This is a genomic window from Bacillus sp. 7894-2 (genome assembly GCF_002272225.1).
Taxonomy (GTDB): Bacteria; Bacillota; Bacilli; order Bacillales; family Cytobacillaceae; genus Cytobacillus.
In genome coordinates, this window is record NZ_NPDG01000123.1 from 1 (window position 1) to 57671 (window position 57671).

Sequence of the window (57671 nt, forward strand, 5' to 3'; positions counted from 1 at the left end):
CTTCTTACAGGGATCGTCTTATGCTAGTCGTCCCTGGGCAGTCGCCTCAACATTTATTTCAATCCGTCCAAAAGGTTAAAGAACAACCTTTCAGCCGGCTCGTCTTATGCTTGTCGCCGATAGGCTGGCGCCTTCCGCTTTTCTTATAAAGCCACTGATAAGCCCTATGAAATTAGGAAATCAGCAGGCTGGATCAATAAAATTCTTTTAAAAGACGCCGTCTTTAGGCGCACTTTTAAAAATAGCACTGCGGGGGATCAAGATGACTTTAGAGAAGCAGCTAATCAGCAAAACCTTTTATAAGACCTTCATGGAATCTAATGAAAATGTGCATCCGATCAGGGTTTTGGGTGAACTGTATGTGGCTGAGCAGCAGAATGAGGTGCCTGATTTAACTAATATCCGCTTCGCCCAGGGTGAAGTCTATTTCCTTAACAAGGATTATGAAGCGGCCATTTTTAAATGGGAAAGCATTCCGAATGAATTGGGGCCGTGGGCTCAGAAAAATATGGCTGATGCCTATTTTGAATTAGATCTGCTTTCAAATGCAGAGGACTTTTATAAATCGATTGAAACGGATTCAGAGGTGTTAAAGACCGAGGTGCTCCTCCAGCTGTTTTCACTTTACATACAGCGCGGCAAGCTTGAATTGGCTGTTGAATCCATTAAAGAGGCGGTCCGGCTAAATCCGGATTATCCGGATGTGACCGATCTGGCACGCGGATTCTTTGAAGAACACAGCGATTGGGGAAATGCAGTGGAGCTGGCTGTCAATGAAGCAATCAGGACAGAATCACTATCCTGGTTTGAAGTTCTTCATTCGTATGTGGAACAGGGGCGGACAGCAAAAATGGAGCCCAACTATTTCAGTGAGGCGCTTTCGGTGCTATACCGTGCAGATCAGGCTCACTTTGAAGGTTTATCAGCCGCTCTGTGGGACAGCTACAGGACATCAGATCTGTATTTCTCATGGCTGAAAGAATATAATCATCTTCTCCTGAATATGGAGCCGGGACGCTCACATACATGGAGCGTGCTTTCGGAGCTTTATAAAGATACTTATCTTGAGATGATCAGCGGGAAGCATTTAATTCGGGACTTATCCCATCTGATTCCCAATCACATAACGAATTGGGTGAAAATAGCTGCTCCTTCTCATTATCTTGTGTCGGCATCGGCAGTGCTGGCATGGAGCGAAATATTTCCATCCAATATTGATTCTTCTGCTGTCAGTGAAGCAGAAAGCCTTGTGAACCGTTCTGTCCGTTATCAGGAAGGTCTGGAGGAAAGCTTTAAGCTTTTCGAAAATATCATGAAATGGGCAAAGGAAAAAGGTGTCCTGATGGGTGAGCGATTTGAATGGATGGTCCGTGAGCTCCTTGATTTGGATTCCGGCCACTTGCTGATTGCCGGTGCATCATCAAATGGAAAATCCTCGTTTGTGAACACTCTTCTCGGTGAAGAGCTGATGGGGGATTCAACCTCTGCTTCAGTGCTGTTCAAGGATAGTGATGAAGCGGAAATCCATGCTATTACGGACGAGGAAGTCAGAAGCATTTCTGATCTTGAGGATTTTAGGCAAAGTGCAGAGAAAAGCCAGCAGACGCTCATACGCTGCAAGATGCCATTCAGCTTTTTACAGAATAATAGACTCGCTGTCATAGATACGCCGGGTCTTGCGGGGCAGAGCAAGTTCAGAAATGGTGTGTTCCAATACCTCCATTTCGCTGACAGCATGCTATTTGTCCTGAATGCGGATTCCCCTTTGACAGATAAAGAGCTGGATCTCGCTGTAAGAATGCGAGAGCAGGCTCCGGAACTGCCTATACATTTCCTTCTCAGTAAAATGGATCGGATTCCGGACAGCCAGGATGCCATTGAGCTTCTTGACGAAACTCAGTCCCGTGTTTATACCTATTTCCCGAAAGCAAAGGTGTTTGCTTTCTCCGCCTATTATGAAAGTGAAAGCCAGCTCAATGATTTAGCCGTCTTTATCAAGTCGATGATCGATGGACGGAACCGTAAAGAAGAGCGTACAGCTAAGGTTCTTTACTATATAAAAAAATCCATCAAATTCCTGCTTGAAAAACGTGTTGAGATGGAAAACAGCTTGATTGATACGATTAAATGGAATGAAGAGATGGTGACAAAAATAAAGGGTGCCAAGAATCAGCTGATGGATATGGAAGAAGAGAAGGTCCGGACGATTAAAAAATCGTACAGCAAGATTAAAGATGAAATGAGAGCGGATCTTGAGAAGCAGATTCCGGAACTGCTTCGGAATTGTTCAGAAATGGTGACTGAAGACAGTGATTTTGGAAAAATCCATACTGAGCTTAATGATGAAATGAATAATCGGGTACATCAATATATTGAAGATACGGTTTTGCCGGAGTTTCATGTTTCCATCCAGGATTGGATTGCGGAAAGTGAAGGAGAGTTCAGAAGCAGCCAGGCATATTTGGATGAAATGAGCCAAGGCTTCAATGAGCTATACGGCGAGGAGAAAATCGCGCTGGACTGCGATTTCAGAGTCCTGGATGACTGGCGCCGCGACGCTGACCGGATGACGCGCGGGAGTGTTCAGCTTGAAAAGGCCAATATTCTAAACCGCTTTTCGCCATCGCAGTTCCTGCTCAAGAGTGCAGGAAAACTGCTTGGGGCGATTCAGCAGAATAAAACCATGCTCCATAATAAATATAAACAGTTCATTGAGCATGAAGACTATAGCGAAATCGCAGAATTCATCACCGATAAATTCATGCAGCAATTCGAACTCTTCGAGAAATCGCTTGAGCGGGATATTAAGATGTTCTTCAGAAATCCTTTTGACGTATTGAATCATACAGTTGAAGAGACATATACAAACATTGCAGAAAATAAAGAAGCATTAAGCGATATGCGCAAAAATCCTGAGATTTACCAGGATCCTCTGACACTATTTGACCTGAAGCTCCGCCAGTTTGAATGGATGACTTCAGCAGGGGAAAGAGTTAAGGAATATCGTTAAACATTGGGAAGGAGTAATCCTTCCTCTTTTTTTATGTTTAAAACTTATTTTTTTCACTGTGTTGATTGGAGCGGAAGGTGCGAGATCCTCGATAATACTATCGCATTTTCTTCGTGCGTTGTTTCAAAGTCCTGCGAAGTAGCGGGAAAGGTGAGAACCCGCAGACGCACAGCGTCGAGAAGGCTCACCGCCCGCCCCGCGGTTTGCTAAGTGCCTGCAGCGGAAATCAACGGGCTGAATACTTAGGCTAAAAGCAATAATTTATATAAAAAAGGCGAAATACAGGTTTGACCTCTAACATATAAGGGTAAAGAAGCTGGTCTATTAAAACCTTAATCTCATAAAGCATGAACATGCAAAGAAAAATGATGAAGAAAAAATCGGGGGAAAGAAGGAGAGAACAGGTGAGCTTTAAAAGAAAGCAAATGATGGGATTGGGCTTAACCGTATTTTTTTTGTTTATTCTAATGTTTGTCATTCTGTCTATGGTAAACGGAATGAAAGCAAACATGCTGGAAATTGTGGAGGATCGATACTATAAGGTAAATCAGGCTACAGAGATCAGACAGCTATTTTACCAGACAGACCAGCAGCTGCTAAGTGTGCTCACCGATAAAGACTCAAGCGATTCAGCCATGACGGCTGAATTGGTGAAAGCTAACCATGAGGGGATACAAACCCGAATATTTAAATTAGAACAAGAATTAAATAGACAAAAATCCAAATTGCTTTTAAAAGAAGTGGAGCAGGCATATGAATCATATGCCCAGATGCAAAACAGCTTTATTGGATTAATGAGTAATGGTGATATGGACTCTTTGGAAGCGCTATACAGAAGTGAGAGAGAAAACCGAAACGCACTGCTGAACAAGCTGGCTGAATTTAAAGAGTATCAGGAATCCCTTATGGCGGAATCGCTGAAAGGTGCAAATGACACGTATAGCCAGTTAGTATCAATTTTGGTTGCTGCGGTTGCAATAGCAATTGTTTTAATCGTTGGAGTGACGGTTTGGGTGATCAGAAGCACAGGCAGAACCATCAGCTTAATTACAAAAGGGATTAAGGATATTGATTATCAGGATCTTTCTTCCATTTCAAGGCTGGATGTCGAATCCAATGACGAAATTGGCAATATTGCGAAAGCTTTTAATTCTATGGCTGATTCCCTTGAGAATTATTACGTGAAAGAACAGCGCTATTCGGCAGAAATCAGTGAGCAAAACTGGATCCAAAGCCAGTCTGCTGCATTAGTAAGCATCTATAGCCAGCATGTGACTATAGCCAATTTGGCAGATGATTTTATATCAAGGCTGGCACCTGCTGCCAGTGCTGATCTTGGAGTCATTTATGTGAAAGATGACAGCGGAAGCAAACCTGTATTTAAGAAGCAGGCTGCTTATGCAGATGGAGCGGATGATGCAGGAAGAGACTTTTTCTATGAGGGGGAAGGTTTAGCAGGGCAAACCGTCAGGGATAAGAAAACAATGTTCCTTGAGGATGTTCCTGAGGATTACAAAGTCTTATCAACTGGTTTGGGAGATGTCAGGCCGAAAAGCATCATGATGGCTCCCGTTATGCTAAAGGACGAGGTAGTGGCAGTATTGGAATTGGCGAGTTTGAGGCCGTTCACTGAAGCTCAGATCAAACTATTGGAAAAAGTAATAGAAACATTAGGAATAGCCATTACGAATATTTCTGGAAGAATGGAGATTGAACGCTTACTGGCCGAATCCCAGGCACAGACAGAGGAACTGCAGGCACAGGCTGAAGAGCTGCAATCCCAGTCTGAGGAGCTGCAGGCGCAATCTGAAGAAATGCAGAGTCAATCCGAAGAGCTGCGTATGATTAATGAGCAGCTTGAAGAGCGCTCAAGAGATGCTGAAATGAAATCCGAAGAACTTCAGGCTGCCAAGGAAGAACTGGAGGAAAGAGCAAAACAGCTGGGTCTAAGCTCAAAATACAAATCAGAGTTCCTGGCAAATATGTCCCACGAGCTGCGCACACCGCTTAACAGCATCCTGCTTTTATCAGAAATGCTGGCAGAAGACCCGGATCAAATCCTTACTGAGGAGCAGAAAGAGTTTTCCAAGGTTATACATACATCTGGGCAGGATTTGCTTGCCCTCATTAACGATATTCTCGACCTTTCAAAAGTAGAGGTAGGGAAACTGGAAATCAGCTTTGAGGAAGTCAATATGGGAGAAATGTCGCAGCGTCTGAAACAGCATTTTACACAGGTGGCAAGGCATAAAAATCTTGAATTTACTGTAAGCTCTTCGGAAGAAGTTCCTTCTGTATTCAATACCGATGAGCAGCGTCTTCAGCAAATTGTGAAAAACCTCCTTTCAAATGCATTTAAGTTTACGGAAGAAGGTTCAGTAGCAGTCACGTTTGAAAAAGCTTCAAAAGGCGATTTCTTTGGCTTGCCGTTATCCAGCTATACAAATGACTGGCTGAAAATAACAGTGCTCGACACAGGTATTGGCATTCCGTCCGAGAAGCAGGAGCTGATTTTTGAAGCCTTCCAGCAGGCTGATGGAGCCACGATGAGGAAATATGGCGGAACGGGCCTGGGATTGTCCATCTCCAAGGAATTTGCCCAGCTGCTCGGCGGTATCTGCAAAGTGGAGAGTGAAGAAGGAAAAGGAAGCCGGTTTACACTCGTTATCCCGAATCTTCCAAACGGAATGCCTGAAATAAAGGCCGGTTCGCTTGCTTTCGAAGAAGCTGCTGTAACCGTTGAGCCTGTCACAGAAGTGTCTGAGGCAACTGAAGCACAAGATGCTAAAGAAGATACGGAAGCAGAGCATCAGCAGACAGGTACGGAGCTTAAAGACAAAACAGTCATTGTCGTAGATGATGACCACAGAAATATTTATGCGCTGAAAAATGCTTTGAAAAAAGAAGGCATGAATGTCCTTACAGCAGAAAACGGGATGCAGTGCCTCGATTTGATAATGGGTACAGATCAGATCGATATTGTTCTGATGGATATTATGATGCCGGTTATGGATGGTTATGAAACCATGAAGAGGCTCCGCGGGCTGGACAGGCACCAGGATGTTCCAATCATTGCCCTTACTGCCAAGGCAATGAAAGGCGATAGGGAAAAATGCATGGAAGCGGGTGCAACGGATTATATCAGCAAGCCTTTAAAACTGGACCAGCTTCTGTCTGTTATGAGAGTATGGCTTTCATAGATGGCAGAGAGGAGTCCGGACAACATCCGGACACCGTCAACATCATTTTATTCTCGAAAGTTGAGGAATGAAAGAATTGAAAAAGGAAGAATTAGAAATAGAATTGCTTTTAAAGGCTATATATAGTTTATCCGGATATGATTTCCGGCAATATATGCGCTCGTCAATTGCCAGGAGAATCCAAAATCGCTTAAGCAGGGATCGGCTTCCCAGCATAACAAGCCTCACGGAAAAGGTTATACATGAAGAGGGGTATCTGCAAAAGGTACTGAGCGATTTTTCAATCAATGTGACAGAAATGTTCCGGGACCCTTCATTTTTTAAGGCTTTTCGAAATGAGGTTGTCCCGATGCTCAGAGAATTGCCGCAGATCAGAATTTGGCATGCAGGCTGTTCGACTGGGGAAGAAGCCTACTCCATGTCTATTTTGATGGAAGAAGAGGGGCTGGGGGAACGAACGAAGATTTACGCCACAGACATCAATGAAAAGGTGCTAAAAAAGGCAGAGAGCGGAATAATCCCTCTGCAAAAAATGCAGTTGTATACAAAGAATTACATTATGGCCGGCGGAAAAAAATCCTTCTCTGAATACTACACAACCGATTGTGAAGCAGCTTATCTGAATGCATCCCTGCTTGAACGAATGGTTTTTGCCCAGCATAATCTGGTGACTGATGGCTCCTTTAATGAGTTTCATGTGATTATGTGCCGCAATGTGATGATCTATTTTAATACAGACCTGCAAACCCACGTTTTTAATCTTTTTAATGAAAGCCTCAGCATGGGAGGGTTTCTGGGGCTTGGCAGCAAGGAAGCGCTGCGGATGGAATACCCTGTATTCGAAGAAATCAACCTGCAGGAAAAGATTTTCAGGAAGGTTTCTCATGTAAAATAAAAACAGAGTGCGGTCCCTATTTTGGAGGGACTGCACTCTGTTTTTATGTAAGAAATATTATGTATTCATCCTAATCTGCCTGAATAAGAACAATACACATATCATCATCAGCGCTTGCCTGCTGCTGCTTAGTCAGTATCATATCGATTGGCTCTGCTGTTCTGGCTGCATTCCAGTAAAAGGATGCGAAGCGCTGAAGATACTCACATGGATTGAGATTATTCTGCTCTGCCGCTTCTTCCACCCCGTCTGTAAACAAGAGCAGCTGAATGGACTCTGTATAGGGAATAGTTTCTTTTTGTATCGTAATATCTTCGAAAAAACCCACTGCACACATATTGCTTGATAAGCTGAACATTTCATCTTTGTCTACAAGTGCATATCCGGCTGGATGTCCGGCGTTTACATACTCGATTGTTTTGTCTTTTTTATTTAGAACGAGGTAAATAGCTGTAAAATAATATGGAATTCGCTGATTGCGCTGGTTTAGGGAATTCATCCACCGATTTAGTTCGTTCATGACGTATTCAGGATCACTGCATGTTCTGATGGCATCTCTGAGAACAGAAGAGATAAACATGCATACAAGAGAAGCTGAAATTCCGTGGCCCATCATATCCAGCTGTATGGCAGCATAGCGATGTTCATCTATCTGGTGCCAGTAATACATATCTCCTGCAAGTTTGTTGGCTGGCAGGTAGGAAGCCTTTAAAAGTGTATGTTCATGATAAATCGGTTCGCTCAGCATGCTGGTTTGTACCTGCATGGATAAATCCAATTCATTCCTGATTTTATTTTCCTGCTCCTTATGCCAGTCCTTCTCATATTTAAGCCTTAAGGCAGCGCGAATGCGGGCAAGAAGTTCCGTCTTATTAATGGGCTTCATTACATAATCGGTCCCGCCCGCATCAAGAGCTTCTGCAACTTTATTTGAGTCCTCCAATGCAGTTACAAAAATCACCGGGATATCCTTCAAATGGGGAATCTGCTGAAGCCGGCGGCATGCTTCAATTCCATCCATCTCCGGCATCATAATATCCATCAGGATAACGTCTGCTTTTATCTCGGCTGAAAAAGGTGAATATCCCTGAAGATGCTGAAACATATCCTTTGCAGAAGAAAACGTTAAATGGTCTTTATACCCGGCGCGTTTTAATATATGTTGAATAACAAATAAGTTGGCTTGATTATCGTCCACAACTAGGATTCCCATAGACTTTTTCCCTTCCCGTGTTTTACGATTTAATTCTTTATATAAATATCCTTAACATATACCCTATTGCGGGAGAGTGAAAACCACTAATTTCATCATTTTTGGCTTTATTTCATCCAAAAAATAAATAATAATTGTAAGCGTTTTCCTTTATTTTCTTAAAATAATATTATTTAACGGTGTATTCATAGAAATCAAGTAATAATATTATATCTGGATATTTTTATGTATTTTTATGATGAACATTTGTGTTTTCATGGTGGAATTACCTCTTGATTTCTGTGAGGATAAGAGTAAAATAAAGATTAAATTTTCAGAGATTGGGAGATGTCAGGATGAAAGTGGTGAAGTTCGGAGGATCATCTTTAGCATCAGGAAAGCAAATCGAGAAGGTATTCAATATTGTAAATGCTGATCCAGAGCGAAAGATCATTGTTGTCTCGGCTCCTGGAAAGCGATTTTCAGAGGATGACAAGGTTACTGATTTATTAATCGCATGTGCAGAGAAACGGATTCTGGGGGAAGCAGCAGATGATTTGGCTGAAGCTGTATTGGATAGGTATGGCCAAATCGCTGATGAATTAGAGCTTGGTCCGGAAATTAAAGATATCATCAGGGAGGATCTTTTTACGAGGCTTTCCAGTGATACGCATAATCCTGAAGCTTTCCTGGATTTGATCAAAGCAAGCGGTGAAGATAACAACGCTAAGCTTGTAGCAGCCTATTTTCAGCAGCAGGGAATAGAAGCAAGATATGTAAGCCCGAAGGAAGCGGGATTGCTTGTCAGTCCGGAGCCCGGCAACGCTCAGGTGCTCCCTGAAGCATATGACAAGCTGCTTGCATTAAGGGAGCAGGACGGGATCATCATCTTTCCGGGTTTCTTTGGATATAGCAGGGATGGCCAGGTCTTCACATTTTCAAGAAGCGGATCGGATGTGACAGGCTCCATCTTGGCCGGTGCAGCCAAGGCGGATTTATATGAAAACTTTACAGATGTGGATGCGGTCTATTCGGTAAATCCCTTTATTGTAGAAAGCCCTAAAGAAATCAAAGAGCTGACATACCGGGAAATGCGGGAGCTTTCCTATGCAGGCTTTACTGTCCTGCATGATGAAGCGCTTGTACCGGCATTTCGGGCCGGAATTCCTGTGCAGATAAAAAATACGAATAATCCGTCTGCTCCCGGCACAAGAATTGTGAACGAGCGGGATAACACAAACGGACCTGTGATCGGGATTGCCAGTGATCAGGGATTCTGCAGCATCTATGTCGGCAAATACTTAATGAACAGGGAAGTCGGCTTTGGGAGGAGGCTGCTGACCATTTTGGAAGAGAATGGCCTCAGCTATGAGCATACACCATCAGGAATTGATGACATTTCCATTATCCTGCGGGAAAACCAATTTACTGATGGGATGGAGGAAGAAATTTTGAGCCGCATACAGCATGAACTTCAAGCGGATGAAGTGAAAATCCAGCACAGTCTTTCTCTCATTATGGTGGTTGGAGAGGGGATGCGCCAGAACATCGGAACAATGGCCCGTGCCTCCAAAGCCCTCGCTAAAGCGAAAGTCAATATGGAAATGATCAATCAGGGCTCCTCTGAAGTGAGCATGATGTTTGGCGTACAGGCAGCGGATGAGGTACGTGCGGTACAGGCGCTTTATAATGAGTTTTTTGCTGCGGTGGCAGTAGTGTAATCATTTATGCGAAGGTAAATATGTTTATACGAAAAGAGCCAAGTAAATTGGCTTTATATGCAATCAATCAAACGTTTGATTGAAAAAGCTTGGGGCATTAGCCTCGAGCTTTATTTTTTTTGAATGAAAAATCTTAGGATAATCAAAATAAGAAGGAAACTTTTTCAATTAGGAAGGAGAAAAGGATATGAAGAAATTACTGATCATAGGAATAATGCTGCTCATGCCGCTGAATATGCTGGCAGCTCCGGGCAGTGCAGCTGCACAAAAACCGTGTCTTACTCAATCAGAGGTTAAGTTTGAAAACGAATTCCGCAGACTATGGATCGACCATGTATTATGGACAAGCAACTATATTACAAGTGCCACAACTGCAGGGGCGGAGGATCAGAAGCAGGTATTGGCACGCCTGCTTAAAAATCAGGAGGACATAGGGAATTCCATTAAGCCTTATTTCGGAGAAGCTGCAGGAGCTAAGCTGACAGAACTGCTTAAAGAGCATATTGTCATTGCGGGTGATATCGTGGAGGCTGCCAAGAGCGGTCAAGGTGCAAAGGTGAACCAGCTGAACAAAGAATGGTATCGCAATGCCGATGATATCGCTGCTTTTCTAAGCGGAGCCAATCCAAATCTGAAAAATGAAGATGTGAAAAAACTGCTTTATAAGCATTTGGAATTAGTTACAAATGATCTGACAGCAAGTCTTGTTAAGGATTGGGAAGCAAGAATTGTTTCGATTGATGAGGGAGTGTCGCATATTATTATGATGGCAGATGCCATTTCTGATGCGGTTGTGAAGCAATTCCCGAACAAATTTAAAGGGTAACTACAAGAGGCTTCAGCTTTGCTGAGGCTTCTCTTTTTTTTCCTTTGACAAAGCAGCATGTCTCATTATAAGCTATTTAGCGTGCCGAAAAAAATAATGTAAATTTTTCACATATAGAAGGAGGGGTATCCGTTTTGTCAGGAGATCAAAAGAAAAAGATGATCATTTTGATGATCAATATGTTTATTGCAATCGGAAGCTTTGGTATTATCATTCCGATTTTGCCGGCTTATTTGGAATCCATTAATCAGGGAGGAACGGCAGCAGGCCTGATGATTGCCATTTTTGCGGGTGCCCAGCTGATTTTTTCTCCTATCGCGGGAAAATGGGCTGACCAGTACGGCCGCAGAAAGATGATTATTTACGGGTTAGCTGGTTTGACATTATCCATGCTTGTCTTTTATGCAGTAGATTCCATTTGGCTGCTTTACTTTTCACGTGTCATTGGAGGCATTGGAGCTGCCTTGCTGATTCCAGCTATTTTTGCTTACATTGCTGATATTACTACCATGGAGCAGCGTGCAAAAGGGAATGGTCTTGTCTCAGCTGCAATGTCACTTGGAATTGTGGTTGGGCCTGGAATTGGCGGATTTTTGGCAGACTTCGGCCTAAAAATGCCATTTCTGATTTCCGCGCTTGTTTCTCTAGTGGCTGTTATTTTTTCAGTTGTGCTCCTTGAGGAAAGCAGCACATTGCAGACAGTGCCGGGAGAGATGCCTGAAGAGGAACCGATGGTCAAGAAACTGGCCATGTCCGTTAAGAAGCCTTATTTTATTCCGCTTGTCATTACATTGGTGATGAGCTTTGGACTAATGGCGTATGAGTCAGTTCTTGGGCTCTACCTTGATAATGAATTTGCTGCTACTCCGCAGGAAATTGCCATTATGGTGACTTCGACAGGAGTCATTAGTGTTATTGTTCAATTATTTGTAGTCGATCGTGTGGTTAATAAATTCGGTGAAGGAAAGGTATTGAATATCTTTTTGGCTGTTGCAGCATCAGGATTCCTAGTTTCACTGTTTGCAGGAAGCTATGCACTTTTCTTCGTTATTTCGCTGATCATTTTCCTTGCAACTTCCATTCTTCGACCGGTGTTAACAACGTTAATCTCTAAAATGGCCGGTAACGAACAGGGATTTGCGATGGGAATGAACAATGCTTATATGAGCATTGGAAACGTTCTGGGGCCAACGATTGCCGGCGTACTTTACGATGTGCGGATAACCTATCCGTTTGTTCTCGGTCTGGCCCTATTGATCGTTACATTGTTTATCACGATTGCCTGGCAGAAAAAGGAGCCAAAACCAAAGGCAGCTGTGTAGAAAAAGGCTTGGAGACGTTGTCTTCAAGCTTTTTTACTTTTCTTTTCACATAATAAATCAGCTTTAAAGCCAGGCTGAAATTGTGGCAATTTTGTGAAAGAAACCTAGTTCGATTGACATAAGTTAAAATATATATTATTCTGAAAATAACAAAAATATCGAGCGGATGACGGCTGCGGGAGAGAGCATACAGTAGCCGAAGGAGCAAGCTTCAAAAATACCCTTGAAGCCAATCTCTCAGGTAGACAGAACCTCAGTCGGACGCATCTCTGGAGAGCGCGCATGGACTTTGCGACACCAAAGGGGTCAAACTCTCAGGTAAAAGGACAGAGAAGGGGGATAAAGAAGCCGCCTTTTTTCTGTCCTTTTTATATGGATGGCAAGGCAGTTGGAGGAATCTATATGAATACGAATATTAACGCAAACCGGGCGACGTTGCTGATATCCTGTCCAGAGAGACCGGGCATCATTTCCACAGTTTCTAACTTTCTGCTGGAGCATAACGCGAATATTGTCCATTTTGACCAGCACACAACCGATCCGCTGGCAGGCATCTTCTTCATGCGGATTGAATTCGATATGAACCATTTTGATGAGTCCTTCTCAAAACTGAAAGAGGATCTGCCTGAAATGGCCAGGGAATACTCAATGGAGTGGAAGCTGAGCGGCAAAGGCGAGCGCAAGCGGATGGCCATATTTGTTTCTAAAATGGATCACTGTCTGCTCGAGCTGCTGTGGCGCTGGAAATCGAAGGAGCTTGAAGTGGATATTCCCCTTGTGATCAGCAATCATCCTGACATGAGGGAAGTGGTAGAAGGTTTCGGAATACCATATCATCATGTTCCGATTATGCCGGACAATAAAGCGGAAGCTGAGCAAAAGGCAGTAGAGCTGCTGGATGGAAAAGCGGATTTCATTGTGCTTGCGAGATATATGCAGATTCTTTCACCGAGCTTTATTTCCAAATATCCAAACAGGATTATCAATATTCATCATAGTTTTCTGCCGGCCTTCGTGGGAGCCAATCCTTATGCACGGGCGTTTAACCGCGGGGTCAAGCTGATTGGGGCAACTGCCCATTATGTTACAAATGATTTGGATGAAGGGCCGATCATTGAGCAGGATGTCCAGCGGGTTAACCACCGGCACACTGCACAGGATCTCAAAATTGCCGGCAGGCATGTGGAAAGGCAGGTCCTCGCACAGGCAGTCGCCTGGCATGTGGAAGACAAAGTCATAGTGCATGGCAATAAGACGATTGTTTTTTAAGAGGACTTTCAATTTTCACAAGATTTGTTGCTTAATAAATATTATTTACTGAGTTTATTGGAGCGGTAGGTGCGAGACCACGTCCGCCCCGCGAAAGCGAGCAGCCTGGAGCAGAAATGAACGGACAACATTGAAAGGAAAAAAACAACAATTATACGAAAAGAGCTTCAATAAAGATCTTGCATCAAGAAGTTACCAACATCATGAAAGAAGGTGAGCAGAAATGAAAAAGAAAAAATTATCAATGCTTGAAATGATTAAAGTTAATAGAGAAGAACTTTTAAAAGATCGCCTTGAGCTTGAGAAGATTGAAAAAAAAATAGACGATAAATATGCAAAAGCACAGTAAGAAAGGAAACCCGGCCTGGGAATAAAACAGGCCGGGTTTTTTATGAAATAAAAACGCCCCGGGAGGGAATCCCTGGGCGCCAACTTCTCATTTTTGTCTAAAGAAATCTGTGAAAGCATGATACATTTCCATACCCTGATAAAAGAACAGGCTGGAAGCTGTTAATGAAAATAACCCAATCATTAAAAATCTAATCCACATTATGTCTTCCTCCTTTAATTGTTTGGTTGGACAATTAAGGAGCTTGAATGACATAATTCGCCTCGTAGAAAATTGGAGTATAAAATATCTTTCTCCTGCGGGCAATGTGCAGAGCACTATATACAAAAAGGATAACTGTCAGAATTGTAATGGATAAAGAGATGATATCCAAAGTGAAGATATGCTTTTTGGGATCATCTTTTAATAGGAAGCTCTCGGTAAAGTCCGAAACTGTTACCGCTTTGCTTTGGTCCATTGGAATGTCATTATAATGAACACCAGGATATTGGGTAATGAGAAAGGATAAAAACACAGACAGCAGTAAAAGTGGCATTACCTGGCGTTTCCTCATTCCCTCACCCCTTTTCAAGATTATAACTATCATCATAACCACTATTTATAGATTAGTAAACTAAAAGATTTTGACAGGATTCGTTAATATTCTATGTATATATTGTAAAAATATCTGGGACAAATGATACAGGAGAACAAAGGTATTTTGGCTGCAAGCCTAGATTACAGGTGAAAGAATAACCAAATCCTTACAAAAGACCTGATAAAATAGGCAGAGGTATTGTCATTCTCCTTTACACATCTTCATATTGCTTTAAAAAATGCCTCTTATAATCAAATGTGAATCCAGATTGAATTAAGAGGTGAAGAAAATGAACAATGAGAGATCGATTGATGATTTAATCAGGAATTTTAATGAAGAAAATCTGAAAAGGGACATTGACCGCCGGAGCTTTCTATCTGGCGCAGGAAAAATAGCCGGTTTTTCGCTGGCGCTGGCTATGGCGCAATCATTAGGGGTGGGTAATCTAAAGGTTGATGCTGCTCCTAAGTTCAGCAAATACCCTTTTACGCTCGGTGTCGCATCAGGAGATCCTCTTTCTGACAGTGTGGTTTTATGGACAAGGCTAGCGCCAGATCCGCTTAATGGAGGCGGGATGCCAAATCATGCTGTACCGGTCAAATGGGAACTTGCTGCAGATGAACACTTCCGAAAAGTTGTTAAACACGGGACTGAAATCGCAGTGCCGGAATTGGCGCATTCTGTGCATGTGGAGGCAGAAGGCTTAATGCCAAACACTGTTTATTATTATCGTTTTAAAAGCGGCAATGAGCTTAGCCCAATCGGCAAAACAAAGACACTTCCGCCTGCGGGTGCCAAAGTATCAGGATTATCATTTGCATTTGCTTCATGTCAGCAGTATGAACATGGATTTTTTACAGCCTATCAGCATATGGCAAAGGAAAATTTGGATTTTATTATTCACCTTGGCGACTACATATATGAATATGGACCAAATGAATATATTTCACCAACAGGAAATGTCCGCCATCATAGCGGGCCGGAAATTATCTCTCTAGAAGATTATCGGAATCGCCATGCTCAGTATAAATCTGATCAGCATCTTAGAGAAGCTCATGCTGCTTTCCCTTGGGTGGTCACTTGGGATGACCACGAAGTGGAAAATAACTATGCAGGAGGGATTCCGGAAAAAGGTCAGTCAGCTGAAGCATTTATTAAACGCAGGGCAGCAGCTTATCAGGCATACTATGAGCACATGCCACTCCGGTTATCTTCCATGCCAAATGGTGATGGTATGCAGTTGTATAGGGAGTTCAGCTATGGCAGCCTGGCGTCATTCCTTGTGCTTGATTCCCGGCAATATCGGGATGACCAGGCAAATGGTGATGGCAGCAAGCAGCATACACCGGAGTCGCTTGATCCAGCCCGGACTCTCCTTGGGAATGAACAGGAACAATGGGTTGAAAGCAATCTTGCCAGCTCCAATGCGCAATGGAATGTACTAGCGCAGCAGGTGTTCTTTGCCCAGAGAAATTTCGGGACAAGTGCTTCGCCAAAGTTCAGCATGGATGCATGGGATGGATACCCTGCTGCCAGGGAGCGCCTGGCTGATTTCGCAGCTTCAAACAATATCGAAAATCTGATCGTCCTGACTGGAGATGTTCATGCAAGCTGGGCTTCCAATATTCTAACAGACTATGATGATTCAAATGCAAAGCTGATTGGGGCCGAATTTGTCGGAACCTCTATCACATCAGGAGGGAACGGATCAGATGTGAGAGCAGATACGGAAAAGACGCTTGCAGAGAATCCGCATATTAAGTTCTTTAATAATTATAGGGGCTATGTCCGCTGCCGGGTAACACCAGAGCAATGGCGTGCGGATTACCGGGTTCTTCCATCCGTAACAGAGCCTGGAGCGGATATTTCAACAAGAGCATCATTTGTTTTTGAAAAAGATCAGGCTGGATTGAAGCAGGTTTCGGCTTCTGCTGTCCCTCAGGGAGTTCGAATATCTGCCGAGGTTGAGGAAGACCGCCACCGTGCCCATAATCGGGCACATGAAAAGCAGCTTAAAAAAAAGCGCGAAAAGGTATTACATTAAAAGGGCGGTGAGAAAATGATTTCTAACATTGGCATTCCAGGCTTAATTCTTGTTCTTGTCATTGCCTTGATCATATTTGGGCCATCCAAGCTTCCCGAAATTGGGAGGGCGTTTGGACGGACATTAACTGAGTTTAAAAGCGCGGCAAAAGACATAGTGTCAGATGAGGGAATGAAAGAAGAGAAAAAGCCGGCACTTTCAGCTCTGAAAAGAGAAAAGTAGGGAATAAAAATACAGGCGCAAATTAGCCTGTATTTTTATGTGCACTAACATGTGAATAATTTCACATAATGTTCATTTTTGAATAATCCATAAGAACAAGAAGTATATTATATTAATACTGTACTAATATTGTTTAAATAATTTTAAATGCCATCAAGGAGGCATAACAAACCATGAAAAAAATATTTCAGTTATTATTAATAATAGGCTTAGTCATGACACCTTTTTTTACAAGCGCACATGTGAAATGGTTCACGAATGTGGCGCCTCAAAAGGAAACCATTGAAAATATATTTTCACCGTTATTTATGGGACTGGCCCTGGCGGCTGCGATTGTCCTTGGGCTATTGACATTGATTATCCCAAAGACTTCACAATGGGCCAAAGTCAAAAAGCTTGATGACTGGCTCTCAGGATTCCGCAAATACAGCAGATATATCCTGAAGTATGGAACTGCTGCGGCGTTAATAATCCAGGTAACGAACGGAACATTGTTTGCGCCTGAATTTCATTTAACAAGCACGATTGCTATGATATTAACGTGGGCTGCGATTGGCTTTCTGCTAATTCCTCATCATATTTCAACAAAGGCCGGGGCCGTTATTTTACTGGGGCTGTTTGTGTACGTTACCATGCAGAATGGCATTTTCCATATGCTTGATTATGGATATTATGTTGCCATTATTGGAGTCCTGATGGTCGGCAGCACGAAGCTCGAGAAGGTTGGATTTCCATTCTTATATTTGGGCACAGGTTTATCTTTATGCTGGGTGGCTGTCGAAAAATGGGTATATCCAAGCATGTCACTGGATATTGTGGCCAATCATGGAGTCCCTACATTCGGATTTGCACCTGCTGCATTCGTTGTTATGGCTGCATTCATTGAATTTGTGGTCGGTTACCTTCTTGTAGTAGGGATTCTTAACCGTGTAGTTGGCTTCGTCGTGACAGTTATTTTCATCACTACCACAATGCTGTTTGGCATGACAGAAGTGATCGGGCATTTTATGATTCATATTGTGCTGATTATTTTCATCATTGAAGGGGTGTCTTTCTATAACCCGCCGATCAAGCTGCACAAAACTAAGGCGGATCAATTTGTGTTTGTATTCCTGAACTTTATTTTCGTCCTTGCGACATTCATTTTAATTTATTACCGATTTGCATAAGCATTGACATTTTGATGAAAATAGAATATGATTTATTTAAATAGTTGAATAGTTTCTCCTAAAGGGGAGTAGCTTTTACAGCAGAGTCGTCATTTCGGAGTTAAGAGCTCCCGGCTTTGTTGGCAACCTTAACGTTGTTAGCAAGACCTTTGCCTGTTTCGGGTAAAGGTCTTTTTGTTTTTAAAACCTTTACCGCTTGCTGGTAGAGGTTTTTTTATTGCCTGATATAGCTTGGCAATGAAAATCCTCAATCGACATAACTGCAGGGAAACAGTGCGAAGCTTTCAATACTTAATTAATAGAAGGAAAGGAGACCAACATGAAAAAAGCTAAGATATCGTTTGCTGAATTAATTAAGAAAAACAAAGAAGAGCTGCTGAGAGATCAAGCAATGCTTGAGAAAATTGAAAAGCGTTTAGACGAAAAATACACAAAGGTGAAATAAGGGAGGGTGCTTAGATGGAATTATCACTAATACTTGAGTATGGATGGGTGCTGCTGCTGCTTGTGGCGCTGGAGGGTTTATTGGCTGCTGATAACGCGCTGGTCCTGGCGATTATGGTTAAGCATCTTCCGGAGGAGCAGAGGAAGAAGGCTTTATTCTACGGGTTGGCTGGAGCGTTTGTTTTCCGCTTTGGATCGTTATTTGCAATTTCTTATTTAGTTGACGTATGGCAGGTTCAAGCGATCGGAGCACTGTATCTTCTGTTCATCGCGGCCAATCATATATTAAGAAAGTTTCTTGTGAAAAAAGGCGAGGAAGAAGCAGAGATTACAAAATCAAAAAAGAAATCAGGCTTTTGGCTTACGGTTTTTAAAGTAGAGCTTGCTGATATTGCTTTCGCTGTAGACTCTATTCTGGCAGCAGTCGCCTTGGCTGTGGCTCTTCCGGATTCAGGACTTGGCCATGTAGGCGGACTTGACGGCGGAAAGTTCTTTGTCATCTTTGCAGGCGGTATGATCGGATTGATCATTATGCGTTTTGCTGCTAACCTATTTGTGGATCTGCTTCACAGGAGACCTGGACTTGAGGTTGCAGCATTTGGTATTGTCGGCTGGGTTGGTGTCAAACTGGCTGTCTACACAATGTCCCATCCGGCGCTGGCGATCCTGCCTGAAGGATTTGCCAAGTCGACGGAATGGAAAGCTACTTTCTACGTAGTCTTAATTGGAATAGCATTAGCTGGATGGTTTCTTTCCAAGGAAGTACAGGAAGTGCCAGCAGAGGAAAAAGCAAGCTGATCAAGCAGGGCGGAGGTTATCCGCCCTGTTTTTTAATGAGCACTTTCAATCAAACGTTTGATTGAATACCCATGAGCCCGGAGCTAGCTTGCCATTCTTCTTTCAGGATGCCCATTTCTATTAAGCTCCAATAATCATTTTTAACTTTATTGGTCTGCCTGAGAAGCCCTTCTTTTTGGAAACCTGCTTGCTTGTAGATCTTAATAGCAGGCAAATTAAAATCGAAAACTCCGAGACTGATTCTATTTAATTTCAGCTTCTGGAAGGCTAAGTTCAGGATTTGATGAATCATTTCTGAAGCATACCCTTTCCCCCGTGCTTCAGGGCGGATGAAAACTTTGCCAACCCTCGCAGTTTCGTTGACACGGTCTACTCTGCCTAGGGAAATATGACCGACGATTTCATCGTTTGCCATAACTTTGAATATATAATCCGAGCTGGTATCCAGATTCGCAGAGCTTATATACTTAGCAAGCTGCACATGATCAAGCGGGAATTCGAAATGAGCACCGCTCCACTGAATCATTAATTCCGGTGTGCTGATCCAGCTGATGAGCAAATCGAAGTCTTCTTCTGTAAAAGGCTCTAATTTTACCATGGGAATCTCCTTATATTTATCATCTAATTGTTCTTTTTTTATCTATTTTACAGAGTTCAGGAAAAATCCTTCTAAGTTATGCGTGAAATAAAAGTAATGAGTACATATTAATTTAAAGAACCATAAGGAAGGAGCGAATGAGTTGTCTAGAAAAGATGAGCAAAAAAAGAAACAGACACAAGGTCCAAAAGAGGAGAGGGAGCTTGTCAATGAGTTTGGAAAATATAAGGGGGATCAGCCGGTTCCGCAGCCTAAGGATTATGATGAGATAGAGTATTAGAAAAAGCAGGATAATCCCTGCTTTTTTTCTAAGGTAAGAAAGTATAAAATTTTGAACGTCGATAATTGTCTTATCTCCAGAGCCTACCCCCTCGAGGTCACAAGCCGATCCTCCCAAAAAGGCAAAGGACGCCTTTCCGTAAGGCTCGTCTTGTGCTTGAGGCCCGCAGGACAAGGAAGGCCTCGTCAGCATAAACATCGCACGACCGAAAGCGATAGCTTTTGGGAGGATGCGGGTCATGCAGACGTTGCCACAGGACGTGGCGATCTTAGTCTGCGTTCCTTCATGAACAAGGCGCTTGCGCTTTTCTTAACTAAGTCTCTGGCCTTAGATTATTTTAATGCTGAGGGAGCTTAATCCTTCTTGTATTTCTTTTTAAACTATAGGTAAGAAAAGCAAGAAGGGGAAAATGTATGAATGAAAAATTGGAAGTTAGTTTGCATGGGCTTATCATTTTAATATCATTGTATATATTGTTTAATTTTATGCCGACACTTTTGCCTGCTTATAAATGGGTTAATATTACAGGCATGGCTGCCATATTAGTGATGGATGTTTACTTTATTTCTGCAGGCAGGTTATCCCGGTTGAAATACAGCAGACTGGCACTGATTTATATGTTCAGTCTGCTGTTAATCGTTTTTATTACCTTTTATTTAACCAAGATACTCGTTCTTACTGATGCCTATGGGCTCGAGAGTATACTGAGGGAATATGAAGCGGAAGGAAAGCTCATATTTTTCCTGGTTTGCTTTTTACAGCCCATCCTTTTGCCGCTTCCTGAAGCCGTCACACTGCCTGCAGGAAGTGCTGTTTTCGGTCCTGCTGCCGCTGCCTTTCTTGGATTCACAGGTACACTTTTGGGGATTATTGTTATGTTCTGGACTGCAAGGATAGGGGGATTAAAGCTTGTATCGAGGTTTATAAAGGAGCGGCATCTGGACAAATACCAAAAATACATGGAGAGAAATGAAAACTCCATACTAGTACTGCTGTTTGTTATTCCGTTATTGCCGGATGAGATCATTTGTGTTGGGGCAGGAATGGGTGGTGTTTCATTTAAAAAGTTCCTGGGGATTGCTTCTATATCCAAAATAGCAACTTCCTTGCTGCTGGCTTACTCTCTTTCATTCGCCAATGCACTATCTTTATCTGGCTTACAGCTTTTATTGGTAGTTTCAATGGCGATAGGAGTATTTTACAGTGTTTTTCACTTTTATAAAAGAAGAAAAGAAGCTATTAGGATTTTCCGTAAGCTCTAAATGGTTCCTCCTATCGCTGTCAGAGAAACTATTCAGGCAACGATAGGATTAAACACTCTAAATAGATGCGAAAATTCCGGATGCTTTGGCAACCACCTGATTCTGATCGTTATAAATCAGGCAATCTGTGTGGCTGAGTGTCCGTCCTCTTTTAACAAGGTGAGCATCGGCAACTAGATATTCCCCTGTCGCCCCCTTTAAGAAACTGACCTTCAAGTCAGCGGTCACCACAGACTGCTTCTGATTTTCATCTGGCTCGAAAATATTCCCCATTGCTACATCCGCAAGAGTGGAAATGATCCCTCCATGCACCAGTCCGGCGCTGTTAATAAAGAGCGGCTGGATGGGCAAAGTGACTTTCATTTTGCTATCACTGATTCTTTCGTAATGGAATTTCAGAAATTCATCAAAAGGCTGTTTGATTAGCATATGCTACACTCCAATTTCTTTAAGTTAAAATGGTTATTCCCGATTTTTTGTGAAATCCCTGCTAATTTGCAGAGAAGAGGCCCCAAAATTGTTATATAGTTTCTTAAAATCTAAAAAAGTGATATTATTTTCAATAAATTCAAAAAAAGGCGGGCTGGGTGATGGCAAAAGTAGAGAATATTAGTTTCGCAGAAAACTTTCCTATTTCATTTAAGGAACTGGAAGAAGAAGCAGAGAAAGTAATGGGAGCAGGCGGATTTGGCTATGTTCAATCAGGAGCCGGCGGGGAAGAAACGCTGAAAAAGAATATCGAATCCTTTGCAAAATACTCAATAGTACCGAGGATGCTGAGAGATGTTTCAGTGCCGGATATAAGTGTGAAATTATTTGGAAAAACATATCCTTACCCGGTTTTCCTGGCACCGATTGGGATGCAGCGGCTTGAACATAATGAGGGAGAGCTGGCGTCTGCACGGGCAGCAGCTTCGTTTGGAGTTCCTTTTATCCAGAGCACAGTATCCGGTTATTCCATTGAAGAAATCGCAAAGGCAACAGGCTCGAGTCCAAAATGGTTCCAATTATATTGGTCCAATTATGAAGAAGCATCTTTCAGTATGGTTCGCCGTGCGGAGGAAGCGGGGTATGAGGCAATTGTGTTAACGGTTGATACGGTGATGATGGGATGGAGGGAAGCCGATTTAAGAAACAATTTTTCCCCGTTAAAGCTTGGCTATGGTAAAGCAAACTATGAAAGCGATCCAGTCTTTATGGCTTCTCTCCAGGACGGTGATGTCGTACAGGGAATCCTTGATAATATTCATCATCCAACATTAAGCTGGGAACATATTGCCAGATTAAAAGAGAAAACCAGCCTGCCCATTTTATTAAAGGGCATTCTCCACCCTGAGGATGCCAGATTGGCAGTTGAAAGAGGGATAGACGGAATCATTGTCTCCAATCATGGCGGCAGACAGCTTGATGGAGTGATTGCGGCGATTGATGCGCTTGAACCGATTGCGAAGGAAGTTAAAGGAAGGATTCCAGTATTGTTTGACAGCGGCATTCGCCGAGGCTCAGATGTGGTTAAAGCTCTGGCACTGGGAGCTGACGCCGTTTGTCTGGGGCGGCCGTATGTGTACGGCTTGGCCATTGGCGGGCAGGAAGGAGTTGAAAAAGTGCTTGCCAACTTTATAGAAGAAACAAAAGTGTCCCTCTCTCTTGCGGGGGTGGGGAGTTTAAAGGATATTGCTGGTCTGCGGTTAATTCGATAAAACTTTCTTAAAAAAATCCTGGGTTGTTGACAGTTGAGACTGTGTTTAATGGTATACCTGTAGGGGTACATAATTAATATGCCATACTAAAGGAGATGCAGTCATGTTCGATTACACAGCTGAAACCGAAAAATCAATTGAAGATGCGATATCCTCACTGGAAGGAAGTCTGAAGGACGAAAAGTTCGGAGTTCTATGGCAGTTTAATGTTCAGGAGAAGCTGCAGGAAAAAGGCTTGGAATATAACGAGGCATTCCATGTGTTAGAGGTATGTAATCCGAATGAAGCACATCGCGTTTTAACACAGAATAAAATGGCCGGCTACTTCCTGCCTTGTAAAATTGTCGTCTATGAAGACAAGGGCAAAACGAAAATTGGGATACCTAAGCCGACAAGTATGATTGAGCTAATCAATGACGAATCTGTTCAAATCTTCGCTGCAGAAATTGAAGAGCGCTTAATCCAGTGCATCAAAAAAAGTATATAATCTAAAAGAATGATGACAGTGCGGGAATAATTTGTTAAGCTTGAAACAGCTTATCAAATTAAATATCTATGTAACTACTAGGGGTGCCCCGAATGTGCGGGCTGAGAGGAAAGCGCTTATAGCTTTCCGACTCTTATGGACCTGATCTGGTTAATGCCAGCGGAGGGAAGTAGGATTTGACAGTATGTCGATTCATATACTTAAACCAAGCCGGGTCCTTTGTGGGGATCCGGCTTTTTTGTATACATACTTCTCATCCAGATAAGCAATCAGGCTGCCCTTTTAGAAAGGAGGTTTAGATGAACAGAACCCGATTGTTGACTACGATGGCACTATTTACGGCGATTGGGACACTGGGATCCCATTTGCTCTGGTTTCCATCAGGTATAGCCAAGGCCTATCCGATTCAGCATGCGGTAAATGTATTGGCAGCGGTGACTCTTGGACCCCTGCCGGCAGCTGCCGTTGCTTTTATGATTGCTTTGCTGCGTAATATGCTTGGATTCGGGACGCTGCTTGCGTTTCCGGGCGGAATGATCGGTGCGTTTTTGGCTGGTGTCCTTTATTTGAAATTCGGCCGGAAAATATGGGCTGCCGCTGGCGAGGTTTTGGGCACCGGTATAATCGGAGCATTGTTTGCTGTTCCGTACGCAAAATTTCTCATGGGCAGTGCAAATGGTGCATTCTTCTTTGTGCCGCCGTTTCTGGTCAGCAGCATTGCCGGTGCGGCAATAGGCTGGTTGGTGTTAGCGAAGGTTAAAGAGAAGAATTTGGTTCAGAATATGTGATGATTTTGGGCTGGAGAAGTAAGATAGGTTAGCAGAGTAAGGGAGAGCAGCATAACAATCAGGCTTTATGAGCGATTTTCAAAAGTTATGGGCGAAATCCAAAATTTATGAGAGAAAAACACCAAGTTAGAAAATCGGTAAAAAACAATTAGAATGTTAGAAAACTGCTAGGGGCGCTACGGCTGAGATAAGGAGCTTTTCCTTGGTCCCTTGGAACCTGATCTGGATAATGCCAGCGCAGGGAAGCAGTGAGGACCTCATTTTATATCCTCATGCTTTTTCCCCGGCAGCTTCTGTATTTAATTAAGGAGGCTATTTTTTATGACTTTTTCAGAAATTCTGCGCAAGGAAAATGAAGATTTATTTCAGCTGATATTTGAGCATCCATTTGTCCAGGGGATCGGGAGAGGGGATGTGCCGAAAGAGGCGCTTGCTCATTACATTAAAGCGGACTTTGAGTATTTGAATGCGTTCATGCATATTTATGGGATTGCGATTTCAAAGTCAGCTGAGCGTAAGGATATTGCATACTTTAACCAGCAAATAGAATTTGTATTGAACAGCGAAGTACACCCCCACCATAATTTTTGCCAGCAGATTGGGGTGGATTACGAAGCATTGCAGGGATATCCGCTTCCGCCGACAGCCGATCATTATGTAAAGCATATGATGTATCATGCCCACACAGGCGGCATGGGTGAAATCCTCGCTGCATTATTGCCTTGTCCATGGACATATTGGGAGATTGGGCTTGAGCTCATGAAGCAATATGTTCCAGATGAGAACCATCCGTTTTATCCGTGGATCTCTTTTTATGCAAATCTAAGGGTCGAAGCTGTGACCATGAATATGAGAAACCGTTTGGATGAGCTTGCTGAAGCGGCATCACCGGAGGAAAGGCAGCGAATGAAGGATGCTTTCCGAAAGAGCTGCCAGCTGGAGCTTGGTTTCTGGGAGATGGCTTATACCTGCGAAGAGTGGCCGGCGGGCAATCCGGCAGCAGTCAGATAAAAAAGCGTAAGCGGCTCGCTCACCCCCGACACCTTGAGGGGCAGGCTGCTTGCGCTAGAGAGTTATCGAAGTTCAAAATTTTATACTTTCTTATTTAATAAGAAAAATGCCTGCATCTGCTTATGGCAGTGCAGGCGTTTTTTCAAAATCCCATCTGTAGTGAGCGGTAATGGGAGTCTTAAAAGAAGATAGTTTTACTTCTGCTGCAAATGGGGTGGAGTTATGTATTACGTATGGAATGCCTTCTTTAGTCCGTTTGTCAGATATGAAAGCCACATGGTCGAATTTAGGAGAAAGGAAAACCACAATATCACCCGGCTGCCATTGCTGAAGGTTCTTAACATCTCCTGGAATCAGCTCTGTTGTTAATGACTTTGCGAACCGGCTAAAAAAGATATTCTGGTTTGGCACCCTTCTGAAATCAATGTTCGGATCAGGCTTGCCCTGGACTCTTGAATACAAGTCCGTATTTTCGGCGATATCCTGATCAATAAGATCCTTTATGGTTACATCAGCCCCCTGGAATCCTCTCCAAATCACGTCTGTACAGACACCTTCGTCATCGGGCGGATAGCCTCCCGCATAGTAGGCACTTTTATATGGCGTGCGCTGTTCTACTTCTTTTCTGGCTGTCAGGACCATATCAATCGGATCAGCAATGCCGTTCTGGTTTGAATCGGCCTGTGAGTAATCAGAGGGCACCTCCAGCTTCTTTGCAAAAGGATTTCCGAAATGAATGCCGATGGAATCCAGAATGATACCACTCCGAAAAAAAGAATGAATAATAACACTACTCAAATTATTGAAGTAAATACCTTTTTAACCATAAGTACACCTCACCTATTTTACTGAATAGACGGTATTATTTCCCAATAAGTTACATGAAGGTGTGATAAGATTGTTATAACCATTCATAAGAGAGGGGATATAATGGTTCATAAAATAGGGGTATCAGGAAGCGTCATTTTGTCAGACAGCAAGCTGTTTCATAAACTTTTTAAACGTTATTTGCCGCATATTGAGATAGGGGAATTTCAAGATGAGGAATCCTTTCAATGCTTTATTGAATTGCTGGGCAAAACAAACAAAAGCTTTGGTCTTCATTCGCCTCTTTTCCGGGGACAAAGCAAATACGATCTTCTGGAAAAGGTCAGTATGAATCCAGAGGAAGCCTGGATCCAGTTTGAGGAGGAAGTGGAAAGAATGTCCCGGCTTGGTGCTGAATACATATTGGTGCACTTTCCTTATTTTAAAAAGGAAGCAAGTGGGAATCCGGCAGAGATCATTGAGGAGGGACTCAAGAAACTCAGTGCTCTTCAGAAAAAATATGGGATTATGATCGTGTGTGAACCAAAATTAGGATTCAGGCAATCGCCAGCAGGAATCGATTATCTTGACAGTTTTCCTGTAGAGACATGGAAGAAATATGGCCTCAGCCTCTGTGTTGATATCGGAGATTATATATTAGCCACGGACGACAGGGCCATAAATTATATAGGAAAATGGGCCGAGTTTGTGAGAGTTGTTCATTTACATAATGTTGAATACCAGGGAGACAAATATATCTGGGTCCCTGTGCATCCATCTCATGAGAATGATGGCCGTCATCATAAAATAAAGAAACTGATGGATTTTCTGGCAAAGAAATGTGAGGATGTGTTTTTTGTCATGGAATATACACCACACACGAACCCTTCGGAAAAAATGGCAGAAGAAGGAGTTGAATGGGCAATAGAAGTCATTGAGGCCGGTTCTGTCAGGTAAGGGAGCAGGCCTCCCCACATTCCTTCTGCGCAAATTTATATAGGGAGTATGGGAATTGCCTTGTTTGTATGCTAGCATATATGTGAAAATAATCACAATGTAAGAGGAGGGAATTTAGTTCAATGCTGGGATCAAAAATAAAAACGGCTCTGCAGGCTTCCATTCTTTTTACCTTTAGATTTTGGCTTCTCTTTTTCTTTTCAGAAGGGGAACTGTTTTCTTTTTTCCTGATCGTGGTTTTTTTGTACTGTTTATTCGGAAATGTTATATACGGCATTCCGGTTTCATTGCTTTCTGAGTTTCTAACCAGAAATCTGGCAATATGGCGATTCCCGGCATCTGCACTTTTTCATACCTTTTTAGCTGCTGTGACTTATTTTATTATGAAAGGGTTTGCTTATTATGCAGTAATTGCAGCGGTTCTTTTCTTTCTAGTTGACGAGTGGCGAAAGTGGGACCGTGAGATGCCAGGAGGCAGGAGAATTACCTTAAATACAGCCGGTTTTCTCATCGCTTGCCTGCTGCCGGCAGGGTTCTTTTGGATGCTGCAGCAAGCAGATCTGGAAGAAAAAACACATGACCTTTATCTGATTCCAAAAGAGTATGCTGGTCAGGTGAGGATTGTTCATGAAATAGAGAATGCTCCTGCGCCTGAGACAGAAGGGGAGTATGATGTATTTCGGGTGAATGACAGGGGATATGCCATTACCTCTTTACCCCAGAGTGAAGGGTATATTGAAGACTTGTACTATTATGTGGATGACAAGGGAAAGCGTGAACCTATACCGGACAGCTGTATTTCACATGGCGGAGCAGGTGGTGTACAGGGAGATGGATATGACTATTCGTATACCTATTTTTCAGTTGGCTGTGAGGAAGAGATAGCTGATCAGGGCAATGGCCCAGGTATTGAGGATATTCTTTATGAAGAAGGATTGATCAATCAAACGTTTGATTGAAAATGTAAGACAGCCTGGGATTCCAGGCTGTTTATATATGTTAATGACCTGAAGGTTTACTTGATAGTTGGAACGGCTCTCAGGGAATGAACAGTGTCCGGCGTTCTTCTGCCAGTGCTTTTAATTGAAATGAAGATGGCATAGTCCAATGGGCAAGTGATTTTTTCCAGATAAGAATCAATGTGTTTTCTTAGACTAAGTATAGCTTCTTCGTTATTAAGCTGTTCAGTAATTTGCCTGTCGTAAATGACAGTCACCAGATTTTTTTCAAGCAAATAGTCCAAATTGATTTCCTCTTGTCCCGGAAGTGAGGTATGGACCAGAATCGGAAGTTTCTTTTTCAGTGCTTCACTAATTGTAACTCCGCCTGGTTTGGTCAAAATAGCATCCGCTTTATTATACAGCTGGTTCATTTCATTTGGGTTTTCAATATATCCAATGGGCTCGATCTGCTTTGAATCAAGTGCTTTGAGTGAGCTATACAATTCCTCGTTATTTCCGCACAGGATCAGAAATCGAATATGCGGAACCTTTTGTATAGATTCGATAAAGTTACAGTTTACTAAGCCGCTGTTTCCTCCTGCAACCAGGATATGGCGTATCCGGTCATCTTTCTTAAACGGAACCGGGAGGTGATAGGCAGAATGAACCGGAATGCCCGTAACAAAAATATGATCATCCGGAATATGGTGTTTTTTTATAAGCTTTTCCTTTGCCTCATTATGAGGAACGAAATGAAAGTCAATTCCCCGTTTTCCCCATATATCATTTATAAAAAAATCCGTATAAACATTCACCGCAGTTATGTCCCGGTATCGTCCCTTTTGCTTTAGTGAACTGATGATCCCGGATGGAAAAGAATGAGTGCAAAATATTAAATCAGGATTTTCTTCATCAAGAAACTTCTGCATTTTTCTTTCAAAATAATAGGATAGAACCTGTAAATCAGGCTGCAATTTAAAGGGATGCTGTTTATACATAATGGTGTAATATAAGGCCCTGTAAAGGAAAGGGGCACCAAGGAATCCTTTTAAATATATGCCTGAGACCAGCTTTTCGAGCTTATCACTGCAATAGGAAAGAAAATCGACTGTTTTGATTTCCGCATCAGGATATTGGCTCTCAATATGGTCCTGAAGTGTTTTGGCAACTTTTGAGTGTCCCGTGGGGAATTGAAATAATGGGAGCAGGAGAACTTTCATAATACCCTCCTTTCTGTCACTTGAGTTTGTTTTTGGCATACTTAAAGAGCATGTAGATTACGAATACAGCTAATAATAAAACCCCTAGGTATGGCACGTATTCAGGTTTAATATCAAAAAAGCTTCCTGCAAAGTATCCCGCAGCAATTATAGGGAGAACCCAGCTCAAGGAGCCTGCCGCAGAAAATAGAAGATACTGATGAAAAGGAACATTTGAAATACCGGCAAAGTAAGGGCTAATCTGACGTATTCCCGGCATATAAAAACCCGCAAATATCATAAAGCGATGATTTTCCATGTATTTTTTCTGTGCGGTATTCCATCTTTTTTCTGTGATCCCAATATATCTTCCATATTTTTTGAGAAAGGGAGTACCTGCTTTTTTACCGATCCAATAGGCTGAAAGCATTCCGAGCAGCACACCTGCTTCAGCGCACACTGCAGATTCGGCAAAGCTTAATCTGTGATTTCCAATTAGCACGCCAATCAGAAATAGTAGCGATTCTTCCGGAGCGGGAATGCCGACTATCCCGAAAAATAAAAATAAAAAGATGATCCAATACCCGTATGACGAAATAAATTCTATAATTGTTTCAGTACTCATGACCGATGCCCCTGATATTCTTCTTTTAAAGAAATAAACCGTATTCCTTTTAGTGCTGCCTGCTGCAAATACTCGTCCAGATGGCTAATCATATGTTCAGGTGCACTGGAGTCGGCGCCATGAGTTTCACCGCTGTCGTGGAGAAGAAAAATACGGCCAGGCACGGTTTCTTTTGCCAGCGACTCGGAAAGGGTGTTCCTTATATGCTTGATCTTCCAATCTTTGAAAATCCCCGACCACATAATAATCTTATAATTCCTTGCGATCCAAAGTGTGAATAAATTGAAGTGGCCCCATGGCGGACGGTAGAAATAGACGTCTTCATTAATTGTTTCTTCAATAATTTGTTTTGTTTGCTCCAGCTGTTTTTTTAATGATCCCGGTGAAAGGATCCAGCTTGAGATATGCTGGTAATGATGGATGCCAATTGTATGCCCTTCCTCCTGCATTCTTTTTAGCAGCAGTGGATGCTTGGCTGCTTTTTCCCCGACAACAAAAAAGGCTGCCTTTGCATCATGCTTTTTTAAGACATCCAGGAGCCTCGCAGTATACTGGGGATCAGGACCATCATCGAATGTTAAAGCAATGGAATTTGGTTTCGTTATACCTTTTACAATTCCCCAATTCAGCAATCGTATGAGCACAGTGGGCAGAACTGCGTAAATGATAAATATAATAAACACTGCGGTAAAAAAATAAATCATGCAAACTAGATCCTTTCCAGCGGGTGAATCACTTATTTTCATTCCCTTTTAATAGTGAGGATAACCTTAATGTTCAGAGTGAATGTAAGGAAAATAAAATTTAGATTTATTATTCCATTCATGATTTAAGGTGAGATGGTTTTATCATATAAAAAATCTGAAGGAAGTCAATGGAGAGCATAGATATTAAAGAGGAAAACCGGTAAAATTCAATCAAACGTTTGATTGAAAGAATAAAACAGGCTGAATGCATCAGCCTGTTTTGAATGTATTTTAATCCATTGGCAATGTGTTATGAAGATTTGGAGGTGCAGGCTTAAGCATTGGCTTGTCTCCTTCCGGCTTCGGATTGCTTACATATTTGTATTCTCCCTGGCCATCAAGTGCAGGGCCCTGTGCCCATCTGCCAGTACTGCTTTCTTCGCCTGCTGACAGGTTGTAGAGTGTGTAAGAGATATCTGTGCGTTCATTTTCCCGCGGGAAGGTGCTCGGGACAAGAAGGCCTTCTTTTTCCTCAAGCTCAGCTATTGCTGCAGCCCATTGGTTTTGGTGGTAGGCGTCTCTGGCAATCAGGACGGAAAGCAGATCTTTAATGCCCTTATCATCTGTCATTTCATAGAGGCGTGCAGCCTGCACCCGGCCCTGCGACTCTGCATTTAAGTTTGAACGGAAATCTGCTAATAAGTTTCCGCTGGCTGTAATATAAGTACCCATCCAAGGGTTCCCTACACTGTCAGTCGGACGGGCACCAAGTCCGGAGACAATGGCATGCTGGGGATTCATTCCTCCCATGATTGCGCCAACGACTGGATCCTTCGCTGCTTCTTCCTGCTGATTAATTGGGGCATCGTCCATCAGTCTGGCAACCATTGTCGCGAGCATTTCCACATGTCCAATTTCCTCAGTTCCAATATCGAGGAGAAGATCACGATATTTTTCATTTCCGCGAGTGGCCCAGCCCTGAAACATGTATTGCATGGCAACGGTCATTTCACCATATTGCCCGCCAATCAGTTCTTGCAGCTTTTTCGCAAAAACGGGATCCGGACGTTCCGGCTTTGCTTCAAATTGCAATTCCTTTACATGAAAAAACATCTAAATTCCTCCAATTCTATTAAACTGTTAAATAACGAGACTATATATATTTGCCCAGGAATTTCAGAAAAAAACATAAATAATGAAAAAAATGACGTGCAGCCCGGCACGTCATTTCTTATTTTATTTCTTTAATAATAGATACATAAAATATGGAGCTCCGATAATCGCAACCATTATTCCGGCTGGCAGGCCATCAGGATCTGCCAGGTTCCGGCCGAGCGTGTCGGCAAATAATAGAAGCCAGCCTCCTAAAAGAATAGCGATCGGAATGAAAAGCTGATTACGAGGTCCGACAAGCGCTTTAGCCATGTGCGGAGCAATTAAGCCAATAAAGGCAATTCCGCCGGTTACAGACACAGCTGAAGCTGCCAATGCAACGGCTGTAAGCAGAAGAATGATTCTTTCTTTTTCAATGGATACTCCTATACCGATGGCGACAGGTTCACTTAAGCTTAATAGATTCAAACGATTTGCCTTATATAAAGTAAATGGAATAAGCACCAGCAGCCAGGGGAGGAGTGCCCAGATGAAAGGCCAATCCGTTCCCCAGATATTCCCTGATAGCCATTTTGCTATGAAATCAACTTTCTCTCTTTCAGCTGAGGAAATCAGGACAATCATTACACCTGATAACGCCATGGAAAACCCGACTCCGACAAGAACCATTTTTACTGGCTGAAGCCCCTCGTCTTTTTTATAGGAAAAAGCATAGATGAGGATAGCGGTAAGCAAAGCGCCGAAAAATGCGCATAACGGCAGCATGTAAATGAAAGTGCCTGCTTCAATAGGGACGAACAGAAAGAAAACGGCGATCGCAACCCCTGCACCTGAATTTATGCCGATGATGCCTGGGTCCGCCAGGTCATTGCGTGTAATTCCCTGTAAAATCGCACCGGATAGTGCCAGTGCCATGCCGGCTAACACTGTGATAAATACCCTCGGCAGCCGTATGGAAAATAACACAAACTCCTCTTTAAAAGTTCCCTGTCCCAGGAAGGTCGGGATTAACCGGTCATAGGTAAGGGAGGCATAGCCTAATCCCATTCCTATAACAATGGTAACAATAATAAGTACTGATAAAACTGCCATTAAAATTCGCTGTTTTTTAACTAATTGCGTCTGAATCATGAGAACGCCTTACCCCCTTTATGAACAATGAACAGGAAGAAAGGCAGCCCCATTACGGCAATGATGGCCGCAACAGGAGTTTCGTAAGGAGCATTGATAGTTCTCCCGAGTGTATCGGCAAGAAGCATAAATGATGCTCCTGTGAGAGCTGACATGGGAAGAATAAAACGATAATCTGTTCCGACTAAAGCACGGACGATATGAGGCACCATCAATCCGATAAATGCCATATTGCCGACCAGTGCAACAGCTGCCCCTGCAAGCATGGTGACTAAGATAAACAGGATGACTTTAATCTGAGTTGTATTTTGTCCCAAGCCTACAGCCACTTCTTCATTTAAGCTTAGTATCGTAAGCTGCTTGGACAGAAAAAGGGATACGAGTATGCCTGCTGAGATAACCGGGACAATTATTTGCAGCTGGGTCCAGGATGTGCCGACGAGCCCGCCTGCTGTCCACAGGCTGACATCTTTTGAAATCTTAAAATAGATGCCAGTCCCTTCAGCTATTGCAAAAAGGAAGGCAGAAACCGCGGCTCCGGCTAAAACGATTCGAATCGGAGAAAAGCCTCCTTTTTTCATGGCGCCAATGCCGAAAACCATCCCTGCACCGATAGCCGCACCGATGAAACAGGCGACCAGAATTCCAATGTAGTTTGCTGAAGGGATAAGAACAAGCGTTATGGCAAGTGCAGCATTTGCTCCGGCCGTCAATCCGAGAAGGCCTGGATCAGCAAGAGGATTTCTTGTCATTCCCTGCATGATGGCGCCAGAGATGCTAAGTGCTGCTCCGACAAAAATGGCCGCAATTTCTCGGGGCAGACGTATTTCACGAATGATGGAGATTTTTTCTCCGGAAGCATTGGAGGTTAGTGCAAGCCAAACGTCTCTGACCGTAACATCGGCTGCCCCAAACACACAGGCAGCTACAAACATGCCGGCAAAAAGGATGAAGCCTGCTGCAAGTTTATATATAAATGGAATGAAGGGTTGAGCTTCTTTAGTCATTATACTTCCATCTTTCTTCGGGTTTATTTTGCCATTGGGGAACTGTCTTTTTAAATAGGAAAGAGGAATTCCTAAAAATTAAGAATCCCTCCTGCCGTATTAGTTGCCTAAAAATGATTCTTTAAAGAACTCCAGCTGCGCATCAAGTGTGATTGGATCACTGAAGGAAGCGCCATTGCCTTCCATTTCAAAGACACGATTATTTTTCACAGCAGGAATATTTTTGTACGTATCGGTTTCCTGGAATGAATGATCTGCATCAGAGTATTTGCTAATAACAATATAATCTCCTGCATATTCCGGAAGCACTTCAGCTGAAATGGCATAGTAGCCATCTTTTAAGGCCATTTCCTTAACCTTTTCAGGCATTTTTAAGTCCATTGCCTGATAGAGGATTTCAGTTCCGCGAGCCCAGTTATCGCCAAAAACATAAAGCTGTTTGTCAAAGATTTCAAATACAGAAACGGTTGCATCTTCGCCAATTTTTGCACGAATGTCTTCCCCGGCTGCTTCAGCGCGCTGTTTGAAGTCAGCTACCCATTTCTTTGCTTCTTCTTCTTTATTAAGCAGCTTGCCGATTTCCTCATGCTGAGAAAGGTAATCTAATTTACCCCATGTATACGTTACAGTTGGTGCAATTTCCTTAAGTTTATCGTAGTTTTTAACAGTAGATAAGGCAATAATCAAGTCTGGTTCCAGTTCAATTATTTTTTCAAGGTTATCTTCAGATACTTCTTCAGCATCCTTCAATTGTTCTTCAAAACGAGGATTATTTTTAGACCATGTATCCACTCCAACGATATTTACGCCTAATTGCATAACATTTCCTGTGAAGCCTGAAAGGAGGACAACTCTCTTAGGATCAGCTGGAACCTCAACCGGTCCAGTTTCAGATTCATAAGTGATCGTACCGGATTTTTTATCTTCCTTTGGTTCAGACGAGCTTGTATCTTTTTCTTCTGTATTGCCGCAGGCGCTAATTAGCAGAAGCAGCAAGATCGTAAATGGGATCAAAAGTTTCTTCATGTTGATTTTCTCCTTTTAGTAAATTATAAGTTATACACATTGGTTTGTTTGTGCGGGGATCGCGTCCAATGACTGCATCAATATTGAACACCTTCCTTAAAACATCCTGTGTAATGACTTCTTCATAGCTTCCTGATTTAACAATCTCACCATCTTTTAGTGCGACGATATGATCGGCAAAACGGGCTGCCTGGTTTAAATCATGGAGGACCATTACGATGGTGCGCTCCTGTTCCTCGTTCAGCTTTTGAAGAAGTTCGAGAACTTCAAGCTGATGTGCCATATCTAAATAGGTGGTTGGTTCATCAAGGAAAATGATATCGGTTTCCTGTGCAAGTGCCATGGCGATCCACACTCTCTGGCGCTGGCCGCCTGACAGAGCGTCAACAGGGCGGAATTTAAATTCTTTGGTGCCTGTCACTTCAAGAGCCCAGTCGATGACTTCATAATCCTTTTTCGTCAATCTTCCGAATCCCTTTTGATAAGGGAAGCGTCCATATGAGACGAGCTCGCCTACTGTTAAACCGCTTGCACTTTCAGGTGTTTGAGGCAGGATTGCCATCTTCCTGGCAAGGATTTTCGTATTTTCCTTTGAAATGTTCTCCCCATCTAAGATGACAGTGCCTGATTGATGGGAAATGATCCTGGTAATGGCTTTTAAAAGGGTTGATTTCCCACAGCCATTTGGACCAATAATTGTTGTGATTTTCTTATCGGGAATCTGGACGCTGAGATCTTTTACAATTAGTCGTTCGCTATACCCAATGTTCAAGCCATCTGTATATAGACGGACCATTATGTAACCTCCGTTTATGTGAGAATATATTTTAAATAAGTGATAATGATTATCAGTGTCGGTTCTATTTTACTATAAGTCTATCTGTTTTTTCTGTCAATAGAATATATAGGAAAACACCAAAGAAAAAAATTCATTGTAAAAGAAGAAGAAAGGACGTATAGTTGAAGTGAGAATGATAATCAATAATAATTGGTTATAGGAGTGAACGGGAATGAAGCAGATGGAGATCTATGATGTAACGGTTATTGGAGGAGGCCCGGCTGGACTTTACTCCACTTTTTACAGCGGTTTAAGGGAAATGAAAACGAAACTGATTGAATTTCAGCCGCAGCTGGGCGGAAAGATCCATGTGTATCCCGAGAAAATGATTTGGGATGTCGGCGGGTTGACTCCTACTCCGGGAGCAAAGCTGATTGAACAGCTGGTCGAGCAGGGGCTGACCTTTAATCCGACGGTTGTGCTAAATGAAAAGGTGGAATCCATCAGCAAGAATGAAGAAGGATTTTTTGTTTTGAAAGGGTCTTCAGGGGAAGAGCATCTTTCAAAAACAGTGATTGTGGCCGTTGGCAGCGGTATTCTAAAGCCGCAAAAGCTGAAAATTGAAGGCGCAGAGCGTTTTGAGGTCTCCAATTTAAATTACACAGTCAAGTCTCTTGCGCATTTCAAGGATAAGACGGTTATTGTGTCAGGAGGAGGCAATTCCGCAGTAGACTGGGCCAATGAATTGGAGCCTGTTGCCAGGCAGGTATACATCACTTGCAGACGGGATGCGTTAACTGGCCATGAAGCTCAGGTTTCACAGCTGATGAATAGTTCGGTGATCTGCATTAACCGTACGTCCATAACCAAATTAATTGCCGGCGGAAATCACGAGGAAATTGAACAGGTGGAATTGACCAATAATGAAACGGGAGAGGTTTCATATCTTGCCATCGATGAAGTGGTGATTAATCATGGATATGAGCAGGATACGGAACTCTTGAAAAATAGCAATCTGAATATAAAAATGCTTGAAGATTTCTATATTGCAGGCAACGCAAACAGCGAGACGACAGTTGAAGGGCTATATGCTGCCGGCGATATTCTTAAGCATGACGGCAAGCTTCATTTAATTGCGGGAGCCTTCCAGGATGCTGCGAATGCAGTAAATAAAGCGAAACAGTACATTGAACCTGATGCAGCCGGGGCAGCGATGGTTTCTTCACATAATGATGTTTTTAAAAAGCGGAACCGGGAATTGGTGAAGCAGCTGGTTCGCTAGGGTCAAAAAACTTAAGCGCACATAAATTTTTTTATCCGCACATAAAACCGGGTTATGCGCACAGAAAAAACCTTATCCGCACATAAAATTAGGCTATCCGCACATAAACCGAAAAAAACGCCTGAAATTAAGGCAAAATAGCAGTAAAAAACCGGCCCACATGATGTGAGCCGGTTTTTTACGTACTGATCTCTTCTTTTATTTGTACTTCTGTCCGAATTTGCTTGAATTTAACAAAGAAAGCAGCTGTCATGACTAAGGATAGAATGCCAAAGATCACGACCATTATCTGAAGTCCAACGGCATCCAGCAGGAATCCTGTCAGCAGGAGCACAATTTGGAAAATAACACGATCGAGCATGTTTCGGAAGGAGAAGAATCTTCCGTGGAATTCCTTTGGCACCCTTGTTTGAAATATGGTGGCTGCAGTTGGAAAGAAACAGCCAACGGCAAATCCGAATACAAAGAAGGCCGCAATGGATAGAACGGGCACATCCGCAAAGTACAGAAGGAGCTGTGAGACGCCAATGACAAATGAGAAGAAAAATAAGATAGCATAAGGCGAACGCTTTTGGCTGATTTGCTTGACGATAAATGCGCCGAGCATGAAGCCGATTCCTTCGGCAGTATAAATTAACCCTTTAATGGACGAACTGTCCTGAAGCTCGCTGATATTGATGACCATCAGGTTGAAACCGCCAAGAAACAGCAGTGGGACCAGCGTTAAAATCAGTGTCATGAATACAATGGGGAGGCCTTTAATAATTGGGAAAACCTCCTTGAATCCTCCGTTGTTTTTCGCAGACTCTTTTCCAGGGCCTGGCTGCTCCCTTTTTTCCTCGAAGTCCATAAACCAGGTTAATCCGAACAGAGCCAGGTAAGCGACCAGCGACCCGATATAAAGCATGGATAATGGCAGAATGACTAACAGAACACCAGCCAATGCTGTACCCAATATCCTCGAAAGGGTGGACACATTCATGTGCACACCATTCAGCTGAAGCAAATCTTTCTCGGCAACTACAAGAGGGATGGCTGCCTGCAGTGCAGGAAAGTAAAAGGCCGCTGACAATTGAATCATAACCAGGAACAGAACCATCCACCACACAGATCCCGTTTGAATAGCAATCAGCATAAAAATAACACTGATGGCCCTGACAAAACCTGCTCCGAGCATTACAGTTTTTTTATTCAGCTGGTCTGTAATTCTGCCGGCAAGGGGGCCGACTGCAATTCCTGCCAGCAGACCGGATGCAAGAATAAGTGATTTCAGGAAATCAGAAGGAACCCTTTCCTGCATAAACTCGAGGTTTCCTATAATGCCAAGCCAAAGGCCCACCCCTGCTATAAATTCACCAGTTAAAAGAATCCACACATTTTTATTTTTCCACATATAACGGCCTCACAATTTCAGTAAAATTTCGTTAATCTAAAGATACTATAAACTTACAAAATAATGAATCTATTTTTTAAAACAGTTGAAAATGAAAATCGTTATCAATTATAATAACAAAAAAAGATTGAGGAGGAAATAGGCATGTTTATTCAATTAAAGACAATTATGGTTAAAGAGGGCCATGGGGAAAAAATGGTTGAGCGCTTTGCCGGAGAAGGAATCATCGAAGAGCAGCCCGGTTTTCTAGATTTAAATGTATTAAAGAAAAAACAGCGCAGCGGAGAGGAAGAAATCATTGTTATGATCCGCTGGGAATCTGAAGAGGCATGGAAGGCATGGGAAACAAGCGATGTACATCTTGCTGGCCATCGTGCGAACCGAGGGAAGCCAAAGCCTGAATTTATTATCGAAAGCCGTCAGGATGTATATCATGTGCTGGGGCAAAAACAATACAGAGAGCCTGCTGAAATCAAATAAAGCTGAAATGCCCATTCATTAGGGATTGTTGAATGGGCATTTTTATTGAATTTAGACCCTCATCCCGGAACCTTTCCTGGTCAGCAGCATGAAGATCAGGTATGGTGCACCGATAACCGATATGACGATTCCGACGGGAATATCGGCTGGTGCCAGAAGATTTTTGCCGATCATGTCTGCCATGAGCACCAGAGCTGCTCCGATCAGTGCAGACAATGGCAGACTGCTGAAGTAATTGGGTCCGCACAGCCGCCGTGCCAGATGGGGAGCGAGCAGGCCAATAAAGGCGATTCCGCCGCCGACGGCCACACATGCTCCTGCAAGGGCAGCAGAAAGGCAAAGAAGCAAGCGGCGTTCGGACTCCACTTTTAAGCCAAGAGCAACCGGAACTTCCTGCTTAAACTGAAGAAGATTCATGGTCCTTGCTTTATAAAAGGCAGCCGGTGTAAGAATCAAAATCCATGGAAGCAATGCCCATACATAAGGCCACCCGGTTCCCCAGATGCTTCCTGTCAGCCAAATGGCTGCCTGCTGAAAATCCTTTGGATCCATTTTCAGCTGCAGAATCATGAGAAGAGCACCACATAGAGCATTAAATCCGAGACCGACAAGGAGAAGCCGTTCCGGGTCTATTCCGCCTTTCCATGAGAAGCGGTAAATCAGAGCTGCTATGGCAAGAGCGCCGATAAAAGCAAAAACGGGCAGGAAAAAAGGTTCAGAGAGCAGGGTTCCTTTCTCCTGTCCGAAAAGATAGATCGAAAAAACGACAGCCAGTCCAGCGCCGGCATTAATTCCGAGAATGCCCGGATCCGCGAGGGAGTTCCTCGAAAGTCCCTGAAGAATGCTGCCTGATAGAGCAAGCCCGGCACCAATCAGCATGGTAATGACCATTCTCGGCAATCTCAGCTGAAATAAAACAAGCTCCTGCCTTGGGGTGCCGCTGCCGGCTAACGTGTTCAATATTTCAGAAAAGCGGATGGGCATCACGCCAGTGGACAGGCTCAATATAAAGGTGGCCATGATTAAAAAGACAAAGGCTGCCAGCCAGGTTTTGGACTGTCTTAAAGCAAGCTTCCAATCCATTACATATACCCCCTTTTCCTTCGGGACAAATATAAGAAAAACGGAACGCCAATCAAGGCGGTCACTGCGCTGACAGGTGTCTCGAATGGAGGATTGATCATCCGTGCCCCTATATCGGCGAGTACGAGGAGAAGGGCGCCTGCAATGGCACTTAACGGAATGAGCCATCTGTAATCAGATCCGATGATCATCCGGACTATATGGGGAACGACTAGGCCAATAAAGCCGATTGCGCCTGCAATGGAAACGGCTGCGCCAGATAGCAGAATAACAGCAATGAGCCCGATCCACCTGACTTTCTGCTGAGATTGGCCGAGACCTTCAGCCACTTCCTCCCCTAAAGCCAGTATAGTCAGAGAGCGGCTGATCCAGAGGGACAGCAGAATCCCAATGATAACAGCTGGAAGCAGTATAAAAACATGCTGCCATTTGGTTCCGGATAGTCCTCCGGCAAACCAGAAGCTCAGGTCCTGCGCCACTTGGAAATATAGGGCGATACCCGTGGAAAGAGCGCTGAATAATGTGCTTAACGCAGCACCTGCAAGCGTCAGGGTTACAGGAGATATCCGCTCTTTTGAAATCATGGAAAAAGAGAGGACAAGCATGGCGCCGGCTGCAGAGCCTGCAAATGACCAGATCAGAAGAATCCAGTAGGATCCGCTTGAAACAAATGCAAGCGAAATGGCGATGGCAAGTCCGGCTCCATGGGTAATGCCGATGATTGAAGGATCGGCAAGCGGATTGCGTGTGATGCCCTGCATAATAGTGCCAGCCACTGCAAGTGCTGCCCCAATTAGGGCAGCAGCCAATGCCCGCGGGATTCGCACTTCCCTGATCAGCTGGTGTTCAATTTGGCCGGCTTGAAAAGAGACAAAAGAGTCCCAAACAACAGAAGGGGAGATCCATATGGCTCCAAGTCCAATTGAAGCGAGCAGGCAAAGGAAAACAAATACTAAGCCAATAAGGCCCCATTTAATAGATTTTAAGTGAACAGGCTGCAGGGATTCGTTTATGTCAGCAGCAGTTCTGGCCATGATGATCAGTCCTTTTCTATGTATTTTTTTAAATGAAAATGAGAATCGTTATCGTCCTGTAAGATCGTTATTAATCTACTATCCTTCCACAGCATTTGTCAATTCATATTTCAGGAAAAAGAAGGGAGTGTCTAAATATGCTGCTGAAGAGCCATATGTTTGAAATTGAAGCCTCCAACCTGCATGAGGGCCTATCTCAGGGAATAAATGTAAAGCGCAGTCATTTTTTAATCCTTTACATATCATCGGGAAAGGGCACTTTGGTAAGCGGGAACAAGAGATTGAAGGCTGAGGAGGGCAAAAGCTATTTCCTTACGGATTCAGCAATCCTTACATCGTCTTCTTCTTCTCTGCTTTCTGCTTATTTGCTTTCCTGGCCAAAAGAAGGCGATATGCTGAAAGACTTGTTAACCCGTCCGCTGGCTGACCAGGTCCCTGTAAAAATGGCCCCCCTCTGGGAAGAGATGAAGAAAAGCCGGCAGGAAAAATCAATTTCGGCCAAATGCAGATTTCTGTCCCTTCTCTGGGAGATGCTATCCATCCTGACAGACGCGGCAGACATAGACAGAATGGAAGAAGCGGAGGAACTGATCCGAAACAGCCTGTCCCGTCCATTCACCGTTACGGAATTAGCTGCTAAAGCAAATATGACCCCTGTTACATTTTCAAGGGCTTTCCGCAAAAGGACCGGTATGACCCCGAAAGAATTTTTAAATGCAGAACGAATGAAGACTGCCAAAAGATTGCTGCTCCAAAATAGAGGAATTACAGCTAAAGAAGTAGCCGTGCAAATAGGGCTGCAGGATGAATTTTATTTCAGCCGCCTTTTTAAAAGCAGAGAAGGGATGCCGCCAACTGTTTTTATGAAAAGGGCCAGTGAACGAATCGCTGTCGTAAGTCAGCTTTTTTTGCAGGACCACCTTATTTCACTCGGAATCCAGCCGGTTGCAGCTCCGTCCTACCCAACCGTCTATTCTGCGAGCAGCGGGGTTCCGAGCTATCTTCAAAAAGAGCTGGAAGGAACTAAATTGTTAAACGCAGAAAAACCATTTCAGCCGGATGATATTTTGCTGACCCATCCTGACCGCATTATTAAAACACCCTTACATCAATTTCAGCTTCAAAGCGTGCTGCTTTCAAAACAGGAGCAAGTCCATCATATGCCTTTGAAGCAGGACTGGCGTCATTATCTCTATGAAATAGCATCGCTGGTCGGCTGTGAAAGCCGTGCCGAATGCATAGAAAAGGACATTCACGGTATGGAATGCAAAGTGCGGGATGAGCTTTGTCCATTAACCAAAAATGGCCGGTGGGCTGTCATTTGGATCCGGCCGGAAGAAATACGCCTTTACGGGAAGGGAAATCATGCCCTTCTCGAACTTCTTTTTCAAGGTCTTGGATTCCAGCCGCATCCAGATCTGCATGCGGGTGGTTACCGAAATGTAAGCCTGAATGAGATTGCTGAATTGAACCCTGACAAGCTTCTCATTTTATGGAGTCATGAAAAGGATGTTTGGAGAACTGCCCATACTTCAGATTGGAATAAAATCCGGGCTGTCCGGACTGGAGAGGTTTATTACCCTGAAAGCCATGAGTGGGATCCGTGGGGTCCGATTGGGAGGAAGAGGATGCTGGAAGAGTTTCCTTCAAGCATTCTTAAAGCCAAACTAAAAGCTTAAGGAATTAGAAGAAAATAATTTACGTGCAGCTGCAGACTTGCGGCTGTTTTTTTATAACGTAAATTCATTTTGTTCATGGAGGAAGTTAAAATTGTCCATGTTCAGTAATGATGATAATGATTATCATTGAGAATGAAATTCATTATTGCTTTGGAGGAATGATCCATGAAAAAGTTTTTTGCTCCTTTGAGCGTTGTTTTTATGTTATTTTTACTTATTTTAACTGGCTGTGGAAAAGAAGATGAAGCTTCTACAGAAGCGTCTGAAAAGAAGAAAGAGGAGAAAACAGAGGAAACAAGAACCGTTGAGCATTTGTACGGAAAAGCAGAAGTCCCTGCTGAACCGAAGAAAATCGTTCTTCTATCTCATGTATCATGGGAAGGTTCGCTTGTATCTGTTGGTGTAAAGCCTTATGCCGTGATGGCGTATGATAATGAGTTTCCTCCGCATTTAACAGAGGAGCTTGAAGGTGTGAAGGCTCTGCCTTATGCTGATGAAATTAACTCGGAAGAAATTTTGAAGCTGGATCCGGACCTGTTAATTATCAGTGACCGCTATAAGCCTTTATATGATCAGCTGTCTGAAACTATTCCAACTGTCGTTGTTGAAGTTGGCGGTGATTGGAAGGAAGACCATCTGAAGGTTGCCGAAGCTGCAGGAAAGCTTGATGAAGGAAAGAAAGTGATTGAGGATCTTGAGAAGGAAGCAGAAGATATCGGCAGCCGCGTAAGTGAAAAAATGGGCGATGAAACATTTATGGCAGTAGCAATTAACAAAAAAGATATTCGTGTATATGGACGTACAAACCATGCAACAAATTCGTTATTATTTGATGATTTGAAACTAACACCGGCAGAAAACCTTCCTGAGGATTTCGGTGAGAATATTTCGATTGAAGGATTAGCAAAGTATGATCCTGATCATATCCTCGATGTTTCTTATTTTAATAGTGGAGAGTTCTATGATTCTGTCACACAGGGCGAGGTTTGGAAAAGCCTGAAAGCTGTTCAGAACGGAAACGTACATACTCTTAAGACCACGTGGGGATATTGGGATCCGATTGAGCGCCAAAAAGGATTGAAAGAGATTGAATCCTTGCTCCTAAGTGAATAAAACATCTTAATAAGAGACTGGGACTTACGCATGTCCCTGTCTCTTCCATTACATTGATTTCTTTCATGGGAAGGAATCAAATTTTTTAACCATTATTGAGAATGGTTATCAATTACTAGGTCTAAAGACTCGGTGAAAGGATGGAATTATGCATCATTCAGCCAAACAAATTGCAGAAAATGCAACGTTTCAAGCTTTTATAAATAGTTACTTAAGAGAAGTAGATGGCGGACATTGGATGGATAGGGAGGAATGGGTGCAGGAGCAGCGGCCATCTATGACTCTATCAGGCGAATCAGTAGTGGAGATAGAACTTCCAGGTCAGTCTGCAGCATTTGCAGTGGAAGTGATTTACCAATCACTAACTGGAAGGCATTTGATCGGCGATGCCTTTAAATATTGCAGTCAAAGACGGGAATGGATACAGCAGGACCGGCTTCCGATGATGATTGCTTTTATCCACGAACTGCATTTAATGGCTAAATCAAATGGCTGCCATGAGCTTGCATCCCATTTTGATGAGCTGGTGCTCAGGCTGATTGAGAGCTATCAGACAATGGCTTTGTATATTGAAGAAAGAATGAATGACGAAAATAGCCTGTATTCCGAAGAGATCACTTTCATTGAAGCCGAGCAGTCACTTTTGTTTGGACACTGGCTTCACCCTACACCGAAGAGCAGGCAGGGAATGGCTGGATGGCAGCATCCGCAGTATGCACCGGAGTTAAAGGGCCGTTTTCAGCTTCACTATTTTCAAGTAGACCGGGAGTTAGTCAGGGAAGCTTCAGCTAACCGGAATAGCGCAAGCGAAATCATACTCCATTCATTAAAGAAATCGATTCCGCATTTTACTGTCCCGCATAACAGCTGCCTCATTCCGATGCACCCTCTTCAGGCTCAATGGCTGCTTCAGCAGAATCATGTCAGAGAGGCGGTTGAAAAAAATCTAATAAAAGATCTTGGCCCAATGGGAGCCTATTATTCAGCTACCTCTTCCATCAGAACGGTTTACAGCCCGGAAAATGAATGGATGTTCAAATTTTCTGTTCCGGTAAAAATTACGAACTCATTAAGGACGAACCGCCTGCATGAACTAAAGGCAGGTACCGCTATGACGGAACTAATGGATAAGCTTCGCTTTACGGAAAAATATCCGTCATTTCGGATGATTAATGATCCGGCCTATATAACAGCTGAATTGCCAGGCCATAAAGAGTCAGGGTTCGAGGTCATTATTCGGTCCAACCCTTTTCCAGAAGGAGCGGATAAGGGTATTAGTTCCATCGCGGCATTGGTTCAGGATCCGCTGCCGGATGAATGCTCAAGACTGCAGCGGACAATTGAAAGGCTGGCACAAACAGAGAGAAGAGATCCGCAGGAAATCAGTATGGACTGGTTCGAAAAATACTGGAGATGCTCAATTGAGTCTCTGATCCGATTATATGATGATCATGGGCTTGCCCTTGAGGCACATCAGCAAAACAGCGTTCTGGATTTATCATCGGGATACCCGGAAGCTTATTATTATCGTGATAATCAAGGCTACTATCTATCAAACTCTTATAGAGGAAATCTATGCAAACTGCTGCCGTCATTGGCAGATTGCCCGGAACTATTTTATGAGGATGACCTCATTCAGGAACGCTTTACCTATTACCTGTTCATGAATCAGCTCTTTTCAGTGATTTTCCGATTTGGGCAGGACGGTCTCGTCAGTGAAGATCGTTTGATCGAATGGTGCTGGAAAAAGCTTTGCATACTTGAAAAAGAGCTGTCTGGACAGGGGAAAGCATTCATCGGTCATATCCTGCACTCAGAGAAGCTTGCCTATAAAGCCAACCTGCTGACCCGTTTCCATGATGTGGATGAACTGCTGGCGAAGAACGAACAAGCCGTTTACACCTATATCCCAAATCCTTTTGCCATTGTGAAGAAGGAGGAGAACTATGCAGAAGCTGCATCCGCTGCCATCTAAGAAAGTTGAAAGAAGAGTCATCCGACAATTACTGGAGGCCGTTCTTTTTGAAGGGCTGATGGATTATGAAATAACAGCAAATCAGCCGGAAGAACCTTTATTGAGCTTCACCGTTTTCGGAAATCAGCGGACTTACTGCTGTGAGGGAAGGGTTGCTGCGTTTGACCGTGTGCGGCTAAAGGAGGACAGCATCTGTTCCGTGCAAAGCGATGGTTCCCGTACGTCAACAAGCATAGAGGAGCTGGCAGAGGACCTTGTACCCGACCCGGAAAAAAGAAACAAGCTTATTCACGAGCTGCAGCAAACCATTCAGCTGAGTGAATGGAATGAAATAAATCTCATACCGTCTCTTTCAAGGAGAACATTCAGTTATGAGGAGCTGGAGTCTGAAGTTTGGGAAGGGCATCCCTATCATCCTTGTTTTAAGGCAAGGACTGGATTCTCTCTTGAAGACCATGCTGCATTCGGTCCGGAAGCAGGCCAATCTTTTACACTGCAATGGGCTGCGGTGAGACGCGAGCATAGCCGAATGGCTCTCCCCGAGGGTGAGAAGGAATTCTGGGAGAAGGAGCTGGGTCCTCTCATGCTAGGACAACTTCTGACCGAGCTGCATGAGCTGGGAAAAACTTTTGAAGAATACACCTTTCTGCCAATACATCCATGGCAGGTAAAGCATATTAAAGATGAATTGGAGCAAGGGGATGTCATTCTCCTAAAAAGCAGCGGGGATTCTTATCGTGCAACCCAGTCGGTCCGAACGCTTTGGAACGTAACGAATCCAAAGAAGGCTCACATAAAACTATCCATGAATTTGGTGAATACCTCATCGCTAAGAACCTTAGACACTCACGCCATCTGTGCTGCTCCCCATATTTCCAAATGGATAGCTGACACGGTGGAAGCTGATCCATTTTTAAAGGAAGAAGCTTCCTTGATTGTTTTGAAGGAGTATGCAGGGATTGCCCATCAGCCTATTGAGGAAAAAACAGAGGCAAAACTGGGAGCTATTTGGCGGGAAAGCGTTCGTCTCCACATGGAAGAGGATGAGGAGGCTGTACCTTTTACAGCACTTCCATTAATGGAGAGGGACGGTTCCCTATTTATAAATGACTGGCTTGTGCACTATGGAATAGAAAACTGGTTAAAAATGCTGATAGAAGTAAGTGTGGTGCCGGTCTGGCACTTGCTCGCCGCTCATGGAATAGCCGTGGAGGCACATGCCCAGAACATGATCCTCCTTCATAAAAACGGCTGGCCAACCCGTGTTGTTTTGAGGGATTTCCATGACAGCACAGAGTATCATCATGATTTTTTGGCTGAACCCAGCCGGATTCCTGACTTTGGAGAGATTCATAAGCAGTTTAAAAAAGGCGGGGAAGATGAGTTTTATTGGATGACTTCCATTGAAGCACTAAGAGAGCTTGTCATGGATACATTGTTTGTTTTTCATTTAACAGAACTGTCTTTTGCGCTTGAAGAGCAGTACGGCTACAGTGAGAGAAAATTTTGGAGGCTGGCTGGAGAGACGCTTGCCGGGCACATGAGCTGCTATCCAGAATTGATTTTCCGAAATTACCTTCTGCAGCATACAGCCCCTATGGTTTATGCCGAATCGCTGCTGAAAAGGAAGGTCCAAAAAGAAGAGGCTAGCGGTTTCCGCCATCTTGTCACGAACTCTTTAGCATAGAACCCAAAGGAGAATTGAAATGTTTTTTGTAAATGATCAGTACTATACGCTGGATGATCTTGAAAGACAATATACGGTATTTGAAAATATAACTCATTTAAAAGATTGCCAAAATAAGAGGTTGGCTGTTTGTATGCCGGATGCTTTTCAATGGCTTGCACTCTGTTTATTTGTACGCAGTAGAGGAGGATCCATTGTCCCCCTCCATCCTTCCGTCCCGAAAGAAGGTGCCATCAGGATGGCAAAAAAGGCGGGAAGCCATTTCCTGCTTTATGAAAATATCCACCTGCCGATCCACTTGTCACAGCAGATAAATGAGAAGGAAGGCGTTCTGGTGCAAATGAGTTCGGGTACGACTGGGGATCCGAAGTGCATTGAACGCACATGGGAATCCATTGAAAACGAGCTTGAAAGCTATGTCTCTGTTTTGCCGGCTGATAATCAGACTGCTTCAGTTGTTGCCTGCCCGACAACCCATTCCTATGGTTTAATTTGCGGTGTATTGGCGTGCATAAGGCGCGGGGCAGAACCGGTCATTCTGACAAATATGAACCCTAAATATGTGCTGAAAAAGCTGAAGGAACATCCTAAGCATATTCTTTACGGGGCTCCTGCACTGCTGCATACTTTAACGCTGTTAATAAGGGATGGGCAGCGGTTGGATGCTGTCATGACATCAGGCACGCTCATGCCTGCCGGCTGGATGGAAGCATTAAAGAAGGTTTCAAACCGAGTGCTTCAGCAATATGGCTGTTCTGAAGCGGGATGTGTGGCCATTCATCCGGATGTGTGCGACACGCGTGAAATGGGCTATCCGCTTCCGCACGTCAAAGTGGAGGCCGGAAGCATTCAAAATCCTGGTGAAATTCTCATTCATGATTCTGAAAAGACAATATATACAAAAGATATTGGCTATATAGAAAATGGTGTTCTGTCATTTCTGGCCAGAATGGATGACACCATCAATGTGGCAGGCTTGAACGTTTATCCGCAGGAGGTGGAAGACGTTTTGATGGGAGAGCCGAGAATTATAGAGGCAGTTGTTTATAAAAAAGTTCATCCGCTTTCAGGAGAGAGAGTCTGTGCGCAGTATGTCTGCTCCGAATTCATTGAGGAAGAGGAACTGAGAGAATGGTGCAGGGATTATCTCGCCCCCTACCAGGTTCCGCTGGAATTTAAGAAAGTAGAGGAAATCGAAAAACTGCCGAATGGAAAGGTCAGCCGGAAAAGGCTGGGGGAAGGAGTGCTGGCATGACAAGACAAGAAATCGTACAGGTAATCCATGACATTTTACAAGATCAATTAGAGCTTCCTTCTATGAAGGCTTTTCATGAAGATGCACGCTTAAATGAAGATTTGTATATGGATTCCATTATGATTCTGCAGCTGATCCTTCATTTGGAAGTAGACATGGGGTTTGATATTCCAGATGAAATGCTTGTGCAAAAAGATTTTCGGACGATAGGAAGCCTGGCTGATTTTCTGGAGCGAAAGCAGGATCCGGCTGCAGCGGAGGGCTCCTTATGATTAAAGTGCATTGTTTTGTAAGCTGTGTGTGCGAAGCGGTCAAAAAGACAGAAGGCGCTGACCATCGTCCTTATTATTTCGGAGTATGGGATGCCGATTTCGATGTGCTGGAAAATGGAGTGTTAACGTATCATTCCAAACGGATCGACCATAATTTTTTTCACCAGTGGTATGAAATGCTTTATGGCATCAAGCTGCATAAATGGTACGACGAAAAGCAAAGCAAGCAGGAAAATATGAAGGAAATGATGAGTTTGCTGGAAAACAAGAAGCCCCATGAATATGTCATGGTGATGCTCGATTTGTCAAAGCTTCCTGAGCGGGAAAATAAATTTCATCAAAGCCCTTTTCCTCATTACGTGATGCTGGAAAAGACGGAGAACGAAGAGGAATGGTTTATGTATGATCCGGACTTCCGCTGGGAAGGAGTGCTAGCTAAAGACCGGATCCTGGCTGCCATTGAGGATCCTTCAGCTGAAGGCGGCTATTTCTTTGATGCATCAGACATTATTATGCCAACTGCCGAAACGGTTGAAGCGTATTTTAACACATGCATCAAGCATGACTGCAATCCAATGACAGATGCTGTTGCAAAGATTATCGAGCTTCATGCTGCTGGAGAAGAAAAGTTTCCTCTGTCAGGGCTGACACAGGCTTTAAGGGAGTTGCCTGTTCTCGCCATACGGAAGTATGCCTATGAACATGCTTTTGCGTTTTTCTGGGAATCGCTTGGCTATGATGAAGAAGGATTTGAAGCCTGGTGTGATGAAATCGAAAAACTTGTGAAAGGGTATACAGCCATCCAATACCGGGCCATGAAGCTCGCTATGACTGGAAACAGGCGGTTAGTGGACGAAATTACTGCAAAGCTGGAAGAACAGAATATCCTGGAATTTAAAATAAAAAGGGGGCTGCAGGAGAGCTTTGAGGCTTGGTCTGAACTGCAGCAATCTCAAAACATGAAGGAGGCCATCCTATGAAACTCTCTCTTTGCACCATCTCATTCCGGCATCATCTCCAATCGATTGACCAAATTGCCCACTGGGCCCAGAATAATGGGTTCCAAGGGATTGAACTATGGGGAGTCCATGCCAAAAATCTGGCGGAAGATATTCATTATGGAAGTGAGTGGCTGAGCTCATATGATCTGGAGACAAGTATGCTGAGCGACTATTTGCCCCTGGATGCCCCCCTTCCTGCACTAATGGCTGAAATGAACGCCCTATGTTCACTTGCGCATCGCTGGGGAACGGACAAAATACGGACATTTGCAGGGAACAAAGGCAGTGCGGATATCAGCAGATTAGAGCGGATTGAACTTGTTTCGCGCATGAAGATGCTCTGTAAAATGGCTGAAGCCGAGGGAATGCAGCTGTTGGTCGAGACCCATCCGAATACTCTTACAGATAATCCATCTTCTGCACTTCAGCTTCTCGAAGAAACGGATCATCCGGCACTAAGGGTTAATTTTGATGTTCTGCACATATGGGAATCAGGAGTGGACCCTCTATTTGCTCTTAAGCAGCTGCAGCCCTATGTTTCGCATTTCCATTTCAAAAATATTGAATCACGAAGCAAGCTTGGCGTCTTTGCCCCTAATAATGTGTATGCAGCAGCAGGCAGCAGGGAAGGCATGGTTTCACTGTTTGAAGGAGCGGTGGACTATCGTCTGTTTCTAAGAGAGACTGCTGAAATGTTGGAAATGGACGCTTCATTGGAATGGTTCGGGCCAAATGTGAAAAGCATACTGGCAAAAGACAGCAGGGAGATTAAGAAGGTTCTTCAGGTGGAAGGAGCAAGGTAAATGGACAATTGTAAGCAGAAAAAAATCAATCAAACGTTTGATTGAAAGGAAATGGACGCAGTATTGGTACGGGATAGAGAGTACTGGCTGCGTTTTTTTGATATGGGAGACATGTGAGGAATCAATGACTGCCGATTGCCTGTTCAATCGCAACCGCGGCAGAATCAATGGAAGGATACGTCCTTTTCTGTGAAGTTCCCGTATAAGTAACCTCAAATGAATGAGATTCTTTTATATAACGGACCACTAGAATCTGTGATTGATCTTTTGTAAACGTTTGGGTGATTTGGCAATCGCTATAGTACTTTAACGTTTCAAGCATGTTTTTCGTATGATCTAATGGCATAGTCGACAACCTCCTTTTTTGGCAGGTGTAACCTTAATAGACCTTAATCCCATTATAAGGAATTTAATTTCATAATTGTATGGATAATTTGTCACATTTTATCACTATTACTAGTTTTAGAGAGAGCTGGAATTAAGATTTGCAACAAAAAGGCCAGTCTGCTGACTGGCCAATTCTTATGCAAGCTGCTGCTCGGCAAATTCCCTGTATAGCTCATGAGTTCGTGTTAATTCATAATGTGTGCCAATTCCAGTGACACTGCCTTTTTCAATAAAGACAATTTGATCCGCATCGACAATTGTTGAAAGACGGTGGGCGATGACGAAAGTTGTCCGGCCTTCCATTAAGCGGGTAAGCGCCTGCTGGACGATGCCTTCCGATTGACTGTCGAGGCTTGCGGTTGCTTCGTCCATCATCAATATTTTAGGGTCGCGAAGGAATGCGCGCGCAATGGCAATCCTCTGCCTTTGTCCTCCGGAAAGCTTCACACCCCGCTCACCAACTTCTGTATCAAGTCCTTTCGGAAAATCGGCAATGAATTGATCTGCATATGCCATTTTGGTAACTTCCCATAATTTCTCATCTGAAATGTTTTCGGGTTTTTCCAGTCCATAGCATAAATTCTCGCGGATCGTGCCTGCCATCATAGCGCTTTCCTGTGAAACATAGCCGATTTGACTGCGCCAGGACTTAAGCGATATCTGCTGGATGGGTGTATGGCCAATTTTAATCTCGCCTGCAGAAGGCTCGTAAAAACGTTCAAGCAATCCAAACAGGGTGGTTTTGCCGCTTCCGCTTGGACCTGCTAATGCAATCATCTGGCCTGGCTGAGCTTCCAATGAGATATTTTCCAGGACACTTTCTTCTGCACTATAGGAAAAAGAAACGTTTTGGATTGTAATCGGCTTGCTGCTGATATCCATCTCGATTCCGTCCTGTCCATCCTCCAAAGGCTCTTCTAAGATTTCTATGATCCGTTCTGTTGCGCCTTTTGCTTTTTGCAGCTGTGTAAAAAACATCGCAAATGAAGTGATCGGCATAATAATCTGGAACAAATACAGCAAAAAGGCTACAAGAGAACCCGTTGACATCGTTCCGCTGGCCACACGCATGCCTCCATAGGCGATAATCATGACGATGACCACCATCATGATCAGATACATCGTCGGGCCAATCATGGCAAAAATGCGGGCTTCCCGCAGACCATAGCCAAGCAGCTTGTCGATGCCATCCAATCCTTTTTCTTCTTCATTTTGTTCTGCAGTTGAGGACTTCATTAAACGGATTTCACCGAGTGTCTGGGTAATGTTTCCGGTGAAAATGGCCGTTTCATCTTGAAGGCCACGTGATATTTTTGCCATCTTTCTGCCAAGCGGAATCATAATGGCCAGTGTAATAGGAACAGATGTGAGCATCAGCAGGGTCATTTTCCAGTCCATCACAAGCAGGATAATGATTGCACCGATAATACTGATAATACCGGTAATAAATTGCGGAAAGTGATTGGTAATCAGCTCCCTGACAATGCTGGTGTCATTTACTACACGGCTGACAGTCTGGCCGCTGGATTGCTGATCAAAATAACGGACCGGCAGCCTTATGAGCTTCATCCACATTCGGTCCCGAAGCCGTGCCACCACTTTTTGACCGACATAGCTGAGCAGGTAGATGGAGATCCCGCTTATGATGGCCTGGACGATAAAGGCTGCCCCAATTCCGATGATGAGCGGAACACTTAAAGATTCAACCGAAAAACCGTCCACCAGATTTTTGGTCAGCAGCGGAACCACCAGCCCGGTCAGGGTGGTTAAAATGCTCGCTGTTAAACCAATGATAAGCGCAGTCTTTGGGATTTTTGTTGATAGAATAAGTGAAATGAAGGGTTTAAGGCTGGTTTGCTTTTGATTCATTACGTGTGCTCCTGTCTCTTATATATCCTAATCATTATATAACATTGAAACTTCCATTTCCTGTTATGCACCTAAACACCTATCCGATGAATAGGATGTGTTAAAAACCCAAAAAGGATGGATAGCCGTGGCAATCAATTTTCCGGTAGGCATCAAAACGATGACAATCAGCACCGGGCCCACTAAAGTCGTATATTATCCCCGTGTATCAGGCATGCCGAATAAGCAGCTGCAGCAATTAATAAATAATACCATTATCAGGGAAAACCAGCAGCTTATTAACGAACAGACAGGCAATATGGATACAACCGTTGTGGATTTGTATGGATATTATGAGATTAAAAATAATCAGCGTGATGTGCTGAGTTTGTCTTTGAACAACTATGTGTATCATTATCATGCTGCTCATGGAATGACAGTTATAAAATCACTGACGTTTGATCTTCAGAACGGGAAGCAGGCGGCACTTAAGGATTTATTCAAGCCGGGAAGCGATTATGTCAAACGGATTTCAGACTTGATTGCTGTACAAATCAAAGAAAGAGACATTCCGCTCCTGGTTGATTTTACTGCAATCAGGCCAGACCAGGATTTTTACATTGCAGACAAAGCGCTTATTGTCTATTTCCAGCTATATGAAATCACGTCATACGCCTATGGATTCCCAATGTTTCCGATATCCGTTTATGATCTGCAGGATATTATTGATGAAAATGGGCCGCTGGGGAGGATGGCGGTGAATTAAAGGTAGAGGGGGAGCTGCGTTAATGCGGTATCCCTTTTTTGCTGTAAAACAGTAAAATTTTTAGTTGTCTCATTTATAATAGAAAAGGCTTAAATAAATCCACCCGTCCATAATAAGAAAGAGGTGAACCAATGGATAATACAGAGAAGATCTTTTTAGATTACACAATTGATAAAGAGTTGAATCAGTCAGAGAAAGAGATACTCTCCTTTTTGATCGAAAGCAGAATAGAAGACCAGCAATTAAGTATTCGTAAAGCAGCAGATGAACTGTTTGTTTCAACTACGTCCATCATTCGTTTGTGTAAAAAGCTCGGGTTTAGCGGATATAGTGAGTTTGTATATAATCTTGGCCTTAAAGTGAAGAAAGTCCATAGTTCCGATGCTGGATCAGTAGAAGAGATCCATCTTCCAATGGAAGCAGGCATTAACGAATTTATAAAAAATATCAGCACAACATTCGATTACATAGATGAGGAGAGCATCCAGGAGTTTTTAAATGAAATTGAAAAGCATAAGATGATTTATTTTTACGGAGCAGGCTTCTCCACTCTGTTCTCTAATTATCTTGCTAAGAAATTGGAGCTTTTCGGATATTACGTTTCAAATACATCGACTAGCGACAGCCGGGCGATTTTCTTTAATAATATCCAGAAGTATCGGCTGATGATTGTCTTTTCGCGATCCGGGGAGACAAGCAAGGTGATTGAAAAAGTCCAGATTGCAAAGGAAAAGGGCTTAAAGACAGTTTTGTTCACAGGAAATGATAAAAGCACAACGGCGAAATTGGCTGATATTGTGTTTACTATTCTTGATCCGACCATCGAATCCCAGCGTGAATTTGAGATTACCTCATTTGAGTCGAATATGTTTATGCTCATTGATATAATCCTGATTCTGGCTATTAAAAAAGGGATTATCCAAGAATATTAGACCATGTAACATATTACTTTATTTAGTGACATTGTACAGAATCCGCCATTCCCATTCCTGCAGCTTAGATTCCAAGCTATACTGTGGACATGGAATGATAGCGTTTACTTTTACTTAGAAAGGAAGACAACTATGAAACAAGTGGTGAATGGTCTCCAGCTATTTGGAAAATCCTTGTTTGCCCCGATCTTAATATTACCAATCATTGGACTTTTCATTGCTTTTGGAAATGTTTTTGGTAACGGGAATCTGGCTCAATACGTCCCGCTTCTTGAAAATCCGATGATCCAAAATGTCGGGAAGTTTATCTCTTCTTCGGCAGTTTCCATACTTCAGAATCTCGCCCTGATCTTTGCGGTCGGCATTCCGATCGGCTTGGCAAAGAAGGATAAAGGTTATGCAGCTTTAACAGGATTAGTAACCTTTGTCATTTTTATTAATGCGATGCATCAGGTTCTGAATCTTTCAGAGCGTTTAGTTTCAGCAGAAGAAATGCAGATTTCCGGACAGGCAATGGTATTGAATGTTCAAGTTCTGGAAATGGGTGTTTTTGCAGGTATTTTAATCGGAGCTTTAGTTGGTGTTCTTCATAATAAATATTGCGATACAGAATTTAAAGGCGTTCTTTCCATCTATTCAGGTCACCGCTTTGTCGCCATTTTGGCAATACCAAGTGCAATGATTTTAGGAGCGCTTGCAGCAGAGTTTTGGCCGATTGTCCAGAATGGTATTACGGCACTGGCTAATGGTATTCGAAGCTTAGGAGACTTTGGTTTCCTTATCTATGGTTTTATGGAAAGAATCCTGATTCCGACAGGACTTCATCACCTCGTATATACACCGTTCTTATATACAGAATTAGGCGGAACGGCAACGGTAGCAGGCGAAGTCGTCCATGGTGCAAGAAATATTTACTTTGCGGAAATGGCTGACCCAAGTGTGGCTGTATTAAGCAGCACAGTGAACTGGGATGCACGCGGCCTGGCAAAGATGTTCGGTTTAATTGGCGCAGCTTTAGCCATGTACGTTACAGCTGATAAAAATAAAAAAGCAATGGCAAAAGCGATTCTGCTGCCTGCAGCGGTCACTTCTTTCCTGCTTGGGGTAACGGAGCCGATTGAATTTGCGTTCCTATTTACCGCTCCAATCCTGTTCTTTATCCATGCCGTTCTGGCCGGTGCAGGAATGATGCTCTTAAACATCTTTGGTGTTCATGCCATCGGTGCCAATGGTGTCATTGACTTCCTTCTCTATAACTTGCCGCTTGGCACGGAGAAGTCTAATTGGCCGATGTTCATTGTCGTAGGATTGATCATGTTTGGAGCATACTTTATCATCTTCAGATTCCTGATTTTAAAATTCAACCTTAAGACACCTGGCCGTGAAGAAGGGACAGAAGGAGAGGTTCAGCAGGCAGACATTCAGGCAAAAGGAAATGCCTCAGCAGGATCTCCTATTGGAGAGACCATTGTAACGGCACTTGGCGGAAGCGGAAATATCGAAAATGTTGATAACTGTTATACAAGATTGAGACTTGTTTTAAAGGATCCAAGTGCAGTGGATGAACAGATGTTAAAGGAAACCGGTTCAAAAGGTGTCATCAAGTCAGGCAACAATGTTCAGGTTGTATATGGACTAAATGTAAAATCTGTTCGGGATCAAGTCGATCAAAAACTGGGAGGACTTAACTATGAAAACGTATAAACTGGCGATTGCTGGCGGCGGAAGCACGTATACACCAGGTATTGTGAGAAGCTTATTGGATAGATTAGAAGATTTACCGTTATCTGAAATCAGATTTTACGATATTGATGGAGAACGTCAATCGAAGGTAGTAGTTGCAGCCAAAGCGGTTATTGCAGAGTATACAGATTCTATTAAAATTACCGAGACAACCGACCCGGAAACAGCATTTGAAGATGCAGACTTTGTATTTGCACAAATGCGTGTCGGCAAATATGCCATGAGGGAATTGGATGAAAAAATCCCTCTGTCACACAATGTGGTCGGCCAGGAAACATGTGGGCCAGGCGGACTGGCATATGGTTTAAGAACAATTTTTCCAATGGTTGAGCTGATTGATTTTGTAGAGAAATATGCGAAGGAATCATGCTGGATTGTGAACTATTCAAATCCTGCCTCCATTGTAGCCGAAGGGGTTCGCAAACTGCGTCCCAATGCTAAGGTCATTAACATCTGCGACATGCCGGTGGCAACAATGCGCAACATGGCGGGGATACTTGGAGTTGAAAGAGAAGACCTTGTGGTAGATTACTTTGGTTTAAACCACTTCGGCTGGTTTACAAAAGTTGAAGTGGATGGAGTTGACCGTCTTCCTGAGCTTCGTGAGCATATCAGCAAATGGGGTCTGCTGACAGAGGACATTTCTAAAATCGACTATCGTCATGCCGATTCATCCTGGATTAAGACATTTAAGAACATCAAGCCGATAATGGATTTCTTCCCGGATTACATTCCGAACCCTTATCTGCAGTATTACCTGCTGCCGGATTATATTGTGGAGAACTCAAACAAAGAGTATACCCGTGCAAATGAGGTTATGGCTGGCAGAGAAAAATCATTATTTGAAACGGTCAGCAAGTTTGAGGAGACTGGCATCCTGGACGATGCATTCCATGTTGGTGTACACGGAATCTTTATTGTTGATGTCACTGTTTCCATTGCACAGAATCTGGCAAAACGCTATCTCGTAATGGTAGAAAACAATGGAACCATTCCTAACCTGCCTGCAGATGCCATGATTGAAGTGCCTGCCCTAATTACCAATAAGGGACCTGTTCCTGAGTATGTCGGAGAAATTCCGTCCTTCCACAAAGCCATGATCGAACAGCAATTGGCATCAGAGAAAATTCTAGTGGAGGCCATAACAGAAGGATCTTATGAAAAAGCCTTGCAGGCATTCACGCTTAATAAGACTATTCCATCTGCCATTGTGGCGAAAAAGATACTGGATGATCTTATCGAAGCCAACAAGGAGTATTGGCCAACGCTTGAGAAGAAGTACAAAGAAGGTATATTGGTACATTGATAAAAATGGTGATGCACAGGCTATGTCTGTGCTTCTTTTTTTTTATCAAACGCTTGATTAAAATAAGTGAAAGTTGTTTTCTAAGGCAGTGGCAATGGAAAGTAAATAACGAAATAAAAAAACCGCTCCTGCCAAATGCAGTAAGCGGTTTTAGGTTGAAAATTAATTGCGGATCAAGTAGTCAAACGCACCAAGAGC

54 protein-coding genes and 3 riboswitches (1 of these 57 running past the window's edge) are annotated in these 57671 nt (G+C 43.3%); of the genes, 35 read left to right on the forward strand and 19 right to left on the reverse strand.

Features of this window, described 5'->3' with window-relative positions:
* The first annotated feature begins 262 nt into the window (after positions 1–262).
* The 3 genes from CHI10_RS17420 (at position 263) to CHI10_RS17430 (ending at position 7105) form a co-directional block, all read left to right on the forward strand.
* Positions 263–3010, forward strand: a complete 2748-nt coding sequence (locus tag CHI10_RS17420) for a dynamin family protein (RefSeq protein ID WP_095245479.1) — start codon at positions 263–265, stop codon at positions 3008–3010.
* 404 nt (positions 3011–3414) lie between these two features.
* Positions 3415–6210 (forward strand): ATP-binding protein, encoded by a 2796-nt coding sequence (locus tag CHI10_RS17425; RefSeq protein WP_095245480.1) that lies wholly within the window; start codon positions 3415–3417, stop codon positions 6208–6210.
* A gap of 67 nt (positions 6211–6277) precedes the next feature.
* On the forward strand, positions 6278–7105 hold the full coding sequence (locus CHI10_RS17430) for a CheR family methyltransferase (protein ID WP_179289074.1): 828 nt from the start codon (positions 6278–6280) through the stop codon (positions 7103–7105).
* Positions 7106–7175: 70 nt separating this feature from the next.
* On the opposite strand, the gene CHI10_RS17435 is transcribed toward CHI10_RS17430, so the two are convergent.
* A complete protein-coding gene (locus CHI10_RS17435; RefSeq protein WP_095245482.1) occupies positions 7176–8318 on the reverse strand; it encodes a fused response regulator/phosphatase in 1143 nt (380 codons plus the stop codon).
* Between the two features lie 335 nt (positions 8319–8653).
* Between CHI10_RS17435 and CHI10_RS17440 the strand changes: the two genes are divergently transcribed.
* From CHI10_RS17440 to CHI10_RS17460, 5 genes are all read left to right on the forward strand, one after another.
* Positions 8654–10018: an aspartate kinase gene (locus CHI10_RS17440; protein ID WP_095245483.1), complete on the forward strand. Its 1365-nt coding sequence runs from the start codon at positions 8654–8656 to the stop codon at positions 10016–10018.
* Between the two features lie 187 nt (positions 10019–10205).
* Positions 10206–10844, forward strand: a complete 639-nt coding sequence (locus CHI10_RS17445; RefSeq protein WP_095245484.1) for a glycosyltransferase — start codon at positions 10206–10208, stop codon at positions 10842–10844.
* A 134-nt stretch (positions 10845–10978) separates the two neighbouring features.
* A complete protein-coding gene (locus CHI10_RS17450) occupies positions 10979–12166 on the forward strand; it encodes an MFS transporter (protein ID WP_095245485.1) in 1188 nt (395 codons plus the stop codon).
* A 259-nt stretch (positions 12167–12425) separates the two neighbouring features.
* Positions 12426–12506: riboswitch (glycine riboswitch) on the forward strand.
* 62 nt (positions 12507–12568) lie between these two features.
* Positions 12569–13435, forward strand: coding sequence for a formyltetrahydrofolate deformylase (purU, locus tag CHI10_RS17455; protein ID WP_095245534.1), 867 nt, complete (start codon positions 12569–12571; stop codon positions 13433–13435).
* Positions 13436–13658: 223 nt separating this feature from the next.
* On the forward strand, positions 13659–13784 hold the full coding sequence (locus CHI10_RS17460) for an FbpB family small basic protein (RefSeq protein ID WP_095245486.1): 126 nt from the start codon (positions 13659–13661) through the stop codon (positions 13782–13784).
* Between the two features lie 235 nt (positions 13785–14019).
* Here CHI10_RS17460 and CHI10_RS17465 read toward each other — a convergent pair whose 3' ends face one another.
* Positions 14020–14337: a hypothetical protein gene (locus CHI10_RS17465; RefSeq protein ID WP_095245487.1), complete on the reverse strand. Its 318-nt coding sequence runs from the start codon at positions 14335–14337 to the stop codon at positions 14020–14022.
* A gap of 313 nt (positions 14338–14650) precedes the next feature.
* Here CHI10_RS17465 and CHI10_RS17470 point away from each other — a divergent pair, with 313 nt between their 5' ends.
* The 5 genes from CHI10_RS17470 (at position 14651) to CHI10_RS17490 (ending at position 19038) form a co-directional block, all read left to right on the forward strand.
* Positions 14651–16405: an alkaline phosphatase D family protein gene (locus CHI10_RS17470; protein ID WP_095245488.1), complete on the forward strand. Its 1755-nt coding sequence runs from the start codon at positions 14651–14653 to the stop codon at positions 16403–16405.
* Between the two features lie 15 nt (positions 16406–16420).
* The gene (locus CHI10_RS17475; protein ID WP_095245489.1) at positions 16421–16627 is read left to right on the forward strand and encodes a twin-arginine translocase TatA/TatE family subunit; all 207 of its coding nucleotides are present in this window, start codon (positions 16421–16423) and stop codon (positions 16625–16627) included.
* A gap of 173 nt (positions 16628–16800) precedes the next feature.
* A complete protein-coding gene (locus CHI10_RS17480; RefSeq protein WP_095245490.1) occupies positions 16801–17796 on the forward strand; it encodes a hypothetical protein in 996 nt (331 codons plus the stop codon).
* Between the two features lie 319 nt (positions 17797–18115).
* Positions 18116–18241: an FbpB family small basic protein gene (locus tag CHI10_RS17485; protein WP_076258308.1), complete on the forward strand. Its 126-nt coding sequence runs from the start codon at positions 18116–18118 to the stop codon at positions 18239–18241.
* 14 nt (positions 18242–18255) lie between these two features.
* Entirely contained in the window at positions 18256–19038 is a 783-nt protein-coding gene (locus CHI10_RS17490; RefSeq protein ID WP_095245491.1) for a TerC family protein, read from the forward strand.
* Between the two features lie 49 nt (positions 19039–19087).
* Here the strand turns inward: CHI10_RS17490 and CHI10_RS17495 are convergent, their stop codons facing one another.
* The gene (locus CHI10_RS17495) at positions 19088–19636 is read right to left on the reverse strand and encodes a GNAT family N-acetyltransferase (RefSeq protein WP_095245492.1); all 549 of its coding nucleotides are present in this window, start codon (positions 19634–19636) and stop codon (positions 19088–19090) included.
* Between the two features lie 142 nt (positions 19637–19778).
* On the opposite strand from CHI10_RS17495, the gene CHI10_RS22465 reads away from it, so the two are divergent.
* Both CHI10_RS22465 and CHI10_RS17500 read left to right on the forward strand, forming a co-directional pair.
* Positions 19779–19916, forward strand: coding sequence for a hypothetical protein (locus CHI10_RS22465; RefSeq protein WP_179289075.1), 138 nt, complete (start codon positions 19779–19781; stop codon positions 19914–19916).
* Between the two features lie 413 nt (positions 19917–20329).
* Positions 20330–21178 (forward strand): TVP38/TMEM64 family protein, encoded by an 849-nt coding sequence (locus CHI10_RS17500; protein ID WP_095245493.1) that lies wholly within the window; start codon positions 20330–20332, stop codon positions 21176–21178.
* Between the two features lie 57 nt (positions 21179–21235).
* Here CHI10_RS17500 and CHI10_RS17505 read toward each other — a convergent pair whose 3' ends face one another.
* The gene (locus CHI10_RS17505) at positions 21236–21607 is read right to left on the reverse strand and encodes a PaaI family thioesterase (RefSeq protein WP_095245494.1); all 372 of its coding nucleotides are present in this window, start codon (positions 21605–21607) and stop codon (positions 21236–21238) included.
* Between the two features lie 161 nt (positions 21608–21768).
* On the opposite strand from CHI10_RS17505, the gene CHI10_RS17510 reads away from it, so the two are divergent.
* From CHI10_RS17510 to tenA, 4 genes are all read left to right on the forward strand, one after another.
* Positions 21769–22878, forward strand: coding sequence for an alpha-hydroxy-acid oxidizing protein (locus CHI10_RS17510; RefSeq protein ID WP_095245495.1), 1110 nt, complete (start codon positions 21769–21771; stop codon positions 22876–22878).
* A 103-nt stretch (positions 22879–22981) separates the two neighbouring features.
* Positions 22982–23365 (forward strand): DUF302 domain-containing protein, encoded by a 384-nt coding sequence (locus CHI10_RS17515; protein ID WP_095245496.1) that lies wholly within the window; start codon positions 22982–22984, stop codon positions 23363–23365.
* Positions 23366–23434: 69 nt separating this feature from the next.
* A riboswitch (TPP riboswitch) is annotated at positions 23435–23550 on the forward strand.
* Positions 23551–23664: 114 nt separating this feature from the next.
* Positions 23665–24153, forward strand: coding sequence for an energy coupling factor transporter S component ThiW (thiW, locus tag CHI10_RS17520; protein ID WP_095245497.1), 489 nt, complete (start codon positions 23665–23667; stop codon positions 24151–24153).
* Positions 24154–24312: 159 nt separating this feature from the next.
* A riboswitch (TPP riboswitch) is annotated at positions 24313–24414 on the forward strand.
* Positions 24415–24474: 60 nt separating this feature from the next.
* On the forward strand, positions 24475–25164 hold the full coding sequence (tenA, locus tag CHI10_RS17525; RefSeq protein ID WP_095245498.1) for a thiaminase II: 690 nt from the start codon (positions 24475–24477) through the stop codon (positions 25162–25164).
* 120 nt (positions 25165–25284) lie between these two features.
* Here the strand turns inward: tenA and CHI10_RS17530 are convergent, their stop codons facing one another.
* Entirely contained in the window at positions 25285–25962 is a 678-nt protein-coding gene (locus CHI10_RS17530) for a DUF1287 domain-containing protein (RefSeq protein ID WP_286137456.1), read from the reverse strand.
* A gap of 132 nt (positions 25963–26094) precedes the next feature.
* Here CHI10_RS17530 and CHI10_RS17535 point away from each other — a divergent pair, with 132 nt between their 5' ends.
* A complete protein-coding gene (locus CHI10_RS17535) occupies positions 26095–26928 on the forward strand; it encodes a TIM barrel protein (protein WP_095245499.1) in 834 nt (277 codons plus the stop codon).
* 122 nt (positions 26929–27050) lie between these two features.
* Positions 27051–27887, forward strand: coding sequence for a DUF6843 domain-containing protein (locus tag CHI10_RS17540; RefSeq protein WP_095245500.1), 837 nt, complete (start codon positions 27051–27053; stop codon positions 27885–27887).
* 56 nt (positions 27888–27943) lie between these two features.
* Here the strand turns inward: CHI10_RS17540 and CHI10_RS17545 are convergent, their stop codons facing one another.
* The 8 genes from CHI10_RS17545 to CHI10_RS17580 form a co-directional block, all read right to left on the reverse strand.
* Positions 27944–29089 carry an MGDG synthase family glycosyltransferase gene (locus CHI10_RS17545; protein ID WP_095245501.1) on the reverse strand — a complete coding sequence of 382 codons (1146 nt, stop codon included), beginning with the start codon at positions 29087–29089 and terminating at the stop codon, positions 27944–27946.
* 16 nt (positions 29090–29105) lie between these two features.
* A complete protein-coding gene (locus CHI10_RS17550) occupies positions 29106–29693 on the reverse strand; it encodes a DedA family protein (protein WP_095245502.1) in 588 nt (195 codons plus the stop codon).
* Positions 29690–30397 carry a polysaccharide deacetylase family protein gene (locus CHI10_RS17555; protein ID WP_095245503.1) on the reverse strand — a complete coding sequence of 236 codons (708 nt, stop codon included), beginning with the start codon at positions 30395–30397 and terminating at the stop codon, positions 29690–29692. The genes CHI10_RS17550 and CHI10_RS17555 overlap by 4 nt, the downstream gene beginning before the upstream one ends.
* Positions 30398–30670: 273 nt before the next feature.
* Positions 30671–31492 (reverse strand): manganese catalase, encoded by an 822-nt coding sequence (locus tag CHI10_RS17560; RefSeq protein WP_095245504.1) that lies wholly within the window; start codon positions 31490–31492, stop codon positions 30671–30673.
* A 123-nt stretch (positions 31493–31615) separates the two neighbouring features.
* Positions 31616–32623 (reverse strand): FecCD family ABC transporter permease, encoded by a 1008-nt coding sequence (locus tag CHI10_RS17565; RefSeq protein WP_095245505.1) that lies wholly within the window; start codon positions 32621–32623, stop codon positions 31616–31618.
* Complete coding sequence (locus CHI10_RS17570) at positions 32620–33630, reverse strand: FecCD family ABC transporter permease (RefSeq protein ID WP_095245506.1); 1011 nt, start codon at positions 33628–33630, stop codon at positions 32620–32622. Before CHI10_RS17570 ends, CHI10_RS17565 begins: the two co-directional genes overlap by 4 nt.
* Before the next feature lie 99 nt (positions 33631–33729).
* Positions 33730–34656: an iron-hydroxamate ABC transporter substrate-binding protein gene (locus CHI10_RS17575; protein ID WP_095245507.1), complete on the reverse strand. Its 927-nt coding sequence runs from the start codon at positions 34654–34656 to the stop codon at positions 33730–33732.
* A complete protein-coding gene (locus CHI10_RS17580; protein ID WP_095245508.1) occupies positions 34607–35452 on the reverse strand; it encodes an ABC transporter ATP-binding protein in 846 nt (281 codons plus the stop codon). Before CHI10_RS17580 ends, CHI10_RS17575 begins: the two co-directional genes overlap by 50 nt.
* Positions 35453–35666: 214 nt before the next feature.
* Between CHI10_RS17580 and CHI10_RS17585 the strand changes: the two genes are divergently transcribed.
* Entirely contained in the window at positions 35667–36716 is a 1050-nt protein-coding gene (locus CHI10_RS17585) for an NAD(P)/FAD-dependent oxidoreductase (protein ID WP_095245509.1), read from the forward strand.
* A gap of 178 nt (positions 36717–36894) precedes the next feature.
* Here CHI10_RS17585 and CHI10_RS17590 read toward each other — a convergent pair whose 3' ends face one another.
* Positions 36895–38109 (reverse strand): MFS transporter, encoded by a 1215-nt coding sequence (locus CHI10_RS17590; protein ID WP_095245510.1) that lies wholly within the window; start codon positions 38107–38109, stop codon positions 36895–36897.
* A gap of 144 nt (positions 38110–38253) precedes the next feature.
* Between CHI10_RS17590 and CHI10_RS17595 the strand changes: the two genes are divergently transcribed.
* A complete protein-coding gene (locus CHI10_RS17595) occupies positions 38254–38589 on the forward strand; it encodes an antibiotic biosynthesis monooxygenase family protein (RefSeq protein ID WP_061793028.1) in 336 nt (111 codons plus the stop codon).
* A gap of 51 nt (positions 38590–38640) precedes the next feature.
* Here CHI10_RS17595 and CHI10_RS17600 read toward each other — a convergent pair whose 3' ends face one another.
* Together CHI10_RS17600 and CHI10_RS17605 are read right to left on the reverse strand one after the other, a co-directional pair.
* On the reverse strand, positions 38641–39672 hold the full coding sequence (locus tag CHI10_RS17600) for a FecCD family ABC transporter permease (protein WP_095245511.1): 1032 nt from the start codon (positions 39670–39672) through the stop codon (positions 38641–38643).
* On the reverse strand, positions 39672–40706 hold the full coding sequence (locus CHI10_RS17605; RefSeq protein WP_095245512.1) for a FecCD family ABC transporter permease: 1035 nt from the start codon (positions 40704–40706) through the stop codon (positions 39672–39674). The genes CHI10_RS17600 and CHI10_RS17605 overlap by 1 nt, the downstream gene beginning before the upstream one ends.
* Before the next feature lie 137 nt (positions 40707–40843).
* On the opposite strand from CHI10_RS17605, the gene CHI10_RS17610 reads away from it, so the two are divergent.
* From CHI10_RS17610 to CHI10_RS17645, 8 genes are all read left to right on the forward strand, one after another.
* Positions 40844–42385: an AraC family transcriptional regulator gene (locus CHI10_RS17610; protein WP_286137457.1), complete on the forward strand. Its 1542-nt coding sequence runs from the start codon at positions 40844–40846 to the stop codon at positions 42383–42385.
* A 165-nt stretch (positions 42386–42550) separates the two neighbouring features.
* Positions 42551–43498: an ABC transporter substrate-binding protein gene (locus tag CHI10_RS17615; protein ID WP_095245513.1), complete on the forward strand. Its 948-nt coding sequence runs from the start codon at positions 42551–42553 to the stop codon at positions 43496–43498.
* Between the two features lie 148 nt (positions 43499–43646).
* Positions 43647–45473, forward strand: coding sequence for an IucA/IucC family protein (locus CHI10_RS17620; protein ID WP_095245514.1), 1827 nt, complete (start codon positions 43647–43649; stop codon positions 45471–45473).
* Positions 45445–47160 carry an IucA/IucC family protein gene (locus CHI10_RS17625; protein ID WP_095245515.1) on the forward strand — a complete coding sequence of 572 codons (1716 nt, stop codon included), beginning with the start codon at positions 45445–45447 and terminating at the stop codon, positions 47158–47160. The genes CHI10_RS17620 and CHI10_RS17625 overlap by 29 nt, the downstream gene beginning before the upstream one ends.
* Before the next feature lie 19 nt (positions 47161–47179).
* Complete coding sequence (locus CHI10_RS17630; RefSeq protein ID WP_095245516.1) at positions 47180–48415, forward strand: AMP-binding protein; 1236 nt, start codon at positions 47180–47182, stop codon at positions 48413–48415.
* Positions 48412–48687 carry a petrobactin biosynthesis protein AsbD gene (gene asbD, locus CHI10_RS17635; protein ID WP_095245517.1) on the forward strand — a complete coding sequence of 92 codons (276 nt, stop codon included), beginning with the start codon at positions 48412–48414 and terminating at the stop codon, positions 48685–48687. The genes CHI10_RS17630 and asbD overlap by 4 nt, the downstream gene beginning before the upstream one ends.
* Positions 48684–49667, forward strand: coding sequence for a DUF6005 family protein (locus CHI10_RS17640; protein WP_095245518.1), 984 nt, complete (start codon positions 48684–48686; stop codon positions 49665–49667). The genes asbD and CHI10_RS17640 overlap by 4 nt, the downstream gene beginning before the upstream one ends.
* Positions 49664–50491, forward strand: a complete 828-nt coding sequence (locus CHI10_RS17645; protein WP_095245519.1) for a sugar phosphate isomerase/epimerase family protein — start codon at positions 49664–49666, stop codon at positions 50489–50491. The genes CHI10_RS17640 and CHI10_RS17645 overlap by 4 nt, the downstream gene beginning before the upstream one ends.
* 121 nt (positions 50492–50612) lie before the next feature.
* On the opposite strand, the gene CHI10_RS17650 is transcribed toward CHI10_RS17645, so the two are convergent.
* Positions 50613–50837, reverse strand: a complete 225-nt coding sequence (locus tag CHI10_RS17650; protein ID WP_035331657.1) for a hypothetical protein — start codon at positions 50835–50837, stop codon at positions 50613–50615.
* A gap of 176 nt (positions 50838–51013) precedes the next feature.
* Positions 51014–52747: an ABC transporter ATP-binding protein gene (locus CHI10_RS17655; protein WP_095245520.1), complete on the reverse strand. Its 1734-nt coding sequence runs from the start codon at positions 52745–52747 to the stop codon at positions 51014–51016.
* Between the two features lie 127 nt (positions 52748–52874).
* Between CHI10_RS17655 and CHI10_RS17660 the strand changes: the two genes are divergently transcribed.
* The 4 genes from CHI10_RS17660 (at position 52875) to CHI10_RS17675 (ending at position 57473) form a co-directional block, all read left to right on the forward strand.
* On the forward strand, positions 52875–53492 hold the full coding sequence (locus CHI10_RS17660; protein ID WP_179289076.1) for a DUF3298 and DUF4163 domain-containing protein: 618 nt from the start codon (positions 52875–52877) through the stop codon (positions 53490–53492).
* A gap of 131 nt (positions 53493–53623) precedes the next feature.
* Positions 53624–54424 carry a MurR/RpiR family transcriptional regulator gene (locus CHI10_RS17665; protein ID WP_095245521.1) on the forward strand — a complete coding sequence of 267 codons (801 nt, stop codon included), beginning with the start codon at positions 53624–53626 and terminating at the stop codon, positions 54422–54424.
* Positions 54425–54556: 132 nt separating this feature from the next.
* A complete protein-coding gene (locus CHI10_RS17670) occupies positions 54557–56128 on the forward strand; it encodes a PTS transporter subunit EIIC (protein ID WP_095245522.1) in 1572 nt (523 codons plus the stop codon).
* Positions 56115–57473 (forward strand): 6-phospho-alpha-glucosidase, encoded by a 1359-nt coding sequence (locus CHI10_RS17675; RefSeq protein ID WP_095245523.1) that lies wholly within the window; start codon positions 56115–56117, stop codon positions 57471–57473. The genes CHI10_RS17670 and CHI10_RS17675 overlap by 14 nt, the downstream gene beginning before the upstream one ends.
* A gap of 162 nt (positions 57474–57635) precedes the next feature.
* On the opposite strand, the gene ahpF is transcribed toward CHI10_RS17675, so the two are convergent.
* Positions 57636–57671: the 3' portion of an alkyl hydroperoxide reductase subunit F gene (ahpF, locus tag CHI10_RS17680; protein WP_095245524.1), read on the reverse strand. The gene runs 1494 nt beyond the window's last position; the window shows 36 of its 1530 coding nt (coding positions 1495–1530); its start codon lies off the right edge, out of view; its stop codon occupies positions 57636–57638.

Coding starts and splice junctions, on each gene's coding strand:
- CHI10_RS17460 (WP_095245486.1), top strand. CDS start 13,659: ATGAAAAAGAAAAAATTATCAATGCTTGAAATGATTAAAGTTAATAGA.
- CHI10_RS17610 (WP_286137457.1), top strand. CDS start 40,844: ATGCTGCTGAAGAGCCATATGTTTGAAATTGAAGCCTCCAACCTGCAT.
- CHI10_RS17650 (WP_035331657.1), bottom strand. CDS start 50,837: ATGCCATTAGATCATACGAAAAACATGCTTGAAACGTTAAAGTACTAT.
- CHI10_RS17670 (WP_095245522.1), top strand. CDS start 54,557: ATGAAACAAGTGGTGAATGGTCTCCAGCTATTTGGAAAATCCTTGTTT.
- CHI10_RS17560 (WP_095245504.1), bottom strand. CDS start 31,492: ATGTTTTTTCATGTAAAGGAATTGCAATTTGAAGCAAAGCCGGAACGT.
- tenA (WP_095245498.1), top strand. CDS start 24,475: ATGACTTTTTCAGAAATTCTGCGCAAGGAAAATGAAGATTTATTTCAG.
- CHI10_RS17430 (WP_179289074.1), top strand. CDS start 6,278: ATGAAAGAATTGAAAAAGGAAGAATTAGAAATAGAATTGCTTTTAAAG.
- purU (WP_095245534.1), top strand. CDS start 12,569: ATGAATACGAATATTAACGCAAACCGGGCGACGTTGCTGATATCCTGT.
- CHI10_RS17655 (WP_095245520.1), bottom strand. CDS start 52,747: ATGAATCAAAAGCAAACCAGCCTTAAACCCTTCATTTCACTTATTCTA.
- CHI10_RS17665 (WP_095245521.1), top strand. CDS start 53,624: ATGGATAATACAGAGAAGATCTTTTTAGATTACACAATTGATAAAGAG.
- CHI10_RS17645 (WP_095245519.1), top strand. CDS start 49,664: ATGAAACTCTCTCTTTGCACCATCTCATTCCGGCATCATCTCCAATCG.
- CHI10_RS17475 (WP_095245489.1), top strand. CDS start 16,421: ATGATTTCTAACATTGGCATTCCAGGCTTAATTCTTGTTCTTGTCATT.
- CHI10_RS17580 (WP_095245508.1), bottom strand. CDS start 35,452: ATGGTCCGTCTATATACAGATGGCTTGAACATTGGGTATAGCGAACGA.
- CHI10_RS17540 (WP_095245500.1), top strand. CDS start 27,051: ATGCTGGGATCAAAAATAAAAACGGCTCTGCAGGCTTCCATTCTTTTT.
- CHI10_RS17630 (WP_095245516.1), top strand. CDS start 47,180: ATGTTTTTTGTAAATGATCAGTACTATACGCTGGATGATCTTGAAAGA.
- CHI10_RS17605 (WP_095245512.1), bottom strand. CDS start 40,706: ATGGCCAGAACTGCTGCTGACATAAACGAATCCCTGCAGCCTGTTCAC.
- CHI10_RS17500 (WP_095245493.1), top strand. CDS start 20,330: ATGAATGAAAAATTGGAAGTTAGTTTGCATGGGCTTATCATTTTAATA.
- CHI10_RS17435 (WP_095245482.1), bottom strand. CDS start 8,318: ATGGGAATCCTAGTTGTGGACGATAATCAAGCCAACTTATTTGTTATT.
- thiW (WP_095245497.1), top strand. CDS start 23,665: ATGAACAGAACCCGATTGTTGACTACGATGGCACTATTTACGGCGATT.
- CHI10_RS17490 (WP_095245491.1), top strand. CDS start 18,256: ATGGAATTATCACTAATACTTGAGTATGGATGGGTGCTGCTGCTGCTT.
- CHI10_RS17545 (WP_095245501.1), bottom strand. CDS start 29,089: ATGAAAGTTCTCCTGCTCCCATTATTTCAATTCCCCACGGGACACTCA.
- CHI10_RS17480 (WP_095245490.1), top strand. CDS start 16,801: ATGAAAAAAATATTTCAGTTATTATTAATAATAGGCTTAGTCATGACA.
- CHI10_RS17445 (WP_095245484.1), top strand. CDS start 10,206: ATGAAGAAATTACTGATCATAGGAATAATGCTGCTCATGCCGCTGAAT.
- CHI10_RS17495 (WP_095245492.1), bottom strand. CDS start 19,636: ATGGTAAAATTAGAGCCTTTTACAGAAGAAGACTTCGATTTGCTCATC.
- CHI10_RS17555 (WP_095245503.1), bottom strand. CDS start 30,397: ATGATTTATTTTTTTACCGCAGTGTTTATTATATTTATCATTTACGCA.
- CHI10_RS17600 (WP_095245511.1), bottom strand. CDS start 39,672: ATGGATTGGAAGCTTGCTTTAAGACAGTCCAAAACCTGGCTGGCAGCC.
- CHI10_RS17505 (WP_095245494.1), bottom strand. CDS start 21,607: ATGCTAATCAAACAGCCTTTTGATGAATTTCTGAAATTCCATTACGAA.
- CHI10_RS17585 (WP_095245509.1), top strand. CDS start 35,667: ATGAAGCAGATGGAGATCTATGATGTAACGGTTATTGGAGGAGGCCCG.
- CHI10_RS17590 (WP_095245510.1), bottom strand. CDS start 38,109: ATGTGGAAAAATAAAAATGTGTGGATTCTTTTAACTGGTGAATTTATA.
- asbD (WP_095245517.1), top strand. CDS start 48,412: ATGACAAGACAAGAAATCGTACAGGTAATCCATGACATTTTACAAGAT.
- CHI10_RS17485 (WP_076258308.1), top strand. CDS start 18,116: ATGAAAAAAGCTAAGATATCGTTTGCTGAATTAATTAAGAAAAACAAA.
- CHI10_RS17535 (WP_095245499.1), top strand. CDS start 26,095: ATGGTTCATAAAATAGGGGTATCAGGAAGCGTCATTTTGTCAGACAGC.
- CHI10_RS17515 (WP_095245496.1), top strand. CDS start 22,982: ATGTTCGATTACACAGCTGAAACCGAAAAATCAATTGAAGATGCGATA.
- CHI10_RS17575 (WP_095245507.1), bottom strand. CDS start 34,656: ATGAAGAAACTTTTGATCCCATTTACGATCTTGCTGCTTCTGCTAATT.
- CHI10_RS17440 (WP_095245483.1), top strand. CDS start 8,654: ATGAAAGTGGTGAAGTTCGGAGGATCATCTTTAGCATCAGGAAAGCAA.
- CHI10_RS17675 (WP_095245523.1), top strand. CDS start 56,115: ATGAAAACGTATAAACTGGCGATTGCTGGCGGCGGAAGCACGTATACA.
- CHI10_RS17470 (WP_095245488.1), top strand. CDS start 14,651: ATGAACAATGAGAGATCGATTGATGATTTAATCAGGAATTTTAATGAA.
- CHI10_RS17615 (WP_095245513.1), top strand. CDS start 42,551: ATGAAAAAGTTTTTTGCTCCTTTGAGCGTTGTTTTTATGTTATTTTTA.
- CHI10_RS17625 (WP_095245515.1), top strand. CDS start 45,445: ATGCAGAAGCTGCATCCGCTGCCATCTAAGAAAGTTGAAAGAAGAGTC.
- CHI10_RS17570 (WP_095245506.1), bottom strand. CDS start 33,630: ATGACTAAAGAAGCTCAACCCTTCATTCCATTTATATATAAACTTGCA.
- CHI10_RS17550 (WP_095245502.1), bottom strand. CDS start 29,693: ATGAGTACTGAAACAATTATAGAATTTATTTCGTCATACGGGTATTGG.
- CHI10_RS17620 (WP_095245514.1), top strand. CDS start 43,647: ATGCATCATTCAGCCAAACAAATTGCAGAAAATGCAACGTTTCAAGCT.
- CHI10_RS17420 (WP_095245479.1), top strand. CDS start 263: ATGACTTTAGAGAAGCAGCTAATCAGCAAAACCTTTTATAAGACCTTC.
- CHI10_RS17640 (WP_095245518.1), top strand. CDS start 48,684: ATGATTAAAGTGCATTGTTTTGTAAGCTGTGTGTGCGAAGCGGTCAAA.
- CHI10_RS17510 (WP_095245495.1), top strand. CDS start 21,769: ATGGCAAAAGTAGAGAATATTAGTTTCGCAGAAAACTTTCCTATTTCA.
- CHI10_RS17565 (WP_095245505.1), bottom strand. CDS start 32,623: ATGATTCAGACGCAATTAGTTAAAAAACAGCGAATTTTAATGGCAGTT.
- CHI10_RS17595 (WP_061793028.1), top strand. CDS start 38,254: ATGTTTATTCAATTAAAGACAATTATGGTTAAAGAGGGCCATGGGGAA.
- CHI10_RS17465 (WP_095245487.1), bottom strand. CDS start 14,337: ATGAGGAAACGCCAGGTAATGCCACTTTTACTGCTGTCTGTGTTTTTA.